The following is a 57,671-nucleotide window of genomic DNA, read 5'->3' as shown; positions in this document are numbered from 1 at the left end:
CAGTAGACGCCGACCTCGGAGTCGGCCGTCGCACCGAGTCCCTTGAAGCGGTCGGCGAGTTCGGCGGCGGAGCGGAAGCGGCCGGATTCGGCCACGTTCTCCGTGGTGGGGGCGGACACCGCGCCCGGGATGTGGCCGCCGACCGGGTCGATGGGCTCCACGTCGCCGCGGTAGCGCTCGGCGGCCCGGGCGTCCAGGAGGAGTCCCGTGCGGGCCAGCTCGGCGGCGCCGTCCGCGTCGAGCAGCGGCAGCGCGCCGGGGGCGGGCTCGAAGGTGCCGGGCTCGGGCCGCGGGATCTCGGCCGTCAGGGGACCCTCCCAGGCCGCCAGGCCGCCGTCCAGGACCCGTACCGAGGGGTGACCCGCCCAGCGCAGCAGCCACCACGCGCGCGCGGCGGCCCAGTTGAGCCCGCCGTCGTACACGACGACGGGGCGGTCGGCTCCGACCCCGGCCGCCCGCATCGCAGCCCCGAAGGCGTCGGCGTCGGGCAGCGGGTGGCGGCCGCCGGAGCCCGCCGGACCGGCGAGTTCGGTGTCCAGGTCGACGAAGACGGCTCCCGGGAGGTGCGCCTTGTCGTACTCGGGACGCTGGTTCGGGCCGCCCAACTGCCAGCGGACGTCCAGGAGGACCGGCGGACGGGGTCCCGCCAGTTCGCCGGCGAGGTCGGAGGCGGAGATGATGGCGTTCATGGCCCCATCCTCGCGCACGGGGTGGCCGCGTCGCCCGGGTCCGGCTACTCTGCCCGCCGGCGGTGCCGATCACCAGCAGTACGGGATCGGACACATGCCGTACGGCCGATGGACACCGCACGGCAGCGACGCGGACGGCGGCGGGTACCGGATCGTCGGGCATCCTCGCGCACGCACGCCTCGCTCGGCGGTGCGGCGCGGCCCGTGGCGCCACGGCCGGTGCGAGCATCGGCACGGGGCGTGATCGCGCGCGGACGCGGTACACGTACGGAGGGCGGACGGACACGGCCACCGCGAGGGGCCGAGGAGAGAGTGACGATGACCGAGGCACGGGGGCCGGCCGGCCTGAGCGGCACGGCGTATCCACCGGGCACACCCTGCTGGGTGAGCCTGATGGTGCACGGGATGGCGACGACCCAGGACTTCTACGGGGCGCTGTTCGGCTGGGAGTTCCAGCCCGGCCCCCAGCAGCTCGGCCCGTACGTACGGGCACTGCTCGACGGGCGCCAGGTGGCGGGCATCGGGCAGCTTCCGCCCGACCGCCATCTGCCCATCGCGTGGACGCCGTACTTCGCCTCGGACGACGCGGACCGGACGGCGGAGACCGTACGGCACTGCGGAGGCACCGTCGGCGTCGGTCCGCTGGACGCCGGTGAGGCGGGCCGGCTGGTGATCGCCTCCGACCCCGCGGGAGCCGTCTTCGGTGTCTGGCAGGCGGCGGAGCATCTCGGCGCGGACATCACCGGAGTGCCCGGCACCCCGGCGTGGGACGAACTCCTCACCGTCGACAGCTCGCTGGTCGCCAAGTTCTACGAGACGACGTTCGGTTACGAGGAGGAGCCGGTGGTCTCCGCCGACGACGACTACGTCACCCTGCGCGTCGAGGGCCGCTCCGTCGCCGGCATCCACGGCGTCGGCGGCGCGCTGCCCCGCGACCGGGGTCCCCACTGGCTGACCTACTTCGAGGTGAGCGACCCCGACGAGGCCGCCAACCGTGTCATCGAACTCGGCGGACGCGTCCTCGAACCCGTCCACGACACCCCGCACGGCCCGGTGGCCACGCTGGCCGACCCGGAGGGCGCGAAGTTCGCCGTGGTGCACACGGAGCGCTGAGCCGCCCGCTCGGCCCATCACACGATCGGGTGATGCCGGGCGGCGCCCGCCGACCCCCTCAGACCGCCTCGACCGGCAGGACGTCCGGGGCGAGGGCGCTCGCGTGGGCGGAGGCCGCCGTCATACGGCGGCGGTGGTGACGCCGGCAGAGGACCTCGTAGCCGATGTCGTCGGGCTGGTTGACGTCGCCGACGACCACCTGGGCCCCCTCGACGACCATCTGACCGCCTATGGTGCGGGCGTTGTGGGTGGCGCGGGCGCCGCACCAGCACAGGGCCTCCACCTGGAGGACCTCGACGCGGTCGGCCAGCTCGACCAGACGCTGGGAGCCGGGGAACAGCTTGGAGCGGAAGTCGGTCGTGATGCCGAAGGCGTACACGTCGAGGCTCAGGTCGTCCACCACGCGGGCGAGCTGGTCGATCTGCTCGGGGGCGAGGAACTGGGCCTCGTCGGCGATCACATAGTCCGCGCGGCGGCCCTGGGAGAGGTGGTCGACGAGGTACGCGTAGAGGTCCTGTCCGTCCTCGACCTCGACGGCGTCGGTGACCAGGCCGAGCCGTGACGACAGTTTGCCCTCGCCCGCGCGGTCGTCACGCGTGAAGATCATGCCCTGGAGGCCGCGCGCCGAACGGTTGTGCTCTATCTGGAGGGCCAGCGTCGACTTCCCGCAGTCCATGGTTCCGGAGAAGAACACCAGCTCGGGCATGGTGAGTTGAGCACCTTTCGGCATGGACGGCGAGGGGCGGGGGTGGACGGGCGCGGGCGAACGGACGGACGGGCGTGGTGCCTCAGGAGCGTACTTCGAGGAGCGGCACCAGCTGTTCCACGGGGGTCATCGAGCCGTGGTTGCCGACCATCGCCGACTCCTTGGGCTCCCGCTCGGAGGCGATGATCAGGACGTCGTCGTGTGCCGCCGCGACCACGTCGCCGATGCGGGCGTACACACGCTCGTCGATCCGCGGTCCGAACCACCCCGCCGCGATCGCCTCGTCGCGCGAGGCGATCCAGAACTGCTCGCCCAGCACCTCGCGCCAGCAGGTCAGGACGTCCGCCTCGGCGCCCGGCACGGCGTACACATGGCGGGCCCGGCCCTCGCCGCCCAGCAGGGCGACCCCGGCGCGCAGCTCCCAGTCCTCGTCGAAGTCGATGCGGTGCTGCTCGTCGAACGGGACGTCGAGCATGCCGTGGTCGGCGGTGACGTACAGCGCGGTGCGCGGCGGGAGTTGCTCGGCCAGGCGCTGGACCAGCCGGTCGACGTGCATGAGCTGGCCGCGCCAGGCGTCCGAGTCGACGCCGAAGCGGTGGCCGGCGCCGTCCAGCTCGGAGTAGTACGTGTAGACCAGCGCGCGGTCCCCGGCGGCCAGTTGCGCGGCGGCCACGTCCATGCGGTCGTCGCCGGAGAGGCGGCCGTGGAAGGTGCCGCCACTCAGCGCGATCTTGGTGAGCGGGGTGTTCTGGAAGGCCGGGGAGGTGACCTGGGCGGTGTGCACACCCGCCCGGTCGGCGAGCTGGAAGATCGTGGGGTACGGCTGCCACTCGCTCGGGGACGTCCAGGGCTGCCAGCGCAGCTGGTTCATCAGCTCCCGCGTCTGCGGGTTGCGGACCGTGTAGCCGGGCAGCCCGTGTGCGCCCGGGGGCAGGCCCGTGCCCACGGAGGCGAGGGAGGTCGCGGTGGTGGCCGGGTAGCCCGCGGTGATGGGGCGGCCGGTGCCGCCGCGCGAGGAGGCCAGCAGCGCGGTCAGGTAGGGCGCCTCGTCCGGGTGCGCCTTCAGCTGCTCCCAGCCCAGGCCGTCGACCAGGAAGACACAGGCGCGGTCGGCCGCGGTCAGTTCCGGTATCGACGCGGTCGTACCGGGGACCCCCATACCGGCCGCGAGGGTGGGCAGGAGATCCGCGAGCGAGCCGGCGCCGTACTCGGGGACGGGGGCCGAGCCGAGGGCCAGCGGCTGCGGGTCGTCCCAGGTGGGCAGCGCCATCAGCGGGCGGTGTCCGCGGTCGCCTCGGAGAGGGACTGCGCGAAGGCGAGGGCCTGGCGCACGGTCTCCGGGCCGTCCCCGGCCTCGCTGACACGCAGGCTGAGGTCGTCCGCCGTCGAGCTGCCCGTGTAGCCGTGGTCCGCCTCGCAGTTGGGGTCGCCGCAGGCGGCGGGCTCCAGGTCGATGCGGGAGACGGCACCCCAGCCGATGGTCAGGACGACCTCGCGGGGCGGGGTGCCCGGCGTGTACGACTCCGGGTTGGCGACGACACGGCTGAGCACGACCGACGAGATCCGGCCGATCTTCACCGACTCGGTCGACGTCGTGGCGTACGGCGTCGGCGAGGTGGTGTCCGCGGCCTGCTCGTCGGTGTGGCTCACGATGAAGCGGTTGCCCGTGAGGACGAGGACGGTGACATGCCGCCGCACCTCGTTCGCGTCGAACGTCGTCTCCTGGTGGACCAGGTACGACTTGATGGCCTCGCCGCCGACAGCGGCCTCCACCGCCTCGGCCACGAGGGCCGGGTAGTAGCCGCTGCGCTCGATCGCCGCACGCAGCCCCTGGGTCGTCGTACTGGTCTTGGCCATGATGTCCATCCTACGGTGGCGCACTGACTGCGAGGGACCGCTCTGCCGTCTCTGTTCTGTCGTGGACGGATCAATCGGGGCAGCCGTGCGCCGTCCGCACGCGGTGCGCGCGCCGTCGCACGGGTGGGCCGGGCGGCCCTCGCACGGGGTGGGCTGTGGGCTCTCGCGAGGTGGGCTGTGCGGCTCGCGCCGGGTGGGCTGTGTGGCTCGCGCCGGGTGGGCTGTGGGCTCTCGCGAGGTGGGCTGTGCGGCTCGCGCCGGGTGGGGGCGTGGGCCGTCGTCGGCGCGCGGCGGCGGGTCCGTCAGTAGACCGGAAGCGTCCTCGGGCCGAGGTCGTCACGCAGGGGCGGGCGGGCGAGCCGGACGGTGGCGCCGAGGACGCTCAGGCCGTGCGGGGCGACCACGACGGGTTCGAGCGAGACCGCCACGACCTCGGGGTGGTCGTCGACCAGCCGTGAGACCCGCAGCAGCAGCTCCTCCAGCGCGTCCGTGTCGACGGGGGCCGAGCCCCGCCAGCCGAAGAGGAGCGGTGCCGTCCGGATCGACCGGACCAGCGAGGCCGCGTCCCGTTCGGTGGCCGGAATCAGGCGGTGTGCCATGTCGCCGAGCAGCTGCGACGCGGGCCCGGCGAGCCCGAACGAGAGCACGGCGCCGGCCGCCGGGTCCACCACGCTCCTGACGATCGTGTCGACTCCGCGCGGGGCCATGCCCTGCACGACCGGGCGCAGCTCCGCCGGACTGCCGAACAGCTCCGTCAACTCCGTGTACGCCCGGCGCAGTTGTTCCTCGTCCGCCAGGTCGAGCCGGACGCCGCCGAGGTCGGCCCGGTGCCGCAGGTGCGGGGCGGTCGTCTTGAGGGCGACGGGATAGCCGAGGGCCTCGGCCGCCCGCGCCGCCTCGTCGGGCGTGGGGGCGGGCCGCGCCTGCCGCAGGTGGATGCCGTACCGGCCGAGCAGCGCGCCCGCCTCCTCGGCGCCGAGCGCGAGCCCCTCGCCCGTGGCGAGGAGCGCGTCGATCCGCTCGGCCGCGCCCTTCTCGTCGATGTCCTCGTACGCGGGCACCCGTCCCGGCTCCGCCGCCTCCCGTCGCCACTGCGCGTAGTGCACGGCCTCGGAGAGGGCGCGGACGGCCCGCTCGGCGGCGGGATAGGCGGGGATGAGCCGGGAGCCGGCCCGCTCGGAGGAGGACGCGGTCATCTCTCCCGTCTCTGTCGTCTCCTGGCTTGCGGTGGGCGGGGGTTGCGCGGGGCGGAACAGGTCGGTGCCGCCGTCGCTGCCGGGCGTCCTGTCGCCGGCCTGCGGTGCCGTGCTGGCCGCGGCCGACAGCGCCTCGGCCAGGCCGCCCAGCTCGACGTGCACCACGAGCACCGGCTTCGAGGGATTCGCGGCGGCGGCCGACCGCAACGCCTCCGCCAGGGCCGCGTCCCCCGGCGACGTCTCCCCCAGCGCCGGTATGGCCGTCACCACCACCGCGTCGCACGAGTCGTCGGCGAGCGTCCGCGACAACGCCGCGTGGAAGTCCCGTGCCGAGGCCCCGGTCGTCAGGTCGAGCGGGGGCAGCGGCCGCAGCCCCTCGGAGAGACACGCGTCGTACGTGAGCATCCCCAGTGACTCGGAGTTGCCGAGGATCGCCACCCGGGGCCCCGCCGGCAGTGGCTGCCGGGCCAGCAGCAGTCCCGCGTCGACCAGTTCCGTGATCGTGTCGACCCGGATCACCCCGGCCTGCCGAAGCAGCGCGGACACGGTGGTGTGGGGCAGTTCGGTGGCGCGCACGGCATGCCCCTGGGGCGCGGAGCCGTGGCGCGCCCCCTGCACGACCACGAGCGGCTTGACCGCCGCCGTGCGCCGGGCGAGACGGGTGAACTTGCGCGGATTGCCGATGGACTCCAGATACATGAGGACGACATCCGTGTCCGGGTCCTCGTACCAGTACTGCAGGACGTCGTTCCCGGAGACGTCGGCGCGGTTGCCCGACGACACGAAGGTGGAGACGCCTGTGACACCGGTGACCCCTCCGCCGCGCCGGTGCAGCCGGGACAGCAGTGCGATCCCGATGGCACCGGACTGGGCGAAGAGACCGATGCGCCCGGAGCGCGGGGCCTCGGGGGCGAGTGAGGCGTTGAGCCGTACGTCCGGGGCGGTGTTGATGATCCCGAAGGCGTTCGGTCCGATGATGCGCATGCCGTACGTGCGCGCCTGGCGCACCAGTTCGCGCTGGCGCTCGCGCCCCTCGGGGCCGCTCTCGGCGTACCCGGCGGAGACGACGACGAGCCCCTGCACGCCGTGTTCGCCGCACTCGGCGACGACCTCGGGGACGTACGCGGCGGGGACGGCGACGACCGCGAGGTCGACGGGCCCCTCGATCTCGGTGACGGACCGGTGCGCGGGCACCCCGTCGATCTCCTTCTCGTCCTCGCCGAGAGCCCTGTTCACCGCGTACAGCCGTCCGGTGAAACCGGCGCCCCGGAGGTTGGCGAGGACGCTGCGGCCCACTCCGCCCGGCGTGCGCCCGGCGCCGATGACGGCGACCGAGCCGGGGGCGAGCAGACGCTGGACGGATCTGGCCTCGGCCCGCTGCTCCCGGGCGCGCTGCACGGCCAGGGAGCGGTCGGTGGGCTCCAGGCCGAACTCCAGGCGGACGACACCGTCCTCGAAGCTGCGCTTCTGCTGGTACCCGGCGTCGGTGAACACCTTGATCATCTTGCTGTTGGCGGGGAGCACCTCGGCCGCGAAGCGTCTGATGCCGCGCTCGCGGGCGACGGCGGCGATGTGTTCGAGGAGGGCGGAGGCCACGCCGCGGCCCTGGTGGGCGTCCTGGACGAGGAAGGCGACCTCCGCCTCGTCGGCGGGGGCTGACGCGGCCATTCCGTCGGCGCCGATCCGGTCGTAGCGTACGGTGGCGATGAACTCGCCGCCGACCGTGGCGGCGAGCCCCACCCGGTCCACGAAGTCGTGGTGCGTGAAGCGGTGGACGTCCTTGGCGGACAGGCGAGGGTACGGCGCGAAGAAGCGGTAGTACTTCGACTCGTCCGAGACCTGCTCGTAGAAGCTGACCAGACGCTCGGCGTCGTCGACGGTGATGGGCCTGACGCGTGCGGTGCCGCCGTCGCGCAGCACCACGTCGGCCTCCCAGTGGGCGGGGTACTCGTGCCGGTCCGACGAGGTCTGCATGGGCCCCAGAGTACGGCTCGCGTCCGGCTACGGCGCGGGGCAGTCTGGGGAAGCACAACAGAAGCGCGAGAGCCGGTTCGTGGCCAGGCCGTGGGCCCGTTCCGCTCCGTCGCGCCATATGGGAAACTGGTCTAGACAACCCGGTCTAGACCTCTCTGAACCACCCGAGACATCCGAAGGGCAGCATCACATGGCTGAGCGCCGCGTCAACGTCGGCTGGGCCGAGGGCCTCCACGCCCGACCCGCATCCATCTTCGTCCGGGCCACCACGGCCTCCGGTATCCCCGTGACGATCGCCAAGGCCGACGGGAACCCCGTCAACGCGGCCTCCATGCTGGCGGTCCTGGGCCTCGGCGCCCAGGGCGGCGAGGAGATCGTGCTCGCGTCCGAGGCCGAGGGCGCGGACGTCGCGCTCGACCGTCTGGCGAAGCTCGTGGCCGAGGGACTCGAGGAACTCCCCGAGACGGTCTGAGCGACCCCGTGACCGGGTGCCCGGAACGGAAACAGGCCTGAAAGGCCACCCGCACACCATGGCGAAGGGCTCGTCCGATTTATCGGGCGGGCCCTTCGCCATTTCGTTCCCCTACCGCCCCGATTTCCCTCTGCCGCCGCTCCGATTTCGTTCTGCGGGCAGCAGAAAGAATGCCCCTCGGAATTCTCGCCTCTTTGTATACGGCTCCCGTGTTAATGCCGCAGGCTCGACATGTTTACGGGGTGTTGCGAAGTTCTCACACGCTCCGCCCGTTCCGCCGCGCCGGCCCCGCCCGGAAATCGGAAGCGGTGCGCGGCGGTGGCGCGCTCGGTGTGCAGGGACGTGATCGTCCGGGCCCGGTCGCCGTCGCCGCGCGCGACGGCGTCCACGATGCCGCCGTGTTCCGCCCAGGACTCCACGGGATCGGCGGGTGCCTCGACCGCGTACATCCAGGCGATCTTGTGCCGCAGCTGGGCGAGTGTCGAGGTCAGGGCAGGGCTGCCGGACGCCTGTGCGAGCGTCTCGTGGAACCAGCCCCCCAGGGAGCGCAGATCCTCGCTGGTGCCCCGCCTGGCCCGTTCCTGGCCCAGTCTGACCAGGCCGCGCAGCACCTTGAGGTGGGCCTCCGTGCGGCGCTGGGCGGCACGGGCGGCTCCCAGCGGCTCCAGCAGCATGCGCATCTCCAGCAGGTCGGCGGCCTCCTGCTCGGTCGGCTCGGCGACGCACGCGCCCGCGTGCCGGCGGGTCACCACGAAGCCCTCGGCCTCCAGCGTGCGCAGCGCCTCACGCACGGGGACCCGGCTGACGCCGTACCGGCGGGCGAGCAGTTCCTCGGTGAGACGGCTGCCGCGCTCGTAGACACCCGCGACGATGTCATCTCGGATCGCCGTGCATACCGAATGTGCCGGAATACGCATGACCGACCTCCGCCTTAATCCCCGTGAAACGTCGATGATTGACGTGTCTTCCAGCGACTCTATTGCAGCGAGCCGGAATTTCCGACGGCGGGCCGGAATCCAGGGATATTTTTTGGACAGGAGGTACGTCACGGGGCGTTCGCACAACGCGGAAAGCCCCGGCTCGATGAGCCGGGGCCTTCACCAGAAGCGTGGAGCGGTGTCTCAGACGTTCACACCGTGCGAGCGCAGGTAGGCGACGGGATCGATGTCCGAGCCGTACTCGGCCGTCGTCCGGGCCTCGAAGTGCAGGTGCGGGCCGGTGACGTTGCCGGTCGCGCCGGAGAGGCCGATCTGCTGGCCGGGGGTGACCGTCTGGCCGACGGAGACGCCGATGGACGACAGGTGGCCGTACTGGGTGTACGTGCCGTCGGCCATCCTGATGACGATGTTGTTGCCGTACGCCCCGCCCCAGCCCGCCTCCACGACGGTGCCGGAGCCGACCGCGAGGACGGCCGTGCCGGTGGCGGCGTGGAAGTCGACGCCGGTGTGGCTGCCGGAGGACCAGACGGCGCCGCCGGCCTTGTAGCCGGTGGAGATGTACGAGCCGCTGATGGGCGAGACGTAGGTGTTGAGGCGCTCGCGCTCGGCCGCGCGGGCGGCGCGGGCCTTGATCTCCTCGCGCTCCTTGGCGGCGGCACGTTCCTGCTCGGCCTTCTCGGCGGCGGCCTTGCGGGCCTCCTCCTGCGCCTTCTTCTTGACCTCAGCCACCTCGGCGGCCTGCTGCTGGGCAACGGCCTGGGCGTCCACCTGGTCGGCGACCGTGTCGCCGAGGACGATGATCTGGTTCAGGCCGGTCTGCTCGACCGCGGGCTCCTCCGCGGCGAGCGCGGGGCCTGCGAGGGTGCCGATGACACCGGTGGTGGTGAGAGCGGCTACGCCCACGTTCCTCGTGGTCGTGCGCTGTACACGGCCGGGACGGCGGTGCTTCCCAGGGGCGCGGGTGAACGCCATGAAGTGGCTGGTCCTTTCCTTCCTTCTCGCCTACCGGGTTAGCTGACGGGTTCGGAGCAGGAAGGTCTCCTACGGCTGCCCCTCGTTTCGCGTCGCTCGCGAAGGGCACCCGATTCACCCCAGGGGACTTCGGTGGGTCCCCGGCTCCCCGGGCTCGCGCCATGGGGATTCGGCGATGACTGTCCGGTGCCGCGGCTGCGGCGAACATCTGACGAACAGCCGGACCGACGCTAAGTGGACCGTCTTCGAAATAACAAACGGATCACAGGATTTGTTAACTACGCCACAGGTCAGACACACAACCTCCGCCATCAATACGGACAAACACGGGCCCTGGTGACTCTTCAGTCACCAGGGCCTCACACGTGCGTGTCCTTCTGTCCGGTTTCCCCTCGGATCCCTACTCGGCCGGTACGACGGTGACTTCACCGATCCCGAGGGCCCTGACCGGCTCCTCGATCTGCGCGGCGTCCCCGACGAGGACGGTCACCAGACGGTCCACCGGGAAGGCGTTCACAACGGCCGCGGTGGCCTCCACCGTGCCGGTGGCGGCGAGTTGGCGGTACAGCGTCGACTGGTAGTCGTCCGGCAGGAACTGCTCGACCTGGTCGGCCAGCGTGCCCGCCACGGCCGCCGCCGTCTCGAACTTGAGAGGGGCGACCCCGACGAGGTTCTGGACGGCGACGTCGCGCTCGGCGTCGGTCAGCCCCTCGGCGGCGAGGGTCCGCAGCACGGTCCACAGGTCGTCGAGCGCCGGCCCGGTGTTGGGCGTGTCGATGGAACCGCTGATGGCCAGCATCGCCGTGCCCGATCCCTCCGGCCCGGAACGCAGCACCTGACCGAACGCGCGCACCCCGTAGGTGTAGCCCTTCTCCTCCCGCAGGACGCGGTCCAGGCGGGAGGTGAGGGTGCCGCCGAGGCAGTAGGTGCCGAGCACCTGGGCCGGCCACACCCGGTCGTGCCGGTCGGCGCCCACCCGTCCGATGAGCAACTGGGTCTGCACGGAACCGGGACGGTCCACGATGATCACGCGCCCGGTGTCGTCGGCGCTCACCGCGGGGGCGACGCTCGGCTTGGCCGGGGAGCCGGTCCAGGCGCCCAGGGTGTCGCCCAGCAGCGTGTCGAGGTCGACCCCGGTGAGGTCGCCGACGACCACGGCGGTGGCCGTCGCGGGGCGCACGTGCCGCTCGTAGAAGGCGCGTACGGCCGCGGAGTCGATGCCCTCCACGGTCTCCTCGGTGCCCTGGCGGGGCCGCGACATGCGCGACGTGGCCGGGAACAGCTGCCGGGAGAGCTCCTTGGCGGCCCGGCGGCCCGGGTTGGCGGTCTCGTGCGGGATCTCGTCGAGCCTGTTGGCCACCAGACGCTCGATCTCGCCGTCGTCGAACGCGGGGGCCCGCAGGGCGTCGGCGAGCAGCCCCAGGGCCTTCTCCAGCCGCGACACGGGCACTTCGAGGGACAGGCGTACGCCGGGGTGGTCGGCGTGCGAGTCGAGGGTGGCGCCGCAGCGCTCCAGCTCGGCGGCGAACTCCTCGGCCGTGTGCTTGTCGGTGCCCTCGGAGAACGCCCGGGTCATGATGGTGGCGACACCGTCGAGGCCGGCCGGTTCGGCGTCCAGGGGCGCGTCGAGGACGACCTCGACGGCGACGACCTGCTGGCCGGGGCGGTGGCAGTGCAGCACGGTCAGGCCGTTGGCCAGGGTGCCGCGCTCGGGCGCCGGGAACGCCCAGGGGCGGGCGTCGCCGGCCTGGGGCTGCGGGTGGAATTCCATGCTCGCGAGCTCGGTCACTTCGCCGACTCCTCGTTCTCGTCGGTGCTCTCGACGGCCTCCGCGTCGGCGGCCTCCTCTTCGGCGCCCTCTTCACCGGCGACGGGCTCGTAGACGAGCACCGCGCGGTTGTCGGGCCTCAGGCGGGCCTTGGCGATCTCCTGGACCTCGTCGGCCGTCACCGACAGGACCCGGTCGACGGCGGTGAGGGCGAGCTTCGGGTCGCCGAACAGGACCGCGTACCGGCACAGTTCGTCGGCGCGGCCGGCGACCGTGCCGAGCCGGTCCAGCCACTCGCGCTCCAACTGGGCCTGGGCGCGCTCCATCTCCTCGGCCGTCGGGCCCTCCGCCGCGAACCGGGCGAGCTCCTCGTCGACGGCGGCCTCGATGACCGGCACCTCGACGTCACCGGAGGTCTTGACGTCCATCCACGCCATGGAGGGCGCGCCGGCCAGCCGCAGCAGGCCGAAACCGGCCGTCACGGCCGTACGGTCACGTCGCACGAGCCGGTTGTAGAGGCGGGACGACTCGCCGCCGCCGAGGATCGTGAGCGCCAGGTCGGCCGCGTCGCACGCGCGCGTGCCGTCCTCCGGCAGCCGGTAGGCGGCCATCAACGCGCGCGCGGGCACGTTCTCCTCGACGACCTCGCGCAGCTGCTCGCCCATGACGTCCGGCAGCGAGCCGTCGCGGGGCGCGGGCTTGCCGTCGTACGCGGGGATGGAGCCGAAGTACTTCTCCACCCAAACGAGGGTCTGCTCCGGGTCGATGTCGCCGACGATCGACAGGACGGCGTTGTTGGGCGCGTAGTACGTCCGGAAGAACTGCTGGGCGTCCTCCAGGCTGGCCGCCTCCAGGTCGTCCATCGAGCCGATGGGCGTGTGCCGGTAGGGGTGGCCCTCGGGGTAGGCCAGGCGGAAGATCTTCTCGAAGGCGGTGCCGTAGGGCACGTTGTCGTACCGCTGGCGGCGCTCGTTCTTGACGACGGCCCGCTGGTTGTCCAGGTTCTTCTGGTCGAGCGCGAGCAGCAGGCTGCCCATGCGGTCGGCCTCCAGCCACAGCGCCAGCTCCAGCTGATGGGTGGGCATGGTCTCGAAGTAGTTGGTGCGCTCCCAGCTGGTGGTGCCGTTCAGCGAACCGCCCGCGCCCTGGACCAGCTCGAAGTGGCCGTTGTCCTTGACCTGGCCCGAGCCCTGGAACATCAGGTGTTCGAAGAGGTGGGCGAGGCCCGTACGGCCCGCGACCTCGTGACGCGAACCGACGTCGTACCAGAGGCACACCGCGGCGACCGGGGTCAGGTGGTCCTCGGAGAGCACCACGCGCAGGCCGTTGTCCAGGCGGTGCTCCCTCACTGTCAGGCCTTCGGAGCCGGCCTCGGCTGTGGCCGTGTGACCCATGGGCGGTACGTCCCTTCGATCGCTGTGCTGTGTGCGCGGGATCCGTCGTGGAATCGTCGCGGAAACCGCTGTTTCCTGCCGGTCCCGCCACTGTATGCAAGCGCGCGGACCCCTGGAGAAGTTCCCGGGCGCCGTACGCCGAGAGCGAGATGGGGGTTGCGACCGGCGGTCACTGGTTAAGGTCGGCGCACGCTGTTGACGCGGCGGCCCGGCAGGCCGTGCCCGGCGGTCGGCGCCGGGTCGTGTCGGGGTTGTCAGTGCGGCAGTCCACAATGGTGCGCGTCAGTTCCCGTTCACCTCGCGCCGCGAGTGAGCCGGAGACGTGAGCGCCCCGTAGGTGAGCGACCAGAAAAAGAGGAGCCGGCAGCGATGGCCCGCCGCAGCACGAAGACCCCGCCGCCCGACGACGCGTTCGAGGAGCGGATCCTCGACATCGACGTCGTCGACGAGATGCAGGGCTCCTTCCTGGAGTACGCGTACTCGGTCATCTACTCCCGAGCCCTGCCGGACGCCCGTGACGGACTCAAGCCGGTGCACCGCCGGATCGTCTACCAGATGAACGAGATGGGCCTGCGCCCCGACCGCGGCTATGTGAAGTGCGCCCGCGTGGTCGGCGAGGTCATGGGTAAGTTGCACCCGCACGGCGACTCGTCGATCTACGACGCCCTGGTCCGCCTCGCCCAGCCCTTCTCCATGCGGCTCCCCCTGGTCGACGGCCACGGCAACTTCGGCTCGCTGGGCAACGACGACCCGCCGGCCGCCATGCGGTACACCGAGTGCCGGATGGCCGACGCGACGAGCCTGATGACGGAGTCGATCGAGGAGAACACGGTCGACTTCTCCCCGAACTACGACGGCCAGGAGCAGGAGCCGGTGGCCCTGCCCGCCGCCTTCCCGAACCTCCTGGTCAACGGCGCGTCGGGCATCGCCGTCGGCATGGCCACCAACATGCCGCCGCACAACCTGGGCGAGGTCATCGCGGCCGCCCGCCACCTGATCCGGTATCCGAACGCCGACCTGGACACGCTGATGAAGCACGTCCCGGGCCCCGACCTGCCGACCGGCGGCCGGATCGTCGGTCTCACCGGCATCAGGGACGCGTACGCGACGGGCCGCGGCACCTTCAAGATCCGCGCCACGGTGACGGTGGACAACGTGACGGCCCGCCGCAAGGGCCTGATCGTCACCGAACTGCCGTTCACCGTCGGCCCGGAGAAGGTGATCGCCAAGATCAAGGACCTGGTCGGCGCGAAGAAGCTCCAGGGCATCGCCGATGTCAAGGACCTCACCGACCGCGCCCACGGCCTGCGCCTGGTCATCGAGATCAAGAACGGCTTCGTGCCGGAGGCCGTCCTGGAGCAGCTCTACAAACTGACGCCGATGGAGGAGTCCTTCGGCATCAACAACGTGGCCCTGGTCGACGGCCAGCCCCTCACCCTGGGCCTGAAAGAGCTGCTGGAGGTCTACCTCGACCACCGCTTCGAGGTCGTGCGGCGCCGCTCGGAGTTCCGCCGCGGCAAGAAGCGCGACCGCCTGCACCTGGTCGAGGGCCTGCTCACCGCGCTGCTGGACATCGACGAGGTCATCCGTCTGATCCGCTCCAGCGACAACTCCGCCCAGGCCAAGGAGCGCCTGATCGAGCGCTTCGCCCTGTCGGACATCCAGACGCAGTACATCCTCGACACCCCGCTGCGCCGTCTCACCCGGTTCGACCGCATCGAGCTGGAGTCCGAGAAGGAGCGGCTCAACGCCGAGATCGCCGAGCTGACCCGCATCCTGGAGTCGGACGCGGAGCTGCGCAAGCTGGTCTCCGGCGAACTCGCCGCCGTGGCGAAGAAGTTCGGCACCGAGCGCCGTACGGTGCTGCTGGAGTCCTCGGGCACCCAGGTGGCCGCGGTCCCACTGCAGGTGGCGGACGACCCGTGCCGGGTGCTGCTGTCGTCGACGGGTCTGCTGGCCCGTACGGCGAGCGCCGAGCCCTTCACGGCGGACGAGGACGGCAGGCGGACCAAGCACGACGTCATCGTCTCCGCGGTCCCGGCGACGGCCCGGGGCGAGGTGGGCGCGGTGACCTCCACCGGCCGCCTGCTCCGCCTGAACGTGGTCGATCTGCCGCAGCTGCCGGACACCTCGGCGGCCCCCAACCTGTCGGGCGGCGCCCCGCTCGCGGAGTTCCTCACCCTCCAGGACGGCGAGACGCTCATCTGCCTGATGACGCTCGACGAGTCGTCGCCCGGGCTGGCCATCGGCACCGAGCAGGGCGTCGTCAAGCGCGTGGTCCCCGACTACCCGTCCAACAAGGGGGAGCTGGAGGTCATCACGCTCAGGGAGGGCGACCGGATCGTCGGTGCCGTCGAGCTGCGCACGGGCGAGGAGGACCTGATCTTCATCACGGACGACGCCCAGTTGCTGCGTTACCAGGCCTCCCAGGTCCGCCCGCAGGGCCGCCCGGCCGGCGGTATGGCCGGCATCAAGCTCACCGAGGGCGCGAAGGTCATCTCCTTCACGGCCATCGACCCGGCCGTCGACGCGGTCGTCTTCACGGTCGCGGGTTCCCGCGGCACCCTCGACGACTCCGTCCAGACCACGGCCAAGCTCACCCCGTTCGACCAGTACCCCCGCAAGGGCCGTGCCACGGGCGGCGTCCGCTGCCAGCGGTTCCTCAAGGGCGAGGACTGCCTCTCCGTCGCCTGGGCGGGTCCCGCCCCGGCCCGCGCCGCCCAGAAGAACGGCACCCCGGCCGACCTCCCGGAGATGGACCCGCGCCGCGACGGCTCGGGCGTGTCCCTGGGCAAGACGGTGGCGTCGGTGGCGGGGCCTGTGTGAGCGGAGACCCCCGCAGGACGTCGTAGATGGCCCGCAGGGCGCCGTAGGAGGCTCACAGGACGTCGTAGGAGGCCTCGGGGTCCTCGGCCGCTGCCTCCTGGACATAGCGCAGGACGCCCCACATGCCGTGCTCGTCGGCGTGCGGGGCGTCCTTGTCGCCCTTGCACGCCTCCAGCTCCTTGCGCAGAGCGGGGACGTCGACACCGGCCCCGATGAGCACGAGCTGTGTGAGCCGGGGGCCGTCACCGATGCCGTCGTCGCCGTCCGCCCAGGGCTCCGGGTAGAACCGCAGGAACCGCCCCACTGCATGCACGGCATAGCGGTTGCGCGGGTCGTACGGTCCGAAGTCGACGTACCCCTTGATCCGGTAGAGCCCCTCGGCCCTCCCGTCCAGGAACGCCATGAGCCGCCGGGGGTCGAGCGGCACATCGGAGACGAAGGCGACACTGTCGTAGCCGGTGTGCAGATGTCCGGCGTCCTCGTGGTGTCCGTCGGGGTCGTGCCGGTGCAGGTCGTCGAAGGAGAGCTGGCCGACGCGCTCCTCGGACGGCCGGCAGTCGAAGAGGAACTCGGGGTCGACACGCCCGTGGACGGCCGGCACCACGGCGGCACGGTCACCGAGCGACCGGACGAGCGACAGGACCCGGTCCCCGTCCTCGGCCCGGTCGAGCTTGTTCACGACGACGAGGTCGGCGAGGGCGAGATGCCGGTCGATCTCGGGATGCCGCTGCCGGGTCTGCGGGAACTCGGCCGCGTCCACGACTTCGACGAGGCCTCCGTACACCACCCGTGGGTTCTCGCTGGCGAGCACCATCCGCACGAGCTCCTGCGGCTCGGCGAGCCCGCTCGCCTCGATGACGATGACGTCGATCCCGGCGGCGGGAGCGGTGAGCCGTTCCAGATACTCGTCCAGTTCACTGACGTCGACGGCACAGCACAGACATCCGTTGCCCAGCGACACCGTGGAGTCCCCGAGCGCGCCGGCCACCGCCATCGCGTCGATCTCGATCGCCCCGAAGTCGTTGACGACGGCCCCGATACGGCTGCCGCCGCTGCGGTGGAGGAGGTGGTTGAGCAGGGTGGTCTTCCCCGCGCCGAGGAATCCGGCGAGGACTACGACGGGGATCTGGGGCGGGGGCTGCGAACCCTGCGCGTCCTGCACGTCCTGCACGTCCTGCAGACCCCGCACGTCCTGCAGACCCTGCGCACTCTGCGGGTCCTGTACGACCTGCGGGTCGGTCGGGCGGTACGGGCCGTGTGAGTCCTGGGGGCTGTGTGGGCCCTGTGACTCCCGTGAGTCCTCGGGGCTGTGTGAGCGCTGCGACTCACGCGAGCCCTGCAACTCCGGCGAGCCGTGCGGCCTCGATGCCTGCCGCGGCTCCGGGTTCGACCCCGCCCACGGTTCCGGCAGAGGCCCGAGCCGCGTCAGAGAACCGGGCCCCGGCTCGGACCCGCGCTCCGGCTCGGACCCGCGCTCCGGCTCAGGAAACGTGCCGGGTTCGGGCTCCGGTCGCGTCTTCGGCTCCTGACTCGACGACTGGCTCAACACGCGCCCTCTCTCACACCGTTGCGTGCGCCGGCACGCGGCCGGTCATCGCACGAGGCCGGTTCATGGACCGGCTCACACCGGAACACCGCAGCTCCCGCGCCTTCCTTGAATGCCGTCCCAGGATACGAGTGAGCGCCGAACGCCCCGTGGAGTGGACGGTTGTCAGCGGCGCCCGAGGGGCACACGTTGGGCATGGCGCCGGTCCGCGCGACCCACACATCCTTCCGTGCGCCTCCTCTCCGCCTCCCAGCCGACCGGTGCCGCTCGGCGACACTGAGAGGCGGCAAGCGCCGCCCATCGCTCGCCGGTCCCCATCCCGTCGCCCCGCACCGACGACCGGCGGACGGCCGCCTGAATCGGGGGTTGACATGGCCACACAGAATCTTGGGGCGCGGGGAATCGGCCCCGCCGCAGCAGCGGGCTTCGCCTTCGTGGTGGGAGCACTGGGCGCGGTCGCCGTGGAGCGGCGCGTCCGCACCGTACTTCGACGCCTGGAGCGACTGGAACGGCTGGAGCGCGAGACCGAGCAGCGTGCCGCCCTGATCAGCTATCAGCGACACAACGTCGACCTGGTCATGAAGGCGGCGGCGGACCCGACACTCCTTCCGGTCCTGAACGCCTACGAGGAGGAACTGTCCACCGACAGGCAGCGGCAGTACCTCTTCGCCAACCTCCTCTACACACACGTCCTCCAGGGCTACCGGGTGGGCGTCTTCAGCCGGGCCGAGTTGTACGGACACCTCCGCGGCATCTTCCAGAGCACCCTCATGCGCGACTACTGGGCCGCCACACGGCACCACCGGTCGAGTCTGAAGGAGGGTTCGGAGGAGTCGGAGATCGGCAGGATGGTCGACGCCCTGATCAGCGATCTGGAGGACGCGAGCACGGACGAGTGGTGGGTCGTGGGCGAGCCGCCCGCCGAATAGGATCCACAGCCCCTACGGCCCTCAACCCCGAGGGCCACTCCCACAGCCTTCACCCCCCACGGCGCTCACCCCCCACAGCGCGACCCCCACCTCTGCCTTCACTCCAGCGCACCTTGGATGCACGCGCATCAACCGGCTTCATGAGGCTAAGTTTGGCCCGCTCGTTATCACTACTCATGATTCAAGGATCGAACCCGTTGAAAATCGTGCGCCGCATCGGTGCGTCCCCTCGCGAGAGGGGCAGTGCCGCGGGGCAGACATGCCCAGACATCTTCGAACTGCAGGATGGCACCTTCGCAGTGATCGGGACCGACCAGACAGAGAAACTCGACCCCGAGCTTCCTGCCGACGCCTCGCGCGCTGACTACGAGAGGATCGTGGTCATCAGCCGCGAGACTCTCATCCGGGCAAAGTCGGACATCCCCGACGCCTGATCCTGAACGGGGGCTCGCCTGCACTACAGCGCGGGCCCCTCGCGCCGCCGGACCCCGCGACCAGGTCGGACCATCTCACCGTCGGCCATGACCCGGGCCCCACAGCCCCAGGCCCCGCTCTCGGCCTCCGCACAGCCTCCGCACACTCCTTCCGGCCCGTCCGGAAGCCGCCCGGACGCGAGTCAGGTTAGGCTCACCTCTGTGAGTACGTGCACATCCGCGTCCCGACATCTCGGCGAGCCTCTCGCCGGGACCGCCGCCACGGCGAGGACATGGCTGCTGCTGGAACAGCCCGGCCCCTGGGGCGTCAAGGCGCTCACCTCCAGCCATCTCGACCCCGTGCTCGGCCGCGCCCTCGAAGCCGCGGCGGAGGGCACCGGCGTACGCGTGGCGCTCATCCGGCGTCCCGGCCGCCACGCAGACTGCCGTGAGGTCCGCGAGCGCCGGGTGTACGTGGCGCACACCGTCCCCGGAAACGTCTGGCTGCACACCGCCACGACGTCCGACCCCCGCGAACTGCTCGGTCTCGACTTCGCCGCCCTCGGCCGGGGCGACCACCGCACCTTCGGAACGGCTCTGCGGGGGCGGCCCCACACCGGCGCCCCCCTGGCGCTCGTCTGCACCAACGGCAAGCGCGACCGTTGCTGCGCCCTCCTCGGCCGGCCGCTCGCCGCCGAACTGGCCACCTCGGGGGTCGAGGGCACCTGGGAGGTCACCCATCTGGGTGGTCACCGCTTCTCCCCCACCCTGCTCGTGCTCCCCTTCGGGTACGTGTACGGCCGCGCGGAGGCCCACCACGTCAAGGAGGTCCTCCATGGCGTACGGGAGGGCCGTGTAGTGACCGAGGGGTGCCGGGGCAACTCCGCCTGGGAGCGTCCCGGCCAGGCGGCCGAACTGGCGGTGCGCACCGAGACCGGGGAGGACGCGGCCGCCGCGTTCACCGTCCTGCGCACGGACGGCTCGGCTCCTCGGTGGGAGGTGACCGTCGCCCACACCGACGGCCGCCGCTGGACCGTCGCCGTCGCCCAGGGCGCCGCCCAGCCGCCCCGCCCGGAGAGCTGCGGCTCCCCGCTGGGCTCCCCGGCGCGGTTGGACGTGCTGACCGTACGAGAGCTGTCACCGAGCGCGGTCGCGCACTAGCGGGCCGGGCACCGGCGGGCCGGACACAGCCCCCGTCTCGACCTGGCGCCGTCGTAGAAACACCCGGTGTCTGAGATCCGCGCCACACCCCTCTACGACCGGCCCGCCCTGTCCACGTACCGTCTTGGGTATGAGCCCCACTCCCCCCGCGCGCCGCCTGCGTCTCGGTATGCCGCGGCGGGTGTTCTCGCAGGTCCTGCTGATGCAGGTGGCCATCGCCGCCGGTGTCGCCGTCCTCGCGACCGGGCTGTTCCTCGCGCCGCTCAGCGAACAGCTGGACGACCAGGCGATGCGGCGGGCCCTCGCCATCGCGCAGACGACCGCCGCCCAGCCGCAGATCGCGCAGGACCTGGTGTCGACGCGGCCGTCCGTGCACGGCCCCGTACAGGTCGAGGCCGAGCGGATCAGGAAGGCCAGCGGAGCCGAGTACGTGGTCGTGCTGGACCGGGTCGGAGTGCGCTGGTCGCACCCCGACCCCGCGGAGATCGGCGGCCTCGTCTCGACCGACCCGCGCCGCGCTCTGGCCGGGAACGAGGTCATGGAGATCGACTCGGGCACCCTGGGACGCTCCGCCCGGGGCAAGGTGCCGCTGCGTGACGCCGACGGGAAGATCGTCGGCGCCGTCTCGGTGGGCATCGAGTACGACAGCGTGCGCGCCCGGCTCATCCACGCGATCCCCGGGCTCCTGGCGTACGCCGGCGGTGCCATGGCGGTCGGGGCGCTGGCCGCGTATCTGATCTCCCGCCGGGTCTACCGCCAGACCCGTGACCTGGCCTTCTCCGATATCGCGGGGCTGCTCGCGGAGCGCGAGGCGATGCTGCACGGCATCCGGGAGGGCGTGGTCGCGCTGGATCGCGCAGGCCGCGTACGCCTGCTCAACGACGAGGCGCGGCGGCTGCTCGGGATCGGCGACGAGGCGGTCGGCCGATCGCTCGACGAGGCGCTCGGCTCCGGCCGTACGACGGATGTACTGGCGGGCCGGGTCACGGGCACCGATCTCCTGACCGTGCGCGGTCAGCGCGTGCTGGTCGCCAATCGCATGCCCACCGACGACGGGGGCGCCGTCGCCACCCTGCGCGACCGCACCGAACTGGAGCAGCTCGGCCGCGAACTGGACTCCACGCGCGGGCTGACGGACGCCCTGCGCGCCCAGGACCACGAGCACGCCAACCGAATGCACACCCTCCTCGGCCTGCTCGAACTGGAGATGTACGACGAGGCCGTGGAGTTCGTCGGCGAGGTCGTCGGCGACCACCGGGCCACCGCCGAGCAGGTCACCGAGAAGATCCACGACCCGCTGCTCGCCGCGGTCCTGGTGGGCAAGGCGACCGTCGCGGCCGAGCGCGGGGTGGCCCTCGCGGTCGCGGACGGCACGATGCTGCCGGACCGGCTGATCGATCCGCGTGGGCTCGTCACCGTCGTCGGCAACCTCGTCGACAACGCCCTGGACGCCGTCGCGGGCACGCCGCACGCGCGCGTGGAGGTCGATCTGCGCGCCGAGGGGCGCACGGCGATCCTCCGGGTGCGCGACACGGGCCCCGGAGTCCCGCCCGACAAGCGGGAGTTGATCTTCACCGAGGGCTGGTCCACCAAGACGCCGCCCGCCCATCGCGAACGCGGCATCGGGCTCTCCCTGGTGCGCAGGTTCGCCGAGCGACAGGGGGGCAGCGCCCGGGTCACGGAGGCGGCGGGCGGCGGCGCGGAGTTCACCGTCGTCCTGCCCGACGCGCTCGCGGAGCACGGCCTGGTGACCCCGGTGTCCGCACCCACGCCCACCCCTGTGGCACCCGAGGACCGACCGGCGCGGCAGGACGAGCCGACCGCCGGTCACCAAGGGCGGCCGGGCCCCGCACGGGCGCCCGAAGCCGCCGGCAGAGCCGCCGACAAGGAGCCGCGATGATCGAGGTCCTGATCGTGGACGACGACACCGGAGTCGCCCGCGTCAACGCCGCCTACGTGGAGAAGGTCGCCGGTTTCCACGTCGCCGGTGTGGCCCACAGCGCGGCCGAGGCGTTGCACCGCCTGGAGACGCTGCCGCACGTGGACCTGGTCCTGCTGGACCACTATCTGCCGGACGACACGGGGCTCGTGGTGGTCCAGGAGATGCGGCGCCGGGGCCACCAGAGCGACGTGATCATGGTGACGGCGGCCCGAGACGTCTCGACCGTCCAGGCGGCGATGCGCCAGGGCGCGCTGCAGTACCTGGTCAAGCCGTTCGCGTTCGCCGGGCTGCGGGCGAAGCTGGAGGCGTACGCGGAACTGCGGCGCACCCTGGACGGCGGCGGCGAGGCCGAACAGGCGGAGGTGGACCGGATCTTCGGCGCTCTCTCGGCGGGCGGGGAGCCGGACCTTCCCAAGGGCCACTCCCCCACCACCACCGAGCTGGTACGCCGTGCCCTGATGACCGCCGAGGGGCCGCTGTCCGCCCAGGAGATCGCCGACCGGACCGGACTGAGCCGCCAGACCGCCCAGCGCTATCTGAAGCTCCTGGAGCGTACGGGACGGGCCCGCCTGACCCTCAGGTACGGGGACGCCGGCCGCCCTGAGCACCGTTACGCATGGGCGACCCGCCCCTGAGAACCCCCGGGCCGACGGCCACGTCGTCGTCCGCGCCCCTCGCCCTCACACCGCCCCGGCGCCCGTCAGCGAACGCACCTCGGTCTCCGCGTGCTTGGCCTCGTCCGGCGGCTCGGCCGACAGGACCGTACCGAGCCAGCCCGCGAGGAATCCCAGCGGGATGGAGACGAGGCCGGGGTTCTGCAACGGGAAGACCTGGAAGTCCAGGCCGGGGAACAACGAGTCGGCGCTACCCGACACGACGGGGGACAGCAGCACGAGGACCAGGGAGGGGACGAGCCCGCCGTACACGGACCACACCGCGCCGCGTGTGGTGAAGCCGCGCCAGAACAGCGAGTACAGCAGTACGGGCAGGTTGGCGGAGGCGGCGACCGCGAAGGCGAGGCCGACGAGGAAGGCCACGTTGAGATCCTTGGCGAGCAGCCCGAGCCCGATCGCGACCATGCCGATACCGACGGCGGCCGTACGTGCCACGGCGACCTCGCTGCGCGGCTTCGAACGTCTGCGCCGCAACGACGCGTACAGGTCATGGGCGACGGACGCCGACGACGCGAGGGTGATACCGGCGACGACCGCGAGAATCGTGGCGAAGGCGATGGCGGCGACGATCGCGAACAGAACCGTTCCGCCGGTGGAGTCCGCGCCACCGCCCAGATCGAGGGCGAGCAACGGGACAGCCGTGTTGCCGGCCGCGTTGGAACCCCGTACCGCCTGAGGGCCGACCACGGCGGCCGCGCCGAAGCCCAGCACGATCGTCATCAGATAGAAGCCGCCGATCAGACCGATCGACCAGACCACCGAGCGGCGCGCGGCCCGCGCGGTGGGCACCGTGTAGAAGCGCGACAGGATGTGCGGCAGCCCGGCCGTGCCGAGGACCAGCGCGAGTCCGAGGCTGATGAAGTCGAAGCGCGCGACCCAGTCACCGCCGTACTTCAGCCCGGGTGCGAGGAACGCGTCACCGTGCCCGCTGCGCTCGGCAGCCGTCCGCAGCAATTGGTCGAAGTCGCCGTGGAACCGCAGCAGTACGAGCACGGTCAGCGCGGTCGCCCCGCCCATCAGCAGGACCGCTTTCACGATCTGGATCCAGGTGGTGGCCCGCATCCCTCCCAACGACACGTAGACGACCATGAGCGCGCCGACCCCGATGACCGTCCAGGCCTGCGCCGCCTCGCTCTCTCCCCCCAGCAGCAGCGCGACCAGGGTGCCCGCTCCCACCATCTGTGCCACCAGGTACAGAACGGACACGGTCACCGAGGAAGTTCCCGCGGCGATCCGCACCGGCCGCTCGCTCATCCGGGCCGCGACCACGTCGGCGAGCGTGAACCGCCCGCAGTTGCGCACCAGTTCGGCCACCAGGAACAGCACCACGAGCCAGGCGACCAGGAAACCGACCGAGTAGAGCAGCCCGTCGTACCCGAAGAGCGCGATGAGACCCGAGATGCCGAGGAAGGACGCGGCGGACATGTAGTCGCCCGCGATGGCAAAACCATTCTCCATCGGCGAGAACAGCCGCCCCCCGGCGTAGAACTCCTCCGCCGAGCCGTGCCGGTGACGGCTCACCCATGTCGTGATGCCCAAGGTGACCGCCACGAACGCGCTGAACAGCAGCAGCGCCAGCGTCTGATGGTCGGCGGTCACCGCTCGCCCCCTCCGACGCCACGCGTCAACTCCTGGGTGTCCCAGCGCAGATCGAGCGCCGCCCGGTCCCGGCGCAGCCTGGCGTGCCGCGCGTACGCCCAGGTGAACAGGAACGTCGTGAGGAACTGCCCGAGCCCCGCCAGCATGGCCACGTTCACCGCGCCCGCCACGGGCCGCGCCATCAGCCCCGGGGCCGTCGTCGCCGTCACGACGTACGCCACGTACCAGCTGAAGAAGACGGCGACACCCGGGATCACGAACCTGCGGTAACGGCTGCGCACCTCCTGGAAGGCGGCGCTCCGCTGGACCTCCAGATACACCTCGGCCGCGCCCCCGACCTGGCCCTCCCGCGCCTCGGCCACGACCGGTGCCGACCCGCCCGTGCCGTCCAACTCCCCCCAGCCGGAGGCCAGCGCGTCGTACCAGGGATCGTCGAACCGCACGTCCTCGTCGGCGAGGACGTGCCCCTCGTGCTGCTCAACCGGGCTCTCAGAACCACCCCCGCGTCGGCGGGGACGGCCGGTGCTTGACTGCATGCCCAAGCATGGACAGAACAGAAAGACCCCCGACGCACCTCTTCACGATTCTTCACCCCATCAGGTGAAAGCCCGGCCAGCCTCCCCCACTCGGGCAGAACGAAGACCTCGCGCACTCGCCCATGGATCCGAAAGCACCGACGGCCGCCGGCCGCGTACGGCGAGAAAGGGCCGCGCCGGGGGGTGCCCGCCCGCAGCGGTCGGCGCGTCAACGCGCCGAACCTTCCCGGCCAACCGATTCCGCGCCGTTCCGAGGACGGGCACCCCCGGCACGCCCCCGACCCGCGAGCAACCGAAAGCGCCCGGCCCGAGCGAACACACACCCGAGCCAGACGGCTTCCCAGCCCCGAACCGGGCCCAAGCCGAACGGGGCCCAGGCCAGACCGCCCCCGGCCCGGGCCGAGCCGGAACCCGGCCGGCCCAGGCACCCCCCCGCCCAAGCCGGCGCAGCGACTACGCGTCGATGCGCGACCGGTCCAACGTAGCCGCCGAGCTGGAGATGAACTCCTTGCGCGGCGCGACGTCGTTCCCCATCAGCAGGTCGAACACCTGCTCCGCCGCCTCCAGGTCCGACAGGTTGATCCGACGCAGCGTCCGGTGCCGCGGATCCATCGTCGTCTCCGCCAGCTGGTCCGCGTCCATCTCGCCGAGGCCCTTGTAGCGCTGGATGGAGTCCTTGTACCGGACACCCTTGCTCTGGAACTCCAGCAGCCTGTCGCGCAGCTCACGGTCCGAGTACGTGTAGACGTACTTGTCCTGCCCCTTCTTGGGCTGGACCAGCTCGATGCGGTGCAGCGGCGGCACGGCGGCGAAGACCCGTCCCGCCTCGACCATCGGCCGCATGTACCGCTGGAAGAGGGTCAGCAGCAGGCACCGGATGTGCGACCCGTCCACATCGGCGTCGGTCATCATGATGATCTTGCCGTAACGCGCCGCGTCGATATCGAACGTACGCCCGGACCCGGCCCCTATGACCTGGATGATCGCGCCGCACTCGACATTCTTGAGCATGTCTGTGACGGACGACTTCTGGACGTTGAGGATCTTGCCCCGGATCGGCAGCAGCGCCTGGAACTCGGAGTTCCGCGCGAGCTTCGCCGTGCCGAGAGCCGAGTCGCCCTCCACGATGAACAGCTCGCTGCGCTCGACGTCGTCACTGCGGCAGTCGGCGAGCTTGGCGGGCAGGGACGAGGACTCCAGCGCCGTCTTGCGACGCTGCGCGTCCTTGTGCTGACGTGCGGCGATACGGGTACGCGCGGCGGCGACGGCCTTCTCCATGACGACCCGCGCCTGAGCGGCGGCGTCCCGCTTCGTGGAGGTCAGGAACGCCTTGAGCTCCCTGGCGACGACCTGCGTCACGATGCGCCGGGCCGCCGAGGTGCCGAGCACCTCCTTGGTCTGCCCCTCGAACTGAGGTTCGGCCAGACGCACCGTGACGACGGCGGTCAGACCCTCCAGCGCGTCGTCCTTGACGACGTCGTCCTCGGCGACGCGCAGCATCTTCTTGGCGCGCAGCACCTCGTTCATCGTGGAGGCCACGGCCTGCTCGAAGCCCGCGACATGGGTACCGCCCTTGGGGGTGGCGATGATGTTCACGAACGACTTCAGGGTCGTGTCGTAGCCGGTGCCCCAGCGCATGGCGACGTCGACGCCGAGTTCGCGGGTGACCTGCGTGGGCGTCATCTGACCGTGCTCGTCCAGGACGGGCACGGTCTCCCTGAAGGTGCCCTGACCGGAGAAGCGGAGGACATCGCAGACCGGCTTGTCGGAGGCAAGGTACTCGCAGAACTCGCTGATGCCGCCGTCGAAGCGGAACGACTCCTCACCCTTGCTGCCGCCCTCACCGAGGCCGAACTCGTCCCGGACGACGATCGTCAGTCCGGGGACGAGGAAGGCGGTCTGGCGGGCGCGCTGGTGCAGGTGCTCCAGCGAGAGCTTGGCGTCCTTGAGGAAGATCTGGCGGTCGGCCCAGTACCGGACGCGTGTGCCGGTGCGCGCCTTGGGGATCCGCTTGCCCTTGCGCAGGCCGCTGGCCGCCTCGAACTTCGCGTCCGCGCCCTGCCCCGCGAACGCGCCGGGCACCCCGCGCCGAAAGCTGATGGCGTGCGTGCCGCCGTTGCGGTCGACCTCGACGTCGAGGCGGGCGGAGAGCGCGTTCACCACGGAGGCGCCCACGCCGTGCAGACCGCCGGAGGCGGCGTACGAGCCGCCGCCGAACTTGCCGCCGGCGTGCAGCTTGGTCATCACGACCTCGACACCGGACAGGCCGGTCTTGGGCTCGACGTCGACCGGGATGCCCCGGCCGTTGTCCCGCACCTCCACCGAGGCGTCGTCGTGGAGGATGACCTCGATGTGGTCGCAGTACCCCCCGAGGGCCTCGTCCACGGAGTTGTCGATGATCTCCCAGAGACAGTGCATCAGGCCTCGACTGTCGGTCGAGCCGATGTACATACCGGGGCGCTTCCGCACGGCCTCGAGCCCCTCGAGGACGAGCAGGTGCCGCGCGGTGTAGTTGGAACCGTCCCGGTCTGCTCCGGTCAGCAGCGCTGTGGACGGCACGGACGTATCGGCGGTCACGCGGTTCGCTCCTCGCTGAATTTCAGGTGAGGCCCTTTTGGGTAAGGGGCCCGGCTCTGTTGCCGGTCCGAGGGTACCGAGGCCTGGTAGAGCCGTTGTAACGCCACCCTCGTCCGAAACTCAGAGTAGTCCAGAGTCGCATACACGTTCGATCCCTCGATGGGGTGAAGTACATATCACGTTCCCTTCGGGGCATGAACCATTTAGGCTCCGGGCACGTCCTCATGAACAACCGGCAACCCAGCCGGGAGGACCGTACAACCGATAGAACGACAACCAGAACCACCGACAGACAGCGCGAAGCCCGTACGACACGAAGACACGCACTACGGCTCATTCGCCGCCAACCGGCAGCAGACAGCCGGCCCGGAAAGATTTTTTCGAGTTAAAGCCGCGAGCGGGAACGTTTTCGGCCTGGTTGGATGTTGACCCTGGTACGACAGCTCGTCGAGCTAGAGAAGAGGCGACGTGACTACTGTTCTGACCCCCGCGACCCCGCTGACGGCCGCGGACCGATGCGACCGCTGCGGCGCCCAGGCATATCTGCGCGTCGTCCTGCTGAGCGGTGGAGAGCTTCTGTTCTGCGCCCACCACGGCCGCAAGTTCGAGCCGGAGCTCAAGAAGATCGCCTCGGAGATACAGGACGAGACGGAGCGGCTCACGGCTGCTCCCGCGACCGCGGAAGAGGACGAGCGCTGACGCTTCGCACCTACGACGAGCCGCCACCGGCTCGAGGCCGGTGACCGGGCGGCCACTCCCGTACACACGGGGTGGCCGCCCGCTCTCGTGCCGCACATACACGTCGTACGACGGCGCACCGCGCCTCAGCGGCTCCCCATGAGGACACGGGCGACGTACGAGCCCCTGGTGTAGACACCGGGGTTCCCGGCGACCCCACAGCCGCTGCCCCAGGACACGAGCCCGATCAGCTTCCCCTGGGCGACCAGCGGCCCTCCGCTGTCCCCCTGGCAGGCGTCCCGGCCGCCGTCCTCCTCACCGGCGCAGACCATGGACCCGGACAGGTATCTCCCGTCCGCACTGCCTGGGTAGGCCCTCGCGCAGACCTCGTCGGCCAGCACCTTCACCGGCGCGGCCCGCAGGCTCCGGCCGTAGTCGCCGGCGCCGGTGGTGTCCCCCCAGCCGTAGACCGCGGCCGGTGTGCCGGACGCGTAGGCGGAGTCACCGGCCGCCGCCAACGCGATGACGGAGCTCTCGGGCAGCGGTGAGGCGAGCGTCACCACCGCGAAGTCGCCCGCGTTCGTATACGGGTCGTACTCGGGATTGACCCAGGCGCCGCTCACCGTGATCTCCTGACCCTCGGCCGACGGCAGCTCGGCACGGCCCGCGATGACCCTCAGGTCGCCGACGCGTTCCGGGGGGCCTCCCAGCACGCTCTCGCTGAGGCAGTGGGCGGCCGTCAGGACGGTCGAGCGGCCGACCACCACACCGCCGCAGAACTGTCCTGCCCGCGTACCCCCGAACCGGTCACGGCTGGACAGCGCCACCGTCCAGGGCGCCTGGGAGATCTCGACCGGATGGCCGCCGATGACGACCTCGGCCGTCGCCGACGGCGGCGACGCCAGCGGTATGACGGCGGTGGTGGCCGCGACGGCCAGCAGTCGGGCGAACGATCGACGCATGCGCGCTCCTCACTCCGGGGCATGGATGGCACACCCAGAGTGATCCACCGGATCGGCTTCCGCAGCCGCACACACGCCGAAGGCCCGGCTCCTTCGAGGGAACCGGGCCTTCGGGGCCGACCGGGCGGCGGGTGCCGTGCCGTCTAGTCCAGGTAGTCGCGCAGGACCTGCGAACGGGACGGGTGACGCAGCTTCGACATCGTCTTGGACTCGATCTGACGGATGCGCTCACGCGTGACGCCGTAGACCTTGCCGATCTCGTCGAGGGTCTTCGGCTGACCGTCGGTGAGACCGAAGCGCATGGAGACGACGCCGGCCTCGCGCTCGGACAGGGTGTCGAGGACGGAGTGCAGCTGCTCCTGCAGGAGCGTGAAGCTGACCGCGTCGGCCGGGACGACGGCCTCGGAGTCCTCGATGAGGTCACCGAACTCGCTGTCGCCGTCCTCGCCCAGCGGGGTGTGCAGCGAGATGGGCTCGCGACCGTACTTCTGGACCTCGATGACCTTCTCGGGGGTCATGTCGAGTTCCTTGGCCAGCTCCTCCGGGGTGGGCTCGCGGCCCAGGTCCTGGAGCATCTGGCGCTGCACGCGCGCGAGCTTGTTGATGACCTCGACCATGTGCACCGGGATACGGATGGTGCGGGCCTGGTCGGCCATGGCGCGGGTGATCGCCTGACGGATCCACCAGGTGGCGTACGTGGAGAACTTGTAGCCCTTGGTGTAGTCGAACTTCTCGACCGCGCGGATCAGACCCAGGTTGCCCTCCTGGATGAGGTCCAGGAAGAGCATGCCGCGGCCGGTGTAGCGCTTGGCCAGGGAGACCACCAGACGGAGGTTGGCCTCCAGGAGGTGGTTCTTGGCGCGGCGGCCGTCCTCGGCGATGATCTCCAGCTCGCGCTTGAGCTTGGGGGCGAGCTTGTCCGCGTTGGCCAGCTTGTCCTCGGCGAACAGACCGGCCTCGATGCGCTTGGCGAGCTCGACCTCCTGCTCGGCGTTGAGCAGCGGGACCTTGCCGATCTGCTTGAGGTAGTCCTTGACCGGGTCGGCGGTGGCACCGGCGGCGGCGACCTGCTGGGCGGGGGCGTCGTCCTCGTCCTCGTCGGACAGCACGAAACCGGCGTTCTCGGTGCCCTCGGGCTCCTCACCGGGCTTGCCGCCGGGCGTCTCCTCGAGAACCTCTTCGTCGGCGAGCTCGGGGTCGTCCTTCTTGGAGGTGGTCTTCTTCGCCACCGTCTTCTTGGCGGCGACGGTCTTCTTGGCGGGGGCCGCCTTCTTGGCAACCGCCTTCTTCGCGGCGGCCTTCTTGGCGGGGGTGGCGTCCTCGGCGGCGGCGTCGGCCATGGGCTCCGCGGGGGCGGCTGTGGCAGTGGCCTTCTTGGTGGTCACCGTCTTCGCCGCGACCGTCTTGGTGGCGGTGCGCTTGGCCGGACTCTTCGCTGCGACGCTCTTTCGGGTGCGCTTTGGCTCCGCGGCACTGACCATCAGCGTCACACCCTCTTCCTCGAGGATCTGGTTGAGGCTGCGCAGTACGTTTTTCCACTGAGTGGCCGGAATCTGGTCAGCTTCGAAGGCCCGACGCACATCGTCGCCGGCGATCTGCCCCTCAGCCTTTCCCCGCTCAATGAGCGCCATGACAGAGACGGACTCGGCGATCTCCGGCGGGAGCGTACGGGATGTGCTGGCCGACACGAACAACCTCTCGGAACGTTGGAAAACGGCTTCCGGCCCCGTCCACTGCGGACAGGAGCCGACCACCGGCTTGGGAGTGGGCCGACGGTGCGGGCGGGGGCCGGGAAGATGCACAGCGCCGTGAACGGCGTCCGTATTCCCTCCGCGGCTGTCGCCTCTTAGGTCATCGCGCTGTTCCCGCGAGCGTTACGCCCAATCTGCGTGGCCCGAGTCACACCCCGTAAGCGCGCAAAAGCGGTCAGACACTGCCAGAGGCGATCGATCAAGGCCACAACCGGTTCTGTTAGGGCGGGTACCCGAACGATTCCCGAACGAACTCCGCAATGTGGATCACCGTTCTCCCCGGGTTCCGGCGGCCCTTCCAGGGGCAGCCACCGCACGGGGCCTCCATCGCCCCGACGGGCTCGCAGGACCGTCGGGCCGCTGCTCCGACATGGATCCCGTCGCCTACGCCGCCTCCGTCGCTCCTGGCGGTGCGAGTCCTTCGGCGGTGTGAGTCATCCGGCAGTGCGAGTCCTTCGGCAGTGCGGGTCATCCGGCAGTGCGAGTCCTTCGGCGGTGCGGGCCACCCGTTCAGGGCCGCCGACCCATGCCGCGCGCTGCCGACGTCACTCTCCGTTCGTCGTGCCGCCGGGCCCCGCCGAACCCCTGGGAGGGTTCGCTGGGGCCCGTCGGCACGGATCCGCCGGTCGAGCGACGCCGCGGAAGGGCCGCTGCCCTCGCCGGTGGGCCTCGCCGCGCTCTCGGCGCCCTCAGTGTTCGCGCGGCGCCGGCACCACACGCTCCACCTCGGGGTGGACGGTCAGCAGTTGACGCATGGCCGCCTCGGCCGCCGCTCCGTCGCCCGCGGCGAGGGCGTCGACGATCCGGGCGTGGTGCGTGAGGGTCGACTCGGTCGGCCGGTCACACCCGGTGGCCGGGCCGCCCGAGACCTGCAGTGCCGAGGAGACGATGCCGGAGAGGTGCTCCAGCATCCGGTTGCCCGCGAGCTGGATGAGCAGCGAGTGGAACTCGGCGTCCGCGCGCGAGAAGGTCAGCGGGTCGCCCTGCGCCATGGCGTGGCCCATGAGCTCGACCATGTCGCCGAGGCGCTGCTGGATGTCGTCGCGGCCGTGACCGGCGGCGAGGCGGGCGGCCAGGGGCTCGATCGTCCAGCGCAGCTCGCTGAGCTCGCGCCGCTGGTTGTCGCGCTGCGGACCGAAGGCCCGCCATTCGATGATGTCGGGGTCGAGGAGGTTCCAGTCGCTGACCGGCCGGACGCGCGTGCCGACGTTCGGGCGCGCGCTGACCAGGCCCTTGGCCTCCAGGACGCGCAGGGATTCACGGACGACGGTGCGGGAGACCTCGAAGCGCTGGCCGATCTCCTCGGGCACGAGGGGGCGGTCCGCGCCGAGGTCTCCGGAGACGATCATCTGGCCGAGCTGCTGGACGAGTTGGCCGTGCAGTCCGCGTCCGCGGCTCCCGGCGGCGCGGCGGCCCACGCGGCCCAGCTCGGGCTCGGCGGCGTCCCAGGCGGGGAGGCCCACGCGGTCGACGCCCGCGGGCTCGGCGTACGGGTAGCGGTCGAGATCGCCCGGTCCGGCGAGGCCGGAGTCGGCGGAGCGGGCGGCGGTCATCATGGTGTGCGCAAGGGTACTCACGCATCCTTTGTCGGCTGCGTTTCCAACTCCCTTGAGGTCTTTGGTGAAAAGCACACGAAAGGGTGATCGCTCACCCCGTCGCAATTGACGCCTTATCGGAAAGAAATGGGCGTTCTACGAGGAGTTGTGCGCATTCCGCCAACGCAAGGGCACGGACAGTGAGCACGAAAGGATGAGGACGATCATCACCGGACCCGGCTGCGGAGGTTGGTGAGCACGTAGGCCCCCAGCAGCGCCGTCAGTGACAACAACAGCGCCCCGCCCACGGGTTGGGAGACCGTCCGCGCCACGGCCTCCAGATAGCGCTCTCCCCCGAACGGCCACTGCACCAGGACGAGCTCACGCAGCCGCACCGGAAATCCGACCGCACTCCGCACGGTTGTTCCCTCCAGCGCCTGCTGTACCAGGGGTACGACGACGAGGGGCACGGCGACCACGGCGGCGAGCCCGGCCGACGTGGACCGGAAGACGCCCGCCGCGAGCACCCCGGCCCAGGCACACCCCACGACGAGCCCGAACCAACTCGCGCCGAGCGGGAACCAGTCGGCGGGAACCGAGACGAGTTCCGGCCCGTAGACGAGATAGAGCACTTCGAGGTCGCATCCCACGGTGAGAACGGCCAGCAACAGCGCGGTGACCGCCGCGACGAGGAGTTTCGCGAGGAGCAGCCCCAGTCGGCGAGGGACCGTGCCGCGGGCGGCGGCCAGGGCGGGGTGGCGGAACTCGTCACCGAAGGCGATCGCCCCGAGCAGTCCCGCCCCGATGGCTGCGGGCGGCAGCGGCAGCTCTCGCGGCCATGCCGCCAGCAGCCGCGGCTGTGGAGTGTGCCCGATCCCGGCCAGGAGCACCGACACGAGGGCGGAGGTGACGAGCACCGCCGCGGCGGTGACGTACGCGGTGCCGACCCCGCTCGCCCGCCGCAGCTCGTAGCGCAGCGGCCGCACCGGGCTCGGCGCCGGGCGCACCGTGATGGGCGGCGGCAGCGCGGCCGCACCGGGCGGGTCGCTCGGTCCGCGACCTGGGCGGGCCCCGAGGCAGTCATCAGCGGCGGGATCCGGATGTGGACGGAAATGATCACGGGATTCGGTATCCGTGCGCGGCGCGGAGTGTGCGGGGGATCGGAGGTCGACGAGAGGCGCCGGGTTGACCTCCGATGAGCCGTCAGCCGATGTCCACGTCTCGGCGGTGGTCGCCTGCGGTTCTTCGGCGGGTTCGTGAGCGTGAGAGTCACTGGTGAGTGCGTGCGGGTCGCAGGTGGGTTCGTGCGGGTGGCCGGCGGGTGCGTGCGGGTCGCCGGTGAGTGCGTGCAGGTCGCCGGTGAGTGCGTGCAGGTCGGCGATCGACCCGCGGGTCTCCTGGAGCGGGCCCCGAGCGGTCTCAGCCACCCCCGGGTCTTCATCTGCGAGCGACGGCGGCGTCGACGACCGCGGCACCGGCGGCGACGGCGACGGCGACGGCGACGGCAGTGTGGGGCCCATGTCCCCGATCTCGTCCGCGAGTTGGTGGACGAGAATGCCGTGCCGGAATACGGTCTCGCCGATCTCGGCACACGTACTGCCGTACACCGACAGCCGGTTCCCACCCTCCCGCACGATCTCCACGGAACGCCGCGCGGTCCGAGCCTCCTTGGTGAGCAGCGCTTCGAGCCGGGCGGCGTGCGGGGTGCGGACGGCCACCCTGGGGCGGAGCCGGGTGCGGGAGAAGTCGGCGACCTCCTGGTCCGCGACGAGCCTGCCCCGTTCGAGGGTGAGTACCCGATCAGCGGTCCGCGCCGCCTCCTTCGGATCGCCCGTGGCGAACAGGACCGTGCCGCCCTGGTCGGCGTGCGCGCGCATGATTCCGTGCAGCCACCGCCCCTCGCGGACCGCCAGCCCGTCGGCGGGGTCGTCCAGCACGAGGGTGTGCGGATCGGACAGCAGGGCGCAGGCCAGGCCGAGGCGGCGGTCCATGCCGCGCGAGAGCGTGTTCAGCCGCGCGTCGCAGAGGCTGACCAGTCCCACGGCCTCCAGGACTTCGTCGGCACGCCGTGCGGGCAGCCCCGCGGCGGCGCACAGCATGCGCAGATGCCCGCGGACGGTGCGGGCGGGGTGGCCGGGGACGTCGCCGAGGAGGACACCCACTTCGCGTGTGGGGTGGGGGATGCGGTGCAGGGGGCGGCCCCTGAAGTAGGCCACCCCACGGCCCTGTTGCAGTTCGAGGGCGAGTTTCAGCACCGTCGACTTGCCGGCACCGGGAGCCCCGAGGAGTGCGGTGACACGACCGGAGTGCGCCTCGAAGGACACATCGTCGACGGCAGGCGGAAGCTCCTTGCGGGGATTGCTGGTCAATCCGAGAGCCTGGATCACCCTAGGCAAGATAGCGCTGTATGTCCGTTTTTTCGGGTACCTTGCGGCGCACTTCGCGGCCAGCCACCCCACCGCCGGGCAAGCCACACCCCGATCCCGGGCCGAGCCCCGGGCTCACCCTCCCCGAGCACCCTCGGCAGCCGCCCACGAGCGAGGCCGCCGCACGGGCGGCGTAGGCTCGGCCCCGCCGTCGGCCCCTGCCGGGTCAGACCTCGGGGCGCAGCATCGGCGGGTTGAGGAGGGTGGCACCGCCGGCGCGGAAGAGCTGGGCGGGGCGGCCGCCCTGGCGCGTGGTCGTACCCCCTGTGGGCACCAGGAATCCCGGCGTACCCGTCACCTTGCGGTGGAAGTTGCGCGGGTCCAGCGCCACGCCCCACACCGCCTCGTAGACCCGTCGCAGCTCACCGACCGTGAACTCCGGCGGGCAGAAGGCGGTGGCCAGCGACGAGTACTCGATCTTGGAGCGGGCGCGTTCCACTCCGTCCGCGAGGATCTGCGCATGATCGAAGGCCAACGGTGCCACCGGTTCGCCGTCACGTCCGTAGCCGCCCTGCTCCAGCAACTCCTCGACGGGCGCCCAGCGTGCGCTGTTGGCGTCCCCGCCCGGCCGGGGCGCCGGCAGGTCCGGAGCAAGGGCGAGGTGGGCGACGCTGACGACCCTCATCCGGGGGTCGCGCTTGGGGTCGCCGTAGGTCGCCAGCTGCTCCAGGTGCGCGCCGTTGTCCTGAGCGGGCTCTGACGGCTCATGGGCGGTCAGGCCGGTCTCCTCGGCCAGCTCCCGGGCTGCGGCCTGGGACAGGTCCTCGTCCGGCCGGACGAAGCCACCGGGCAACGCCCACCGCCCCTGGAAAGGCTGTTCGCCCCGCCGTACCGTCAGCGCGCAGAGCGCGTGACGACGGACGGTCAGCACGACCAGGTCCACGGTGACAGCGAAGGGCGGGTAGTCCGACGGGTCGTAGGGCATGCCGCGATCATAGTCGTCTGCCTGACGATAAACACTCCCTTCGCTGGTGCTTCCCCACTTGATCCACTTCTGTCCGCCACCGATCCCAGGGCCACGCTCGGGCCCCGGGGAAGCCGACGCCACCCGCAGTCCCGTCCGGTGTCGCGCGAGGTCACACTCCCAACTGCAGTCCGTCGGCCGCCTCCTCGACCATCGCGAGCCCCAGCCTGCTGACGCGTACGGCGAACGGGGCCCCCGCGACCCGCAGTCCCGTCATGCCGATCTCGCCCAGCGGCGCACTGCGCACCGGCCGTAGGGTCACCGTCCCCGCAGGGGCGTCGGGGCGGATCCCGACAAGGGTGGCGAGCAGCAGCACCCCCGCGCCCGCCGCCGTCGCGGCCGGTCTGCAGGAGGCGGGATGCGGCAGCGGGGCGCCTCCCGCCGTCCGCTGCTCCCCCGCGTACATCTCCGGCAGCCGGTGGCCGAAGCTCTCCGCCGCCGCGAGCACGCCCCGCAGCAGGGCGCCCGCCTCCTTCTCGTAACCGGCGGCCGCCAGCCCCGCGACCGCCACAGCTGTCTCCTGCACGCGTACGGCACCGCCGCGGTGACCGAAGGGGTTGTACGCGGCCTCCTTCGCTCCCAGGCTCCGCAGCCCCCACCCCGAGTCCATGGCGGGCCCTCCGAGCAGGCGTGCCAGCTGTTCGGTGCGCACCTTGTCGAGGAGTCCCGGAGCCAGCTCTCCCGCGCCGAGGAGCCCGGTGTCGAGAAGGTGAGCGGCCCCCGCGCCCAGGTGCGGCACCAGACGCCCGTCCGGGGTGCGGGCGGCGGCGGGTCTGCCCCCGCTCCGGTCCTCCACCCAGAAGTCCGCCATGAACCGGCTCCGCAGCTCACCCGCCCAGTCCCGCAGCTCGGCACCACCCGGCCGGCCGTACGCGTCGAGAAGGTCGGCGCCCAGGAGAGCGGCCCGGTGGGCATGGGCCTGGGTCTCGCAACGCAGCGGTCCGCCGGGCCCCGGGTCGGGCAGATAGACACCGCTTCCGACCGCGCCCCGCAGCCACCGCAGACAGCGCTCGGCGGCAGGCAGCAGTGCCTCGGTCTGCCGCTCGGGGAGTCCCCATCGGCGGGCCTCCGCGAGGAGCACGGGAAACAGCAGGGTCGCCTCGGTACCCGTGCAGCCCGGCGGCAGATGCGGGCCCGCGTCCCGCCGGGGGCCCGGGATCATGCCGGACTGGGCTCCATTGCTCTCGAGTTGGGTGCGGGCCAGGGTGCGCAGAGTGCCTGCCGCGAGGCGCGTGCCGAGCGGCAGTGTCATCCGGGCCGCGACGAGCGCGTCGGCCGGAGCCATACCGCAGCGCCAGGGCGCGCCCGCCGCGAGGTGGGTGTCGGACGGGTTCCCCGGGTCGCGCAGCAGCAGAGCCTCCAGGTCCTCCAGGCAGGTGTGCAGCAGGGACTGCGCCACCGGGTCGTCCCCGGCGACGCGTGCCTGGGCGAGGGGGCTGGTGGCGCCCCGCCCCACCGGCCTGATGGGCCCTGTGCCGTCAGGCCGCACCCGCAGCTCCACACTCCGGCTGCCGCCGGGCGGGAGGCGCAGCTCCCAGCGCAGCAGTCCCGCGGAGGCCAGGGCATCGGTGGGTGGAGGATGGGCGCTCACCGTGGAGTGTCCGTTGACGCAGGACCAGCGGAGGCCGGAGGCGTGGACGCTTGCCGGCAGTTCGGGCCCCGCGCGGCCGGAGGCGACCGCCCCCAGCTCCGCGAGATCCGTGCCCAGTGACACCTCGACGGGCAGGCACAGGGGACGGCGGGCCGTGCTGTGCAAGGTGATCCGCTCGGTGCCGTCCGCGTACCGGGTGCGCTCGACCATGACGTCCGGATCCGGTCCGGCGTCGGCGGAGAGGCGCAGGGTCGCCATGAATCGGGCCCGGTCGGCCGTCACCATCCGTGCCTGCACGGCGAGCGGTTCGCGTCCGGCCACCCGCACCTGACAGCGGGAGAGTATGCGCCGTCCCGCGCGGTAGAAACCCTCCAGCCCGTTGCCGTTCAGCTGGCCTTGGTCCGTCGAGATCGCGAGGCCCGGCAGGGCGACACAGATCAGCGTGGTGTGGGCCGGGGGCAGCTCCGCGGGGCGGCGCGGGGCGGAGGTGGGCGACTGCGGGGTCGACGTGCTCGCCGTTCCTGGCTGCGCAGGCAGCCGAGGCACCGGAGAGCCCTCCGCGTCGGGCACGGATGACCCGGGACCACCCATGTTTCCCAGGCGTGGGCCCACGGCGCGGGCCGCCGGGGTGCGGAGGTCCCCACGGGGAACACCGATGCCGTCTCCACGGGCCCGGGGAGAGGGCTGGAGGGGCCTGCGGAAGGTCGGTACGTCATCAGGGGCTTCGGGCAACGAAGGGAGGGACATGGGGCGGCTTCTTCTGTCTTCGGCGCGTGTGGAGTGCGCTCGGCACCGAGTGGGGAACCGGAGAGGGACGGAGGCTCGGACGGGGCGGCGGAACCAGGCCGTGGGTACCGCCACACAGGTGAACGGAGCGGCTCCGCTCCGGGTCACGCCCCCGTCCGGAGAAGCCGACCGAACCAGCACGTCGTGCCGCTGCGCCGGGGTTGACCGTGGAGCCGCAAGCGATGGCCTCAGCCTCAGGCAGCTGCGATTCGCGGGGGAGCCGGGCCTCGACATGAGCGCGGCGCACAGGCCGCACTCGCGTCGCCCCACCGCCGCAGAGGGACCGTAGCCGCGTACCCCAGCGGGACCGTAGCCGCGCACCGCGGTCGAGCGGTGGCTTCGGGCGCACTCGCAGTCGCAGAGCCGCACTCAGGCGGGCGGCAAGGCAGGGCAGCGTGCCCGGATGCTTCCGGAGCACGGCCGAGGCGCTCAGGTCGGCTCCGCATGCGCGGCTCGCCTGATCCCCGTGGAGGAGTGTGACGCTCAGGTACGTCCAGATCCAGAACAGCGCATGTATGCGGGGCATGCGCGGCATGCCATGACTCGACGGGTTCCACCCGCTCACGTCTCCCCCTCCCTGGACTGCCGCCCTCCGGCCGTACGGCGGGCTTGTGCCCGTCCGCCCGTCCCGTCCTCCGTACGTCCCGGCCGTCGGCCGACAGGTGGGCCGCCGTCGGCGGGACGTGAGCGGCGGGCTTGCGCCGCACCGGGTGATCGCCGGGCGGCACGGGTCTCGGTACCTCCCTCCGAGCGGGGCCTGCGTCGGCGACGGGGGCCGGCGGCGCAGGGCCGATCCGAGGGAGAGGGGTTGCCGGGCGACGGGTCCGGGGCGCTCCTCTCGCTGTCGGTCCCCGCACCCGCAGTTGCCGCCGCCAGGTCGCGTCCCCTGCGCTCCGAGCGCAGGCAGCGGCGAATGGACTCGGGGTCGAGCCCCTCGTTGCAGGCCTGGTGGAGGAGGCGGGCGAAGAGGTAGTCGGGGTCGGCGGCGAGGGCCATGGCGAGGGCTTCTCGGGCCTCCAGTTCGTCGCCGGAGGACCAGGCGACCCAGCCGACGAGTGTGAGCGGGGCGGCTGCATGCTCGCCGTAGGGGCCGACGCAGCGTCGGGCGAGGGTGCGCCAGAGACGAAGCGCCGGGGCCGCCTCGTCGCCTTCCATCCATTCGGCTGCGCGATCGCGGGTGGCACGGTCCTGGAGTCCGAGGATCAGGGTGGCGGCGTCTTCGTGCGCGACGAGTTCGTCGTCGAGCAGGTCCGCGTCCAGCGATGCGGTCGAGGCCGGAGTGCCCGCCAGGCGTCCGATGAGGCGCCGTGCCACCGCGAGGGTCTCCTCTGCCACTCCCCTGCGGCTGTCCACGTCCAGGATCCTGGGAACAAGGGCGGACTGCGCGGAGTCGAGGGCGGCTTCCTGCTGGAGCGCCGCGGCAGTCTCCCACGGCAGGAGCCTGGCCCGCATCTCTTTCAGGGTGCCGCGCACCTGGAGGCCGGCGTAGGTCGCGGCGGCGGCCAGCACGGAGGTGCCCGGCAGCCCCATCGGCTCTCCGTCGGGCGCGCAGCATCCGTTGCCGGGGCAGCAATAGGACCAGAAACGGCCGTCGCAGATGCACAGGGCCTCGACCACCGGCACGTCCATGCTGCCGCAGGCCCTGCGCAGCAGCTGGGCGAGTGGCCGCAGGCGTTCCATGACGTCACGCGGTGACTCACCGCTCGCCGGGTCTTGGCAGAGGAAAGCGACCATGCTCTCCGGCTTGGCCCCCCGGCGCTCACTTCCGGTCACCAGACCGTGGGCCAGCTGCTGGGCGACGGACGGCCAGTCGTCCGTCTGGGCCGGGATGCCCAGCCGCGCCCTCCCGCCGAATCGACCGCGTGTGTCCCGGTCGTGCAGTGCGACGAGGACGATGCTGTCCTCGGGGCGGTATCCCAGCAGGTAGGGCAGGGCATCGGCGAGTTCGGCCGGCGTGCGGAGGGTCACCTGCGGTTCCCCGCCGGGGTCGGTGGCCGTGCGGTGTCCCAGAAAGGCGGAGGGCGGTCCACTGCCGCCGCACCCCTTCTGCCCGCTGATGTCACCGTTGCCGGAGGTCCCGGCTGCTTCGCTGTGATTCGTCATGCGGTGACCATCTCGCGGATCTTGAAATTCCGCTTTGCCCTGTGGATAAGTCCGACCATGATCACGTCAGAAGCTGTCCACAGTTCGACCCGCTCGTTCGCGCGATGTCCGAGGCATCGGGTTGCATGGGGCCATGAGCGACGAAGACCAGCCCACGACGGACCGCCAGGATCTGCGCACGACCGCCGACGCCGTACTCGCCCGTCTCGTCGGAGCCCCGGCGGGCGCGGCGAGGCTGCGCGAGGACCAGTGGCACGCCATCGAGGCACTGGTCGCGGACAAGCGCAGAGCCCTGGTGGTGCAGCGCACGGGCTGGGGCAAGTCCGCGGTGTACTTCGTCGCGACCGCGCTGCTGCGCGAGCGGGGCGCGGGCCCCACCGTCATCGTCTCGCCGCTCCTGGCGCTGATGCGCAACCAGGTGGAGGCGGCCGCCCGCGCCGGAATCCGGGCGCGGACCATCAACTCCTCGAACACGGAGGAGTGGGACACGATCCGTCAGGAGGTCACCGCGGGCACGGTCGATGTGCTCCTGGTCAGCCCCGAGCGGCTCAACAACCCGGACTTCCGTGACCAGGTCCTGCCCGAGCTGGCGGCCGCTACCGGTCTGCTCGTGGTGGACGAGGCGCACTGCATCTCGGACTGGGGCCACGACTTCCGCCCCGACTACCGCCGGCTGCGCACCATGCTGGCCGACCTCCCACCCGGCGTCCCGGTGCTCGCCACCACCGCGACGGCCAACGCGCGCGTGACCGCCGATGTGGCCGATCAGCTGGGCACCGGCGGCGGCACGGACGCGCTGGTGCTGCGAGGACCGTTGGACCGCGAGAGTCTGAGCCTCGCGGTGCTCGAACTGCCGGACGCCGCCCATCGCATGGCCTGGCTCGTCGATCACCTGAACGAGTTGCCGGGTTCCGGAATCATCTACACGCTCACCGTTGCCGCCGCCGAGGAGGTCACCGCGTTCCTCCGCCAGTGCGGACACACCGTGACCTCGTACACGGGTAAGACGGAGAACGCGGACCGGCAGCAGGCCGAGGAGGACCTGCTGGCCAACCGGGTCAAGGCCCTGGTCGCCACCTCCGCGCTGGGCATGGGCTTCGACAAACCCGACCTGGGCTTCGTGGTCCATCTGGGCTCGCCGTCCTCCCCCATCGCCTACTACCAGCAGGTGGGCCGCGCCGGCCGTGGGGTCGAGCACGCGGAGGTGCTGCTCCTGCCGGGCAAGGAGGACCAGGCGATCTGGGAGTACTTCGCCTCGGTCGCCTTCCCCCCGGAGGAGCAGGTGCGCCGCACTCTGGACGTCCTCGCGCACGCGGAGCGACCGCTCTCCCTCCCCGCCCTCGAACCCCTGGTGGAGCTGCGCCGCTCCCGGCTGGAGACGATGCTGAAGGTCCTCGACGTGGACGGAGCGGTCCGACGCGTCCAGGGCGGCTGGATCTCCACCGGCGTGCCCTGGGTCTACGACACCGAGCGCTATGCCTGGGTCGCCAAGCAGCGCGCCGCCGAGCAGCAGGCCATGCGTGACTACGTGGCGACACCTGATTGCCGCATGGAGTTCCTCCGGCGGCAGTTGGACGACGAGGAAGCCGCCCCGTGCGGGCGCTGCGACACCTGTACGAAGCCCAGGTTCACGGACTCCGTCTCCCCCGCGGCTCTGGACGCGGCGCGCGGCGAGTTGGGACGCGCGGGTGTCGAGGTCGAACCCCGCAAGATGTGGCCGACGGGCCTGCCTGCCGTGGGGGTCAATCTGAAAGGGCGCATTCCGGCCGGTGAGCAGGCCGCTCCCGGACGGGCGCTGGGACGGCTGTCGGACATCGGCTGGGGTAATCGTCTGCGGCCGATGCTCGCTCCCCAGGCCCCGGACGGGCCGGTTCCGGACGATGTGGCGAAGGCCGTGGTGGCCGTGCTGGCCGACTGGGCGAAGGGCTCCGGCGGTTGGGCCTCCGGGCGGGCCGACGCCCAGCCCCGTCCCGTGGGTGTCGTCACCATGGCCTCCCGTTCCCGGCCGCAGTTGATCGGTTCCCTGGGAGCTCGGATCGCCGAGATCGGCCGTCTGCCCCTGCTGGGTTCGGTGGCGTACACCGGCGCGGTCTCCCAGGTCACCCGTAGCAACAGCGCGCAACGGCTCAAGGCACTCGACGGGGCACTGACCGTGCCGCCCGAGCTGGAGGTCGCCCTCCAGGAGGCGGGCGGACCCGTACTCCTGGTCGATGACGCCACCGAGACCGGCTGGACACTCGCGGTCGCCGCGCGTGCGCTCCGGCGCGCGGGTGCACAAGGGGTGTTGCCACTCGTTCTCGCCGTCCGGGCGTGACCGACAAGGCGCCCCGACGAGGCGCGGTGCCGCCGGGCGTTGCCGCCGAGCCCTATGCGCAGGGATATAAGCAGTGAATCACCACAAAACTGTCAGTGGCCCCAATTGCTCGTTGCCGCAACCAAGTTCGCCAGGAAGAATTGGAGTCCGCTCCCCGCACGGCCTACCCGTCAATCGGTAGGGCTCCTGCTGCGGCGTGCGCTCCCCCAAGTCCGACCCTCGCCCGCAGAATGGGCGCGTAGCCGAAGGGAGGATCGTGACCTTCGGATTCGCTCCGTCCTCGGCGGCCTCCGTGTCGACGTCTGCCGACCTGTCCGCCGCTTCCGCCAACCGGATGCTCGAGCCCGCGGAATGGGCCGCCGCCGGGATTCCGCTGTTGCGAAATCCCCGGGAGGTCGTCAACGGGCTGCACGCGCGGCATCAGCCCCGGCCCGCGACGGCGGTCATCGCCGTCCTGGATCCGGACGAGCGGTTGCGGGCGAGTGCCTCGTTCATCAGGCGTCCGGCACCGGCCGACGGCTGGATGTTCCGCAACGCGCTCCTCGCCCAGCTGAGGAGGGTCATTCCGCACGACCTGCGGCGGCGGACCCCGGTGCGGACGGCGGTGCTGCTCTACTGCCGTGACGGTGACGCGCGTTGGACGGAGGAGGACGGTGCGTGGATGTGGGGGCTGCGGGACGCCTGCACACTGCACGGGCTGCGCTGCGGCGCGTACATCACGCTGACACGTGACGGCTGGCAGGTTCTCGGCGAGGGCCGGGGCGGTCGTCGCCCCCACGCGGACTCGCCGGCGGAACCCTTCGCCACGGCCGTGGCACCGCCGCCCATGCCGCGCACCGGCGGTGTCGCCTCGGAAGTACTTCGCCGAGCCGCCGCACGTTGAGCGGCTCGGGCCGCCGACGCGACCAGGGGCAGACCGACCCGACACCCGCACCCGCACCCGCACCCGCGTCTGGGGGTGCGGCAATGCCCCGGCGCCCCAAACGTCGCCCCGTACCCTCCACCCACCTGCCGTCCGACCCGCGTCGGGCCGGACGGCACCACACTGAGCAGCGACGCCACCTCCGCCCCGCGAGATCTCGCGCGACACGTCCCCGAACACGCCGAAACACCCCGCGGGCGCGCCGAAGCGCCCCGTCGCGGGGTGTGGCCGTCGTGGCGCCCGGGCGTCGCCGTCCGGGCACGCCACGGCTCCCCGGCAAGCCCTGTGGGGCCGACCGGGGCGGGTCCGCAGTCGCTCAGACTCCGGCGCCCAGAACCGAGTTGATCGTCTGCGGGTCGCCGCACACGATCAGCAGGGCCAGGGCCCGGCCGAGGGCCTTGGGCAGCGCGTGCGCGGCGACGGCGTCGGTCCCGCCGTTGACGGCGACCACGACCACGGGACGCGGCGCGGCCCGCTCGGTGGCCGAGGCATCGGCGTAGAAGACGTCGTCGCCCGCGTCATGCTGCGCCCAGTAGGCGGCCTCGCCGAAGGAGAGTTCGTGGGCGGCCCACGGATGCGACTCGCCGGTGGTGATCACCAGCACGTCGCCGGGGGCACGACCCGACTCCAACAGCAGGTCTACGGCTTCCTCGGCGGCGTCCAGCGCGCCCTCGGCCGAGGCCGGGATCAGCTGGATCTGCGGGGTGGCGGCAGGGGCGGACGGCCCGGGCTTCGCGACGGCATGCGCCGTACGCTGGGCCGGCACCGGCCGGGCAGGACCCGGACGACCGGGACGCGGCGGAGCCGCGGGACGGGGACCGGGTACGGGACGGGGGGTCGGTGCGACCCGGCCGCTGGCCGGAGTGGCACGCGGGCCCTGGGCACTCTCGTGAATCTGAGGCTCCTCGGGAATGAGAGGCATGAGCTGATTTTTATCAAACGCCGGTGCGACTCGCGTCGCGGGGTGGCACATGAGTGCGAACGGATCCATCAGAAATCGAAGCCGAGCTGGCCCTCGATCTCCGGAACGTTTCCGTTCGCCCAGTTGCGGGCCTTCTTGAGGTGCCGCCACTGGGGCAGCGCATCAAGATACGCCCACGACAACCGGTGGTACGGGGTGGGGCCCCGCTCCGCCAGCGCGGCCTTGTGGACAGGCGACGGATACCCGGCGTTGGCCGCGAAACCGAAGTCTGCATGGTCGACACCCAGTTCGGCCATCATTTTGTCGCGCTGAACCTTGGCGATCACCGAGGCGGCCGCCACGGCGACGCAGGACTGGTCGCCCTTGATCACCGTGCGGACCCGCCAGGGCGAGCCCAGGTAGTCGTGCTTGCCGTCGAGGATGACCGCGTCGGGCCTTACGGGAAGCGCCTCCAGGGCCCGTACGGCGGCCAGCCGCAGTGCGGCCGTCATCCCCAGGTCGTCGATCTCCTCCGGAGAGGCGTGACCGAGGGCGTGCGAGGTCACCCACTTCAGCAGCTCCTCGGAGAGCGACTCGCGTCGCTTGATCGTCAGGAGCTTGGAGTCGGTGAGGCCCTCGGGCGGTCGGCGCAGTCCGGTGACCGCCGCGCAGACGGTGACGGGGCCGGCCCACGCTCCGCGCCCCACCTCGTCGACACCGGCAATGATCTTCGCTCCGGTCGTGGCACGCAGAGAGCGCTCGACGGTGTGAGTAGGTGGTTCGTACGGCATGGCGCCCTTAGCCTACGCCGCCCGCACCCCTCCACGACACCCAGGTTCCCTGGGATGCCCCAGCCCTCCCGGCGGCACGGTTCAGGCGCCCCTTCGGGCCAGCAGCGGGACCATCAACTGGTCGATCATCTCCTTGATGTCCCGCTCACTCCATTCGCTCCCGCACATCTTCGAGCGGTACATCATCATGGCCGGAATCGCATCGAAGACATAACCGTTCGCCGCGTCGGGCCGAACCTCGCCGCGCCTGATTCCCCGCTCGACGACCTCCCGCAACAGCTTGACCGTCGGCTCCACGACACCGCCGATGATGACTCCATGGAAGCGTTCAGCCTGCATGGTGTCGCATTCGTGAATGACCGAGCGCAGCGCGAACCCCGGCCGCGAAAACATGGCCTCGCGCGCCTGACGGCACAACTCCAGCAGATCCTCGCGCACGCTCCCGAGGTCCGGCGCCTCCTCGAAGCGGGGCAGCCCGGCCTGGAGCGCGTCGGCGACGAGATCCTCCTTGGAGGGCCAGCGTCGATAGACCGCCGCCTTGCCCGTCTGGGCGCCCGCGGCGACCCCTTCCATGGTGAGGCCGCTCCAGCCGACGGTGCTGAGCTGTTCCAGCGCGGCATCGAGGATCGCACGCTCGAGTACGGCGCCGCGCCGACGCGGGGAGGCCGTCCGAGCGGGAGCGGCCGTCCAGCGCGAAGTGACCATCTGTGTTTCTCCGTTGAGCTGAGGGGCGGGGGTGCGAAAAGCAGAAACGGTGGGCAACGCACTCCGCGGCGGCGACTTCAATGAACGCTTGCGTTCACTAAGGGGGACTCACTACCGTGGACGCGTCAGTGAACGCAAGCGTTCACTAAGGCACTTGTGGGGGACCCATAGTGACAACCTCTCCGTTGATCAAGGATCAGAAGCCGGGAGCCGCCCGTCGGGAGGGGCGTCCCGGCATCGCGCTCACCGTCATCGCGGCCTGCCAACTCATGGTGGTACTCGACGCGACGATTGTGAACATCGCGCTCCCGCACATTCAAGACGCGCTCAAGTTCAGTACCACCGACCTGACATGGGTGGTCAGCGCCTACACGCTGACCTTCGGCGGTTTGCTGCTCCTGGGCGGCCGGGCCGGTGACATCCTGGGCCGCCGCCGTGTGTTCATGACCGGAATCCTCGTCTTCACGCTCGCCTCACTGCTCGGAGGACTCGCCCAGGAGCCCTGGCAGCTGCTCGCGGCTCGCGCCCTCCAGGGCGTCGGCGGGGCGATCGCGTCGCCGACCGCGCTGGCACTCATCACCACGACGTTCCCCGAAGGGCCTGAGCGGAACCGGGCGTTCGGTGTCTTCGCCGCGGTGTCCGCCGGTGGCGGCGCCATCGGCCTGCTCGCGGGCGGCATGCTCACCGAGTGGCTCGACTGGCGTTGGGTGCTGTTCGTCAACGTGCCCATCGGTGTGCTGATCGCCGTCCTCACCCCGATGTACATCACCGAGTCCGAGCGGCACCCGGGACGGTTCGACGTCGCGGGCGCGCTCACCTCGACAGCCGGTATGGCATCGCTGGTCTACGGGTTCATCCGCGCGGCGGAGGAGGGCTGGCGCGACAGCCTGACCATCGGGTCCTTCACGGCGGCAGCGGTCCTGCTGCTGCTGTTCGGCCTCATCGAGCGGCGGGCCAGGGAACCGATCACCCCGCTGAAGATGTTCACCGACCGCAATCGCTCGGGCACCTACGTGATCATGCTGAGCCTCGCGGCGGCGATGTTCGGGATGTTCTTCTTCATCGTGCTGTTCGTGCAGAACGTGCTGCAGTACACGCCGATCGAGGCCGGCCTGGCCTTCCTCCCGGTGACCTTCGCGATCGTGACGGGCGCCGGACTCTCCCAGCGGTTCCTGCCGGTGCTCGGGCCCAAGCCGTTCATGGTGACCGGTTCGACGATGGTCGTTCTCGGGCTGGGCTGGCAGACCTTGATCAATCCCGACAGCTCCTATGTCGGCGGAGTGCTCGGCCCGATGGTGGTGTTCGGCTTCGGCATGGGCCTGAACTTCGTGACGCTCACCCTGACCGCGGTCTCCGGCGTAGCCCCGCACGAGGCGGGCGCGGCATCCGGCCTGCTCAACGTCACCCAGCAGGTGGGCGGCTCGCTGGGCCTCTCCATCCTCACCACGGTCTTCGGTACGGCCAGCCGTGACGAGGCGGACAAGCAGGTGCAGCTCTTCATGGCGCAGGCCACGGCCGAACAGAAGGCCGAGTTCGCCCAGACCCACCAACTGCCCGCCCCCTGGGGCCACGAAGTACTCGCGCAGGGCATCTCGACGGCGTTCGTCCCGGCTGTCGCGATGGCCGTACTGGCCCTGCTCACCGCGACCTTCGTGATCAGGGTCCGCAAGAGCGACCTGGAGGCCCTTTCCGGCACTGCCGGGCCCGCCGCCGGAGGCTGACCGGGCGGGCGCCCGATCGGCCGCGCACGGCCGGACCATGCCCCTGGCCGACTGATGACAGGGAGCGTGGCCCGGCCGTGCGCGAGCACACCCGGACTTCTCAGCGGTACGACTCCGCCCCCGACTCACCGCACGCCGGGCCGCTCGACCCCGGCACCGGCGGGCGCTCCGCCAGGACCCGTCTCGCCTCGGCCTCGCCCCAGCTCGTGGCGTACCAGGGAATGTGGTGCCGCTCGTCCAGCTCCTCCTTGATGTCCCACAGCGCGCACGACCTCAGGGGCTCCTCCAGCCGGTCCAGGGCGGGCACCGCGTCGGCGGACAACTCCCTGGCGTAGGGGAGGTCGAAGCGGCCCGTCACCTCGTACCGCTGGACGTTGCGCTCCGCGATCAACGCGTCGGGCGATGCGAGCCCGAACGCCAGCACCACGGCGACCACACTGACCGCGACGGCGCGCGGCAGCCAGCGGGCGCCCCACACGCCGGCGGCCATGATGAGCACGATGACCAGACCGAGCCAGAGCTCCATGGTCAGCACCGAGATCCTCAGCCTCGTCAGCCCATAGGCCTCCATATACATGTCCATACGTCGCACAGCGGATGCCACGACAACGAGCGCCAGCGCGCACAGCGTTCCCAGCACACCGCGTACGAGCGTGCGGTCACTCGAACGAGTGCGAGGCGCCCAGCGCAGGGCGATCACGATGACCAGCAGGGTGAGCAGTGTGGCCATGAGCAGCTGCCAGAACCCCTGACGCGCGTACTCGGCGTACGTCTGCCCGGTCTTCGCGAGGACGGCGTCGTAGCCGCCGAAGAGCACGGCGAGCTGGACGGCGTTGAAGACGGCGAAGAGCGCCACGAGCCCGACCAGCGGCAGTGCCCATTCGACGCGCCCGCGCGCGCGTCCCGCGGGTACCTGCACGCGGTCGAAACGGGCGGGCGCGGCCGCCGTGCGGGCCGCCGCGAGAGTCCCGAACAGGCCCAGGGCGAGAAGCAGGAACTGCCAAGGTCCGTCGGACACGGAGACGTCGGGCACCAGGGCTCCGAGCAGATCCGCGAAGGCCGCGTCGGCCCCCGCGAACAGCGCGCCGAAGACGAGGAGCAGGACCGCGGCCACGACAACCGCACGGAACAGGGGCGCCACACGGCCCCGGTCGCCGCCCACCCGCTCGCGCAGCCCCTGCCAGGCCCAGGCCGGGCCGGTGACCAGTGAGGTGAACACACCGACCGGGCCGAGCAGGACCGCGGGCCAGGTACGGCCGCCGTGCAGAGCGAGCGAGCCCGCCGCGAGCGCGGTGACGACAGCGAGGAACGAGGGCCACTCGGCGGCGCGCAGCGCGGGTACGGCCAGCAGGGCGACCCCACCGACGCCCCAGACGAGCGCCCACGGTCGAGGGCGCCGGCCCGCCCGCCGTCCGGCGACGTACACGGCGAGCGTGGCGGGCACGGTGACGACGAGTATGTTCACCGCCAGTCCCTCGGCCAGCAGCAGCATGCTGAGGACGCCGGTGGCCAGGGCGGCCCACAGGGTCGCGGTGTGGATGGGCGCGGGTTCCCCGGGGCTGAAGTCGATCAACTTCGGCGTTTCGGGCGGCGGTCCCGGTCTCGGTATTCGTGCGGGCCCGCCCTTGCTGCCCCGCGGTTCGGTGCCGCCGGGCCCTGTCGGCGCGGAGCGGCCTTCCGTGCTCGCGGCGCGCGCCCTGGATGCCGGCCCTTCGGGCTCCGGCTCGGCTGGTACTGACGGTGTCTCGGACATGGGCCCCCTCCCACGACCGGCCCCCAGCGCCCCCGTACGCAGCGCGTGACTACGGCAGAGAGCCCGCGGCCGGTGCCTTGTCGCCGCGTTTCGTCATGATCAACAGGCGGCGTGGCGGACAGGTTAGCCGCGGGAGGGCACGCGCGACCGACCGAGGAAGGCACTGTGGCACTCCTGTGACAGTCGGGGCGATGGGGGCTGATGGGATCCGCGCAGCACCTCTCCTCCGGTCGGCTACGCCGGACGGAGCCAGCCCGGGAACGCTTCGGTCTGCTCCACCCACGCCTCGGGGGGCGTCCCGGTCTTCCCGGAGGCGACCACTCCGCCGACAATGGCGCAGGTCGTGTCGACGTCGCCGCCCACCTGGGCCGTCGTCCAGAACCCCTGCTCGTAGTCACCGAGGGCGCGTGCCGCCGACCAGAGCGCGAACGGCACGGTGTCATGCGCCGTCGTGCGCCGCCCGCAGCCCAGTACGGCGGCCACGGTGTCCGCGTCGGCGTAGTCGAGCATGTCTCGGGCACGACGCAACCCCGCGCCGACGGCGCTTTTCGGGACCAGCGCGATGACCCGTCGAGCAGCGCTTCCGCGCTCGGCGCTCCGGCCGGGTCGCCCGCGAGGGCGGCGGCAGCGGCGACGGCCATGGCACCGACGACGGCCTCGCGGTGCTGATGTGTGGGGTAGGCCGAGATCTCCGCCTGGTGGGTGGCCTGCTCGGGGTCGTCCGCGTACCAGGCACCCAGCGGGGCGATCCGCATGGCCGCGCCGTTCCCCCAGGAGCCCTGGCCGTTGAAGAGGGCCGAGGCCAGCTCACGCCAGTCGCCGCCCTCCCGGACCAGGCGCAGCAGACGGTTGACCGCGGGGCCGTAGCCCCGGTCGAAGTCGTGGTGCACGGCGAAGGAGCGCGCCAGCTCGTCCTGGTCGATCCGGTGGTGCCCCGCCAGCACGGCCACGACGGAGCAGGCCATCTCGGTGTCGTCGGTCCACTGCCAGGGGCCGGGCGGAACCTCACGGCGCTTGAGCAGCGGATAGTTCACAGGCACGAAGTACTGCGAGCCCAGCGCGTCCCCCACCGCGAGCCCGCGCAGGCTGGACAGGGCGCGCTCCAGGCGGCCTTCGGAAGAGGAGTCAGCGGTCATCGCCCTGCCACTCTATCCGGTGGCCCCGTACGATTCCGGGTCCCGCCAGCGGTCGAACGGCCGGTCGAGCGTGTACCTGCCGTCCTCTCCGAGAACGAGCATCCGCATCTCCGCGTTCCCGGGATTCGACAGCGACTCGAACTCCGCCACCGTCCAGTGGAACCAGCGCATGCAGAACAGCCGCATGGCGAGCCCGTGGGTGACGAGCAGGACGTTCGGCGGGTGGTCAGGGTCCTCGAAGCTGCGGAACAGGCTCTCCAGGAAGCCGCCGACCCGGTCGTACACATCGGCGCCGGACTCGCCTTGCGCGAAGCGGTAGAAAAAGTGCCCGTACGCGTCCCGATAGGCCTTCTGGAGCCGTACGTCGTCGGGGTCCTGCCAGTTGCCCCAGTCCTGCTCGCGCAGCCGGGGCTCCTCGCGCACCCGTACCTGTTCGGGGTCCAGATGGAACGCCTGGAACGTCTCGTGGGTACGGCGGTACGGGGAGACGTACACGCTGACGCGCTCGCGGCCGAGGACGTCGCGGATGCGTTTTCCGGTCTCCTCCGCCTGTTGCCAGCCGAGGTCGGTGAGTGCGAGGGCGTGGTCGGGCTCGCGCTCGTACACGGTGTCATCAACATTGCCCGTTGACTCGCCGTGTCGGACAAGGATGATGCGCCGTGGTCGTGCCATGCCAAGACCCTAAAGGGGACGAGGCCGGATCGAGCACTCGTCCCGGTGCCATACGGCGTAGGTCACACACATCCCCTACGCCGATCGGCAAGGTTGGAAATCCAAACCGACCCGAGTCCGGATCTCAAACCGTCCAGCTCGGCTCCAGTTCCACGATGTCACCCGCGAGGGCGGCGACATCGGCCTCCAGCTGGGCCCGCAGGGCGAGGCGCTCGATGCGTTCGGCGCGGTACTTGCCGTGCTCCGCGGCCGAATGCCACATGGAGAGGATCATGAACTCATGTCCCGGCGCCTCGCCGAACAGCCCCCGCACCATGCCCGGGGATCCGGCCATCGCGGGGTTCCAGACCTTCTCCTGCATCAGGGCGAAGTGCTCGGCGCGTTCCTCGTGGACACGGCAGTGGGCCACCCGCACCACATCGGCCTCGGTGAAGCGCGGCTCGAAACCGGTCTTCACGTCGAAGCGGTGGTCGAAGAGCTTGACCTGCAGGTCCTTGAAGGTGCCCGACTGCGAGGCGGCGAGCCGGTCGTGGGAGCGTGCCATGAAGGAGTCGTAGAAGGCGCGGCTCTCCCAGAAGGAGAAGATGTGCGCCACGCCGGGCCGCACCCGGCTCCAACCCCCACCCTGTCCCCGGAAACCCGGCTCCCCCGGCAGCCCCGCCCACTTTCGCTGCCCCCGCTCGAAACCGCGGCGGTCCACCACGGTGCAGCGAATCCACTTGACCAGCACCGCGCCATGGTAAGGCCACGGAACGTGGCGGCGGTCACTCTCCGGCCGGTCACACCCGGGCGAGCGCCCCGGCCCGCGTGCGAGGATGGACAACTGGCCTGGACCACCAGGCAGTTCGGCCCGCAAGCACAGAAGGACGGGGAGGAGAGTTCTGTTGAACGGCCTCAACAAGGGCATCCGCAAGGTCGAGGTGTCGCTGAAGTGGGACCCGAGCCCCGCCGGGCAGCCGCCGACGGATCTCGACATCGTCGCGGCGACCTACCCGGCGGCCGACCCGAGTGGCGACCCCGCCTATGTCGTCCATTTCGACAGCCGCTCGCCCGACGGCACCATCACCCTCAACCGCGACAGCCAGACCGGCCAGGGATTCGGCTGGGACGAGATGATGACGGTGGAGCTGAACCGCCTCGACGGCCGCTACGGACGGGTCGTCATCGGCGTCGCCATACAGCAGAAATCCGGCACGAAGACCTTCGCCGGCGTCCGGAACCCCGGCCTGCGCATCCGTGAGGGCTACACGGTCCTCGCGGAGGACGACTTCGCCGGCGTGCTCGGCTCCACCGCGGCGACCGTCGCCACATTCGTCCGCGACGCGACCGGCGAGTGGACCTTCCACTCCGGCATCACCGGCTACGACGAGGACCCGGCGACCTTCGCCCGTGTCATGGGCCGCCCGCCCCAGCCCTGACGAGCCGCCCTTCGACACGCCGAGGGCGGTGGAGCCGACTTCGGCTCCACCGCCCTGACGTGCCGGTTCGCGCCCGAGGGCGCTCAGATCAGCTGCAGCCGCTCGTCGAGCCGCAGCCCTCGCAGATGTAGCAGGAGCCGGCGCGCTGCATCTTCGTGCCGCAGGAGAAGCACAGCGGGGCGTCGGCCTGGATGCCCAACTGCATCTCCACCAGCTCGGCGCTGGTGTGGGCCTGCTTCGGGGCGGGCTTGGCGCCCTCCTCGTCGGCCTTCGGGGCGGCGACGGCCTTCAGGGACTGCCGCGGCGCCGACTGGGACAGGCCCTCGACGTCCACCTCCACGTCGTCGAGGATCGGCTCGTAAGAACCGGTCTCCAGGTGACGCTGACGCTCCTCGGCGGAGTGGATACCGAGCGCGGAGCGCGTCTCGAAGGGCAGGAAGTCCAGCGCCAGGCGGCGGAAGATGTAGTCGACGATCGACGCCGCCATCCGCACGTCCGGGTCGTCCGTCATACCGGCCGGCTCGAAGCGCATGTTCGTGAACTTGGAGACGTACGTCTCCAGCGGCACGCCGTACTGCAGACCGACCGAGACGGCGATCGAGAAGGCGTCCATCATGCCCGCGAGGGTCGAACCCTGCTTGGACATCTTCAGGAAGACCTCGCCCAGGCCGTCGTCCGGGTAGGAGTTGGCGATCATGTAACCCTCGGCGCCGCCGACGGTGAAGGACGTGGTGATGCCGGGACGGCCCTTCGGGAGGCGCTTGCGGACCGGGCGGTACTCGACGACCTTCTCCACCGTGGCCCGGATCGTCTCCTCGGCCTTCTCGGTGATCTCGGCCTTCTCCGAGTCCTTGGTCTTGGCGGAGAGCGGCTGGCCGACCTTGCAGTTGTCGCGGTAGATCGCGAGCGCCTTGACGCCCAGCTTCCAGGCCTCGAAGTAGATCTCCTCGATCTCCTCGACGGTCGCCGTCTCCGGCATGTTGACCGTCTTGGAGATGGCGCCGGAGATCCACGGCTGGATCGCGGCCATCATGCGGACGTGGCCCATCGGGGAGATGGCGCGCTCGCCCATGGCGCAGTCGAAGACCTCGTAGTGCTCCTGCTTGAGGCTCGGGGCGTCGATCACATTGCCGTGGTCGGCGATGTGGGCGACGATCGCCTCGATCTGCTCCTCCTGGTAACCCAGGCGGCGCAGGGCCTGCGGGACCGTGCCGTTGACGATCTGCATCGAGCCGCCGCCGACCAGCTTCTTGAACTTGACCAGCGCCAGGTCCGGCTCGACACCTGTGGTGTCGCAGGACATGGCCAGCCCGATCGTGCCGGTCGGCGCGAGCACGGACGCCTGGGAGTTGCGGAAGCCGTTCTTCTCGCCGAGGCGCAGCACGTCCTGCCAGGCCTCGGTGGCGGCGGCCCACACCGGGGTGTCCAGGTCGTCCATGCGAACGGCCGTGCCGTTGGCGTCGGAGTGCTGCTTCATGACGCGGTTGTGGGCGTCGGCGTTACGGGCGTAACCGTCGTACGGGCCGACGACCGAGGCGAGTTCCGCCGAACGCTTGTACGCCGTACCGGTCATCAGGGAGGTGATGGCACCGGCGAGGGCGCGGCCGCCTTCGGAGTCGTAGGCGTGACCGGTCGCCATCAGCAGGGCGCCGAGGTTGGCGTAGCCGATGCCGAGCTGGCGGAAGGCCCGGGTGTTCTCGCCGATCTTCTGGGTGGGGAAGTCGGCGAAGCAGATGGAGATGTCCATCGCGGTGATGACGAGCTCGACGACCTTGGCGAAGCGCTCGACCTCGAAGGACTGGCGGCCCAGGCCGTCGTCCTTGAGGAACTTCATCAGGTTCAGCGAGGCGAGGTTGCAGGACGTGTTGTCCAGGTGCATGTACTCGCTGCACGGGTTGGACGCGGTGATGCGGCCGGACTCGGGGCAGGTGTGCCAGTTGTTGATCACACCGTCGTACTGGATGCCCGGGTCGGCGCAGGCCCACGCGGCCTCGGCGAGCTTGCGGAACAGCGCCTTGGCGTCGACCTTCTCGATGACCTCGCCGGTCATGCGGGCGCGCAGGCCGAACTCGGTGCCGTTCTCGACGGCCGTCATGAACTCGTCGTTCACGCGGACCGAGTTGTTGGCGTTCTGGTACTGGACGGACGTGATGTCGTCGCCGCCGAGGTCCATGTCGAAGCCCGCGTCGCGCAGGGCGCGGATCTTCTCCTCTTCCTTCACCTTGGTGGCGATGAAGTCCTCGACATCCGGGTGGTCCACGTCGAGGACGACCATCTTGGCCGCGCGGCGGGTGGCGCCGCCCGACTTGATCGTTCCGGCGGAGGCGTCGGCTCCCCGCATGAAGGAGACCGGGCCGGAGGCGTTGCCGCCCGAGGAGAGCAGCTCCTTGGAGGAGCGGATGCGGGACAGGTTCAGGCCGGCGCCCGAACCGCCCTTGAAGATCATGCCCTCTTCCTTGTACCAATCGAGGATCGACTCCATGGAGTCGTCGACGGACAGGATGAAGCAGGCGGAGACCTGCTGGGGCTGCGGCGTGCCCACGTTGAACCACACAGGGCTGTTGAAGCTGAAGACCTGGTGCAGGAGGGCGTACGCCAGTTCGTGCTCGAAGATCTCGGCGTCGGCGGGCGAGGCGAAGTACTTGTTGTCCTCGCCGGCCTTCGTGTAGGTCTTCACGATGCGGTCGATCAGCTGCTTGAGGCCGGTCTCGCGCTGCGGGGTGCCCACGGCACCGCGGAAGTACTTGCTGGTGACGATGTTGACCGCGTTCACCGACCAGAAGTCGGGGAACTCGACGCCACGCTGCTCGAAGTTGACCGAGCCGTCGCGCCAGTTGGTCATGACGACGTCACGACGCTCCCAGACCACCTCGTCGTACGGGTGCACGCCGGGAGTGGTGTGGATGCGCTCGATACGCAGGCCCTTGCTCGCCTTGGTGCCCTTGGCGCGGGAACTCCGTGCCGGACCGCTCGCCGTCTCTGTCATGCCGCCTCCCTGTACGGGCGAAAACGCCCTGAAGTGTCGCGTTGTTCCCGTGACACGGTGTTCTGTCTTGTGTCGCGACCCGGCCGCACAGCCGTTCGCGACAGGTCTGGATCGCCGCCGATCGTCCGGACCCTTCGGTCCGGCGGTGCGGCCCGCCGTCAGTCGGCGGCGTTGGCGGGCACGGGGACTTGGGCAGTCCCTCCGGGCCCGCGGTCGTTCTTCGGGCGCCCCTCGGCCGCGTTCTCGACGTCCTCGTCGTTCGCGACCGGGCGCTTGTGCTGCTCGTTCCTCAGTTCCCCGATGGCGGCCTCGAAGTCCTCCAGCGAGTCGAACGCCCGGTAGACCGAGGCGAACCGCAAGTAGGCGACGAGGTCCAGCTCCTGCAACGGGCCGAGTATGGCCAGTCCCACGTCATGGGTGGTCAGTTCGGCGCTCCCGGTCGCGCGCACCGCCTCCTCGACCCGCTGGCCGAGCTGGGCGAGCGCGTCCTCGGTGACGGGCCTCCCCTGGCATGCCTTGCGGACGCCGTTGATGACCTTGGTACGACTGAAGGGCTCGGTCACGCCGGACCGCTTGACCACCATCAGCGAACACGTCTCCACCGTCGTGAAACGACGGGAGCAGTCGGGACACTGACGGCGCCTGCGGATCGACGTGCCGTCGTCCGTCGTACGACTGTCGACGACACGGCTGTCGGGGTGCCTGCAGAAGGGACAGTGCATAACTCCAACCCTCCTCACAGCACGACTCGATAGCCCCCACAGGTCCCTTGGGCCCCGCGGAAGCAGCCCCAAGCATAGGGGATGACCAAGAGGCCTAGGACCCGGGGGACCACAACTTCTGGGCTGTTGCGGCAATCCAAGCACTAGATGTAGGGCTTGGCACGTAAATCCGTCTACGGCGCGCGTGTCGCCCACGTAGAGGCACGTACCGGACGCAGGCACCGTCGCGGAGCGCAGCCGCACCGTCGCGGAGCGGACGCGGTCGCGGCCCGACGGCGCGAAGAAAGGGGTCGGTACTCGGCCGGTGAAGTACCGGGTGGCAGACTGGGCCGCGCGGCGGCAGCGGCCCACAAGGCCCGTCGTTCCGGCGGTGAAGAGTACAGCAATCAGCGCTTTTGTCCGCCGAAGCCCAGGCCCTACACCCAGACAGATGGCCACGTCCGGTAATCCACGGTTTTTCACTCGAACGTGTGTTTGGCGCAACCTTTCGAAAGCAACTACCGTTGTGCTGCACGGGAGACCATCGAGAGGGGCCGACGTGACCACCACCGCTGACAGTGCCACCATCACTGCCCAGGACCGCTCCCAGAGCCGACTCGAGCCGGTGCATGCGATGAACGAAGCCACGAACCATGAAGGGCCCAAGCGAGCCCTGCCCGGCCGACCTCCAGGCATCAGGGCCGACAGCTCCGGGCTCACCGATCGGCAGCGCCGGGTCATCGAGGTGATCAGGGACTCGGTGCAACGGCGTGGATACCCGCCGTCGATGCGGGAGATCGGCCAGGCGGTCGGCCTGTCCAGCACATCCTCCGTGGCACACCAGCTGATGGCACTGGAGCGCAAGGGCTTCCTGCGCCGCGACCCGCACCGCCCGCGAGCGTACGAAGTCCGCGGCTCCGACCAGTCCTCGGCGCAGCCGACGGACACCGCGGGCAAGCCGGCCGCCTCGTACGTGCCACTCGTAGGCCGGATCGCCGCCGGTGGCCCGATCCTCGCCGAGGAGTCCGTCGAGGACGTGTTCCCGCTCCCCCGGCAGCTGGTGGGGGACGGCGAGCTCTTCGTCCTCAAGGTCGTGGGCGACTCCATGATCGAGGCCGCCATCTGTGACGGAGACTGGGTGACGGTCCGCCGTCAGCCCGTCGCCGAGAACGGCGACATCGTGGCCGCCATGCTGGACGGCGAGGCCACGGTCAAGCGCTTCAAGCGCGAGGACGGCCACGTCTGGCTGCTCCCGCACAACGCCGCCTACGAGCCCATTCCGGGTGACGACGCGACGATCCTCGGCAAGGTGGTGGCCGTCCTGCGCCGCGTCTGACCCCCAGCGGCGGACGGTCCCCGTGCCCGTCCCCGCCCCTGATCCGGGCCCCGGAATCCACTGCGCCGGTTTCCGGGGTCCTGGCCTGTCCAGGACTCGCCGATGAACATCCTGAACGGCCTGGCGGTGCGCGCGAAACGGTCGGCGGGGCGCGCCCGGGGTGGGCGGGGGCTCCCCCGCCCACGGCCACACCAACACCCCCCACGCCCGGCACCACCCCCACACAGACAAACACCA

At 71.1% G+C, this 57,671-nt stretch carries 42 protein-coding genes, 1 pseudogene and 1 riboswitch (1 of these 44 running past the window's edge); of the genes and pseudogenes, 14 read left to right on the top strand and 29 right to left on the bottom strand.

What is annotated here, in order from left to right:
• On the bottom strand, positions 1 to 689 hold the 5' portion of the coding sequence (locus tag ACWCRJ_RS09380; protein ID WP_450938716.1) for a sulfurtransferase. The gene continues 139 nt to the left of window position 1, outside the view; 689 of the gene's 828 nt are visible here — the first part of the coding sequence; its start codon is at positions 687 to 689; the stop codon falls past the left edge of the window.
• A 318-nt stretch (positions 690 to 1,007) separates the two neighbouring features.
• Here ACWCRJ_RS09380 and ACWCRJ_RS09375 point away from each other — a divergent pair, with 318 nt between their 5' ends.
• On the top strand, positions 1,008 to 1,802 hold the full coding sequence (locus ACWCRJ_RS09375) for a VOC family protein (protein WP_450938715.1): 795 nt from the start codon (positions 1,008 to 1,010) through the stop codon (positions 1,800 to 1,802).
• A 58-nt stretch (positions 1,803 to 1,860) separates the two neighbouring features.
• Here the strand turns inward: ACWCRJ_RS09375 and ACWCRJ_RS09370 are convergent, their stop codons facing one another.
• From ACWCRJ_RS09370 to ACWCRJ_RS09355, 4 genes are all read right to left on the bottom strand, one after another.
• Positions 1,861 to 2,508, bottom strand: a complete 648-nt coding sequence (locus tag ACWCRJ_RS09370) for a thymidine kinase (protein ID WP_450938714.1) — start codon at positions 2,506 to 2,508, stop codon at positions 1,861 to 1,863.
• A gap of 82 nt (positions 2,509 to 2,590) precedes the next feature.
• Positions 2,591 to 3,778, bottom strand: coding sequence for an alkaline phosphatase family protein (locus ACWCRJ_RS09365; RefSeq protein WP_450938713.1), 1,188 nt, complete (start codon positions 3,776 to 3,778; stop codon positions 2,591 to 2,593).
• Positions 3,778 to 4,365 carry a DUF5998 family protein gene (locus ACWCRJ_RS09360; protein WP_020114135.1) on the bottom strand — a complete coding sequence of 196 codons (588 nt, stop codon included), beginning with the start codon at positions 4,363 to 4,365 and terminating at the stop codon, positions 3,778 to 3,780. The genes ACWCRJ_RS09365 and ACWCRJ_RS09360 overlap by 1 nt, the downstream gene beginning before the upstream one ends.
• A gap of 302 nt (positions 4,366 to 4,667) precedes the next feature.
• A complete protein-coding gene (locus ACWCRJ_RS09355; protein WP_450938712.1) occupies positions 4,668 to 7,535 on the bottom strand; it encodes a bifunctional acetate--CoA ligase family protein/GNAT family N-acetyltransferase in 2,868 nt (955 codons plus the stop codon).
• Between the two features lie 190 nt (positions 7,536 to 7,725).
• On the opposite strand from ACWCRJ_RS09355, the gene ACWCRJ_RS09350 reads away from it, so the two are divergent.
• Complete coding sequence (locus ACWCRJ_RS09350; protein WP_046915424.1) at positions 7,726 to 8,007, top strand: HPr family phosphocarrier protein; 282 nt, start codon at positions 7,726 to 7,728, stop codon at positions 8,005 to 8,007.
• A 212-nt stretch (positions 8,008 to 8,219) separates the two neighbouring features.
• On the opposite strand, the gene ACWCRJ_RS09345 is transcribed toward ACWCRJ_RS09350, so the two are convergent.
• The 4 genes from ACWCRJ_RS09345 to ACWCRJ_RS09330 all read right to left on the bottom strand — a co-directional run bounded on the left by ACWCRJ_RS09345 (position 8,220) and on the right by ACWCRJ_RS09330 (position 13,079).
• Positions 8,220 to 8,924, bottom strand: a complete 705-nt coding sequence (locus ACWCRJ_RS09345; protein ID WP_450938711.1) for a GntR family transcriptional regulator — start codon at positions 8,922 to 8,924, stop codon at positions 8,220 to 8,222.
• Between the two features lie 204 nt (positions 8,925 to 9,128).
• Positions 9,129 to 9,917: a M23 family metallopeptidase gene (locus tag ACWCRJ_RS09340; RefSeq protein ID WP_450938710.1), complete on the bottom strand. Its 789-nt coding sequence runs from the start codon at positions 9,915 to 9,917 to the stop codon at positions 9,129 to 9,131.
• A gap of 13 nt (positions 9,918 to 9,930) precedes the next feature.
• Positions 9,931 to 10,102, bottom strand: a riboswitch (cyclic di-AMP (ydaO/yuaA leader).
• A gap of 215 nt (positions 10,103 to 10,317) precedes the next feature.
• Entirely contained in the window at positions 10,318 to 11,706 is a 1,389-nt protein-coding gene (locus ACWCRJ_RS09335) for a M16 family metallopeptidase (RefSeq protein WP_450938709.1), read from the bottom strand.
• Positions 11,703 to 13,079 carry a M16 family metallopeptidase gene (locus tag ACWCRJ_RS09330; protein ID WP_450938708.1) on the bottom strand — a complete coding sequence of 459 codons (1,377 nt, stop codon included), beginning with the start codon at positions 13,077 to 13,079 and terminating at the stop codon, positions 11,703 to 11,705. The genes ACWCRJ_RS09335 and ACWCRJ_RS09330 overlap by 4 nt, the downstream gene beginning before the upstream one ends.
• Positions 13,080 to 13,448: 369 nt before the next feature.
• Here ACWCRJ_RS09330 and ACWCRJ_RS09325 point away from each other — a divergent pair, with 369 nt between their 5' ends.
• A complete protein-coding gene (locus ACWCRJ_RS09325) occupies positions 13,449 to 15,905 on the top strand; it encodes a DNA gyrase/topoisomerase IV subunit A (RefSeq protein WP_450938707.1) in 2,457 nt (818 codons plus the stop codon).
• 52 nt (positions 15,906 to 15,957) lie between these two features.
• Here ACWCRJ_RS09325 and ACWCRJ_RS09320 read toward each other — a convergent pair whose 3' ends face one another.
• Entirely contained in the window at positions 15,958 to 17,094 is a 1,137-nt protein-coding gene (locus ACWCRJ_RS09320) for a CobW family GTP-binding protein (RefSeq protein ID WP_450938706.1), read from the bottom strand.
• 728 nt (positions 17,095 to 17,822) lie between these two features.
• Here ACWCRJ_RS09320 and ACWCRJ_RS09315 point away from each other — a divergent pair.
• From ACWCRJ_RS09315 to ACWCRJ_RS09295, 5 genes are all read left to right on the top strand, one after another.
• Positions 17,823 to 18,380 (top strand): DUF6082 family protein, encoded by a 558-nt coding sequence (locus tag ACWCRJ_RS09315; RefSeq protein ID WP_450938705.1) that lies wholly within the window; start codon positions 17,823 to 17,825, stop codon positions 18,378 to 18,380.
• 197 nt (positions 18,381 to 18,577) lie between these two features.
• A complete protein-coding gene (locus tag ACWCRJ_RS09310) occupies positions 18,578 to 18,814 on the top strand; it encodes a hypothetical protein (protein ID WP_450938704.1) in 237 nt (78 codons plus the stop codon).
• A 201-nt stretch (positions 18,815 to 19,015) separates the two neighbouring features.
• On the top strand, positions 19,016 to 19,954 hold the full coding sequence (locus ACWCRJ_RS09305; RefSeq protein ID WP_450938703.1) for a sucrase ferredoxin: 939 nt from the start codon (positions 19,016 to 19,018) through the stop codon (positions 19,952 to 19,954).
• A gap of 130 nt (positions 19,955 to 20,084) precedes the next feature.
• The gene (locus tag ACWCRJ_RS09300; protein ID WP_450938702.1) at positions 20,085 to 21,854 is read left to right on the top strand and encodes an ATP-binding protein; all 1,770 of its coding nucleotides are present in this window, start codon (positions 20,085 to 20,087) and stop codon (positions 21,852 to 21,854) included.
• Positions 21,851 to 22,531, top strand: coding sequence for a DUF7342 family protein (locus tag ACWCRJ_RS09295; RefSeq protein ID WP_450938701.1), 681 nt, complete (start codon positions 21,851 to 21,853; stop codon positions 22,529 to 22,531). Before ACWCRJ_RS09300 ends, ACWCRJ_RS09295 begins: the two co-directional genes overlap by 4 nt.
• 45 nt (positions 22,532 to 22,576) lie before the next feature.
• Here the strand turns inward: ACWCRJ_RS09295 and ACWCRJ_RS09290 are convergent, their stop codons facing one another.
• From ACWCRJ_RS09290 to ACWCRJ_RS09280, 3 genes are all read right to left on the bottom strand, one after another.
• Positions 22,577 to 24,169, bottom strand: a complete 1,593-nt coding sequence (locus ACWCRJ_RS09290) for a solute symporter family protein (protein ID WP_450938700.1) — start codon at positions 24,167 to 24,169, stop codon at positions 22,577 to 22,579.
• The gene (locus ACWCRJ_RS09285) at positions 24,166 to 24,705 is read right to left on the bottom strand and encodes a DUF485 domain-containing protein (RefSeq protein ID WP_450938699.1); all 540 of its coding nucleotides are present in this window, start codon (positions 24,703 to 24,705) and stop codon (positions 24,166 to 24,168) included. The genes ACWCRJ_RS09290 and ACWCRJ_RS09285 overlap by 4 nt, the downstream gene beginning before the upstream one ends.
• Positions 24,706 to 25,158: 453 nt before the next feature.
• Positions 25,159 to 27,282 carry a DNA gyrase/topoisomerase IV subunit B gene (locus tag ACWCRJ_RS09280; RefSeq protein ID WP_450938698.1) on the bottom strand — a complete coding sequence of 708 codons (2,124 nt, stop codon included), beginning with the start codon at positions 27,280 to 27,282 and terminating at the stop codon, positions 25,159 to 25,161.
• 468 nt (positions 27,283 to 27,750) lie between these two features.
• Between ACWCRJ_RS09280 and ACWCRJ_RS09275 the strand changes: the two genes are divergently transcribed.
• Positions 27,751 to 27,981: a DUF7455 domain-containing protein gene (locus tag ACWCRJ_RS09275; protein WP_005481555.1), complete on the top strand. Its 231-nt coding sequence runs from the start codon at positions 27,751 to 27,753 to the stop codon at positions 27,979 to 27,981.
• 125 nt (positions 27,982 to 28,106) lie between these two features.
• Here ACWCRJ_RS09275 and ACWCRJ_RS09270 read toward each other — a convergent pair whose 3' ends face one another.
• The 7 genes from ACWCRJ_RS09270 to ACWCRJ_RS09240 all read right to left on the bottom strand — a co-directional run bounded on the left by ACWCRJ_RS09270 (position 28,107) and on the right by ACWCRJ_RS09240 (position 40,078).
• Positions 28,107 to 28,922, bottom strand: a complete 816-nt coding sequence (locus ACWCRJ_RS09270) for a S1 family peptidase (RefSeq protein WP_450938697.1) — start codon at positions 28,920 to 28,922, stop codon at positions 28,107 to 28,109.
• A 143-nt stretch (positions 28,923 to 29,065) separates the two neighbouring features.
• A complete protein-coding gene (locus tag ACWCRJ_RS09265; RefSeq protein ID WP_450938696.1) occupies positions 29,066 to 30,616 on the bottom strand; it encodes an RNA polymerase sigma factor in 1,551 nt (516 codons plus the stop codon).
• 746 nt (positions 30,617 to 31,362) lie between these two features.
• A complete protein-coding gene (locus tag ACWCRJ_RS09260; RefSeq protein ID WP_450938695.1) occupies positions 31,363 to 32,250 on the bottom strand; it encodes a FadR/GntR family transcriptional regulator in 888 nt (295 codons plus the stop codon).
• Positions 32,251 to 32,435: 185 nt separating this feature from the next.
• The gene (locus tag ACWCRJ_RS09255) at positions 32,436 to 34,595 is read right to left on the bottom strand and encodes an ABC transporter ATP-binding protein (RefSeq protein WP_450938694.1); all 2,160 of its coding nucleotides are present in this window, start codon (positions 34,593 to 34,595) and stop codon (positions 32,436 to 32,438) included.
• Positions 34,596 to 34,800: 205 nt separating this feature from the next.
• Positions 34,801 to 35,559 (bottom strand): NUDIX hydrolase, encoded by a 759-nt coding sequence (locus tag ACWCRJ_RS09250; RefSeq protein ID WP_005481548.1) that lies wholly within the window; start codon positions 35,557 to 35,559, stop codon positions 34,801 to 34,803.
• A gap of 151 nt (positions 35,560 to 35,710) precedes the next feature.
• The gene (locus ACWCRJ_RS09245; RefSeq protein ID WP_450938693.1) at positions 35,711 to 37,780 is read right to left on the bottom strand and encodes a glycogen debranching N-terminal domain-containing protein; all 2,070 of its coding nucleotides are present in this window, start codon (positions 37,778 to 37,780) and stop codon (positions 35,711 to 35,713) included.
• Between the two features lie 756 nt (positions 37,781 to 38,536).
• The gene (locus ACWCRJ_RS09240; RefSeq protein WP_450938692.1) at positions 38,537 to 40,078 is read right to left on the bottom strand and encodes a DUF4192 domain-containing protein; all 1,542 of its coding nucleotides are present in this window, start codon (positions 40,076 to 40,078) and stop codon (positions 38,537 to 38,539) included.
• Between the two features lie 133 nt (positions 40,079 to 40,211).
• Here ACWCRJ_RS09240 and ACWCRJ_RS09235 point away from each other — a divergent pair, with 133 nt between their 5' ends.
• Entirely contained in the window at positions 40,212 to 42,392 is a 2,181-nt protein-coding gene (locus tag ACWCRJ_RS09235; RefSeq protein WP_450938691.1) for a RecQ family ATP-dependent DNA helicase, read from the top strand.
• Between the two features lie 256 nt (positions 42,393 to 42,648).
• Entirely contained in the window at positions 42,649 to 43,275 is a 627-nt protein-coding gene (locus ACWCRJ_RS09230) for a hypothetical protein (protein WP_450938690.1), read from the top strand.
• Between the two features lie 355 nt (positions 43,276 to 43,630).
• On the opposite strand, the gene ACWCRJ_RS09225 is transcribed toward ACWCRJ_RS09230, so the two are convergent.
• The 3 genes from ACWCRJ_RS09225 to ACWCRJ_RS09215 all read right to left on the bottom strand — a co-directional run bounded on the left by ACWCRJ_RS09225 (position 43,631) and on the right by ACWCRJ_RS09215 (position 45,711).
• Entirely contained in the window at positions 43,631 to 44,236 is a 606-nt protein-coding gene (locus ACWCRJ_RS09225) for a hypothetical protein (protein WP_450938689.1), read from the bottom strand.
• A 68-nt stretch (positions 44,237 to 44,304) separates the two neighbouring features.
• Positions 44,305 to 45,006 carry a ribonuclease HII gene (locus ACWCRJ_RS09220; protein ID WP_005481541.1) on the bottom strand — a complete coding sequence of 234 codons (702 nt, stop codon included), beginning with the start codon at positions 45,004 to 45,006 and terminating at the stop codon, positions 44,305 to 44,307.
• Between the two features lie 81 nt (positions 45,007 to 45,087).
• On the bottom strand, positions 45,088 to 45,711 hold the full coding sequence (locus ACWCRJ_RS09215; protein WP_450938688.1) for a TetR/AcrR family transcriptional regulator: 624 nt from the start codon (positions 45,709 to 45,711) through the stop codon (positions 45,088 to 45,090).
• A 170-nt stretch (positions 45,712 to 45,881) separates the two neighbouring features.
• On the opposite strand from ACWCRJ_RS09215, the gene ACWCRJ_RS09210 reads away from it, so the two are divergent.
• Positions 45,882 to 47,432, top strand: a complete 1,551-nt coding sequence (locus ACWCRJ_RS09210) for an MFS transporter (RefSeq protein WP_450938687.1) — start codon at positions 45,882 to 45,884, stop codon at positions 47,430 to 47,432.
• 100 nt (positions 47,433 to 47,532) lie between these two features.
• On the opposite strand, the gene ACWCRJ_RS09205 is transcribed toward ACWCRJ_RS09210, so the two are convergent.
• The 4 genes and pseudogenes from ACWCRJ_RS09205 to ACWCRJ_RS09190 all read right to left on the bottom strand — a co-directional run bounded on the left by ACWCRJ_RS09205 (position 47,533) and on the right by ACWCRJ_RS09190 (position 51,723).
• A complete protein-coding gene (locus tag ACWCRJ_RS09205) occupies positions 47,533 to 49,005 on the bottom strand; it encodes a DUF4153 domain-containing protein (protein ID WP_450938686.1) in 1,473 nt (490 codons plus the stop codon).
• Between the two features lie 414 nt (positions 49,006 to 49,419).
• Positions 49,420 to 50,321: pseudogene (locus ACWCRJ_RS09200) on the bottom strand (ADP-ribosylglycohydrolase family protein).
• A gap of 12 nt (positions 50,322 to 50,333) precedes the next feature.
• A complete protein-coding gene (locus ACWCRJ_RS09195) occupies positions 50,334 to 50,993 on the bottom strand; it encodes a histidine phosphatase family protein (protein ID WP_450938685.1) in 660 nt (219 codons plus the stop codon).
• Between the two features lie 124 nt (positions 50,994 to 51,117).
• Entirely contained in the window at positions 51,118 to 51,723 is a 606-nt protein-coding gene (locus ACWCRJ_RS09190; protein ID WP_005481527.1) for a YdbC family protein, read from the bottom strand.
• Between the two features lie 154 nt (positions 51,724 to 51,877).
• On the opposite strand from ACWCRJ_RS09190, the gene ACWCRJ_RS09185 reads away from it, so the two are divergent.
• On the top strand, positions 51,878 to 52,411 hold the full coding sequence (locus ACWCRJ_RS09185) for a TerD family protein (protein WP_450938684.1): 534 nt from the start codon (positions 51,878 to 51,880) through the stop codon (positions 52,409 to 52,411).
• Between the two features lie 88 nt (positions 52,412 to 52,499).
• Here the strand turns inward: ACWCRJ_RS09185 and ACWCRJ_RS09180 are convergent, their stop codons facing one another.
• Complete coding sequence (locus ACWCRJ_RS09180) at positions 52,500 to 55,397, bottom strand: vitamin B12-dependent ribonucleotide reductase (protein ID WP_450938683.1); 2,898 nt, start codon at positions 55,395 to 55,397, stop codon at positions 52,500 to 52,502.
• A gap of 158 nt (positions 55,398 to 55,555) precedes the next feature.
• A complete protein-coding gene (gene nrdR, locus ACWCRJ_RS09175; RefSeq protein ID WP_450938682.1) occupies positions 55,556 to 56,119 on the bottom strand; it encodes a transcriptional regulator NrdR in 564 nt (187 codons plus the stop codon).
• Between the two features lie 538 nt (positions 56,120 to 56,657).
• On the opposite strand from nrdR, the gene lexA reads away from it, so the two are divergent.
• Positions 56,658 to 57,434, top strand: a complete 777-nt coding sequence (gene lexA / locus ACWCRJ_RS09170; RefSeq protein WP_020114122.1) for a transcriptional repressor LexA — start codon at positions 56,658 to 56,660, stop codon at positions 57,432 to 57,434.
• Positions 57,435 to 57,671: the final 237 nt, after the last annotated feature.

It is taken from the genome of Streptomyces sp. NPDC002324 (genome assembly GCF_053593335.1).
Note: the sequence above shows the minus strand (reverse complement) of the source record. Positions and strands in the feature narration are given on the sequence as shown.

Coding starts and splice junctions, on each gene's coding strand:
- ACWCRJ_RS09250 (WP_005481548.1), bottom strand. CDS start 35,559: ATGCCCTACGACCCGTCGGACTACCCGCCCTTCGCTGTCACCGTGGAC.
- ACWCRJ_RS09350 (WP_046915424.1), top strand. CDS start 7,726: ATGGCTGAGCGCCGCGTCAACGTCGGCTGGGCCGAGGGCCTCCACGCC.
- ACWCRJ_RS09295 (WP_450938701.1), top strand. CDS start 21,851: ATGATCGAGGTCCTGATCGTGGACGACGACACCGGAGTCGCCCGCGTC.
- ACWCRJ_RS09220 (WP_005481541.1), bottom strand. CDS start 45,006: ATGCCGTACGAACCACCTACTCACACCGTCGAGCGCTCTCTGCGTGCC.
- ACWCRJ_RS09370 (WP_450938714.1), bottom strand. CDS start 2,508: ATGCCCGAGCTGGTGTTCTTCTCCGGAACCATGGACTGCGGGAAGTCG.
- ACWCRJ_RS09325 (WP_450938707.1), top strand. CDS start 13,449: ATGGCCCGCCGCAGCACGAAGACCCCGCCGCCCGACGACGCGTTCGAG.
- ACWCRJ_RS09285 (WP_450938699.1), bottom strand. CDS start 24,705: ATGCAGTCAAGCACCGGCCGTCCCCGCCGACGCGGGGGTGGTTCTGAG.
- ACWCRJ_RS09355 (WP_450938712.1), bottom strand. CDS start 7,535: ATGCAGACCTCGTCGGACCGGCACGAGTACCCCGCCCACTGGGAGGCC.
- ACWCRJ_RS09235 (WP_450938691.1), top strand. CDS start 40,212: ATGAGCGACGAAGACCAGCCCACGACGGACCGCCAGGATCTGCGCACG.
- ACWCRJ_RS09315 (WP_450938705.1), top strand. CDS start 17,823: ATGGCCACACAGAATCTTGGGGCGCGGGGAATCGGCCCCGCCGCAGCA.
- ACWCRJ_RS09375 (WP_450938715.1), top strand. CDS start 1,008: ATGACCGAGGCACGGGGGCCGGCCGGCCTGAGCGGCACGGCGTATCCA.
- ACWCRJ_RS09360 (WP_020114135.1), bottom strand. CDS start 4,365: ATGGCCAAGACCAGTACGACGACCCAGGGGCTGCGTGCGGCGATCGAG.
- ACWCRJ_RS09195 (WP_450938685.1), bottom strand. CDS start 50,993: ATGGCACGACCACGGCGCATCATCCTTGTCCGACACGGCGAGTCAACG.
- ACWCRJ_RS09240 (WP_450938692.1), bottom strand. CDS start 40,078: ATGACGAATCACAGCGAAGCAGCCGGGACCTCCGGCAACGGTGACATC.
- ACWCRJ_RS09340 (WP_450938710.1), bottom strand. CDS start 9,917: ATGGCGTTCACCCGCGCCCCTGGGAAGCACCGCCGTCCCGGCCGTGTA.
- ACWCRJ_RS09225 (WP_450938689.1), bottom strand. CDS start 44,236: ATGCCTCTCATTCCCGAGGAGCCTCAGATTCACGAGAGTGCCCAGGGC.
- ACWCRJ_RS09365 (WP_450938713.1), bottom strand. CDS start 3,778: ATGGCGCTGCCCACCTGGGACGACCCGCAGCCGCTGGCCCTCGGCTCG.
- nrdR (WP_450938682.1), bottom strand. CDS start 56,119: ATGCACTGTCCCTTCTGCAGGCACCCCGACAGCCGTGTCGTCGACAGT.
- ACWCRJ_RS09270 (WP_450938697.1), bottom strand. CDS start 28,922: ATGCGTCGATCGTTCGCCCGACTGCTGGCCGTCGCGGCCACCACCGCC.
- ACWCRJ_RS09245 (WP_450938693.1), bottom strand. CDS start 37,780: ATGGGTGGTCCCGGGTCATCCGTGCCCGACGCGGAGGGCTCTCCGGTG.
- ACWCRJ_RS09215 (WP_450938688.1), bottom strand. CDS start 45,711: ATGGTCACTTCGCGCTGGACGGCCGCTCCCGCTCGGACGGCCTCCCCG.
- ACWCRJ_RS09300 (WP_450938702.1), top strand. CDS start 20,085: ATGAGCCCCACTCCCCCCGCGCGCCGCCTGCGTCTCGGTATGCCGCGG.
- ACWCRJ_RS09180 (WP_450938683.1), bottom strand. CDS start 55,397: ATGACAGAGACGGCGAGCGGTCCGGCACGGAGTTCCCGCGCCAAGGGC.
- ACWCRJ_RS09345 (WP_450938711.1), bottom strand. CDS start 8,924: ATGCGTATTCCGGCACATTCGGTATGCACGGCGATCCGAGATGACATC.
- ACWCRJ_RS09330 (WP_450938708.1), bottom strand. CDS start 13,079: ATGGGTCACACGGCCACAGCCGAGGCCGGCTCCGAAGGCCTGACAGTG.